At 60.2% G+C, this 47,134-nt stretch carries 44 protein-coding genes and 1 pseudogene; 21 read left to right on the forward strand and 24 right to left on the reverse strand.

The window, feature by feature from the left end; translation table 11 throughout:
- Nucleotides 1-75: 75 nt before the first annotated feature.
- The gene (locus KGA97_RS15735; protein ID WP_223481063.1) at nt 76-927 is read right to left on the reverse strand and encodes a CAP domain-containing protein; all 852 of its coding nucleotides are present in this window, start codon (nt 925-927) and stop codon (nt 76-78) included.
- 200 nt (nt 928-1,127) lie between these two features.
- Between KGA97_RS15735 and KGA97_RS15740 the strand changes: the two genes are divergently transcribed.
- From KGA97_RS15740 to KGA97_RS15755, 4 genes are all read left to right on the forward strand, one after another.
- Entirely contained in the window at nt 1,128-1,748 is a 621-nt protein-coding gene (locus KGA97_RS15740; RefSeq protein ID WP_192229308.1) for a cell wall hydrolase, read from the forward strand.
- Between the two features lie 107 nt (nt 1,749-1,855).
- The gene (locus KGA97_RS15745) at nt 1,856-2,791 is read left to right on the forward strand and encodes a phosphatase (protein ID WP_008024127.1); all 936 of its coding nucleotides are present in this window, start codon (nt 1,856-1,858) and stop codon (nt 2,789-2,791) included.
- Nucleotides 2,792-2,968: 177 nt separating this feature from the next.
- Nucleotides 2,969-3,901 carry a GlxA family transcriptional regulator gene (locus KGA97_RS15750; RefSeq protein ID WP_008044201.1) on the forward strand — a complete coding sequence of 311 codons (933 nt, stop codon included), beginning with the start codon at nt 2,969-2,971 and terminating at the stop codon, nt 3,899-3,901.
- 180 nt (nt 3,902-4,081) lie between these two features.
- Nucleotides 4,082-5,050, forward strand: coding sequence for a nitrilase-related carbon-nitrogen hydrolase (locus KGA97_RS15755; protein WP_223481064.1), 969 nt, complete (start codon nt 4,082-4,084; stop codon nt 5,048-5,050).
- 563 nt (nt 5,051-5,613) lie between these two features.
- On the opposite strand, the gene KGA97_RS15760 is transcribed toward KGA97_RS15755, so the two are convergent.
- From KGA97_RS15760 to KGA97_RS15775, 4 genes are read right to left on the reverse strand one after another with little or no spacing between them, the layout of a single operon-like run.
- Nucleotides 5,614-6,312, reverse strand: coding sequence for a dienelactone hydrolase family protein (locus tag KGA97_RS15760; RefSeq protein ID WP_223481065.1), 699 nt, complete (start codon nt 6,310-6,312; stop codon nt 5,614-5,616).
- A 37-nt stretch (nt 6,313-6,349) separates the two neighbouring features.
- Nucleotides 6,350-6,973, reverse strand: coding sequence for a glutathione S-transferase family protein (locus KGA97_RS15765; RefSeq protein WP_008043943.1), 624 nt, complete (start codon nt 6,971-6,973; stop codon nt 6,350-6,352).
- A gap of 56 nt (nt 6,974-7,029) precedes the next feature.
- Nucleotides 7,030-7,545 carry a DoxX family protein gene (locus KGA97_RS15770; RefSeq protein ID WP_008028137.1) on the reverse strand — a complete coding sequence of 172 codons (516 nt, stop codon included), beginning with the start codon at nt 7,543-7,545 and terminating at the stop codon, nt 7,030-7,032.
- Between the two features lie 53 nt (nt 7,546-7,598).
- Entirely contained in the window at nt 7,599-7,802 is a 204-nt protein-coding gene (locus tag KGA97_RS15775) for a hypothetical protein (RefSeq protein ID WP_008043946.1), read from the reverse strand.
- Between the two features lie 377 nt (nt 7,803-8,179).
- Here KGA97_RS15775 and glsB point away from each other — a divergent pair, with 377 nt between their 5' ends.
- From glsB to KGA97_RS15790, 3 genes are all read left to right on the forward strand, one after another.
- Nucleotides 8,180-9,088, forward strand: coding sequence for a glutaminase B (glsB, locus tag KGA97_RS15780; RefSeq protein ID WP_223481066.1), 909 nt, complete (start codon nt 8,180-8,182; stop codon nt 9,086-9,088).
- Between the two features lie 295 nt (nt 9,089-9,383).
- Nucleotides 9,384-10,886, forward strand: a complete 1,503-nt coding sequence (locus KGA97_RS15785; protein WP_207284456.1) for an aldehyde dehydrogenase family protein — start codon at nt 9,384-9,386, stop codon at nt 10,884-10,886.
- Between the two features lie 73 nt (nt 10,887-10,959).
- Complete coding sequence (locus KGA97_RS15790; protein WP_008043954.1) at nt 10,960-11,310, forward strand: BON domain-containing protein; 351 nt, start codon at nt 10,960-10,962, stop codon at nt 11,308-11,310.
- A 119-nt stretch (nt 11,311-11,429) separates the two neighbouring features.
- On the opposite strand, the gene KGA97_RS15795 is transcribed toward KGA97_RS15790, so the two are convergent.
- The 3 genes from KGA97_RS15795 to cynS all read right to left on the reverse strand — a co-directional run bounded on the left by KGA97_RS15795 (nt 11,430) and on the right by cynS (nt 12,909).
- The gene (locus tag KGA97_RS15795; RefSeq protein WP_008043956.1) at nt 11,430-12,089 is read right to left on the reverse strand and encodes a carbonic anhydrase; all 660 of its coding nucleotides are present in this window, start codon (nt 12,087-12,089) and stop codon (nt 11,430-11,432) included.
- A 29-nt stretch (nt 12,090-12,118) separates the two neighbouring features.
- A complete protein-coding gene (locus tag KGA97_RS15800; protein WP_223435671.1) occupies nt 12,119-12,355 on the reverse strand; it encodes a DUF2790 domain-containing protein in 237 nt (78 codons plus the stop codon).
- Nucleotides 12,356-12,441: 86 nt separating this feature from the next.
- Nucleotides 12,442-12,909, reverse strand: coding sequence for a cyanase (gene cynS, locus KGA97_RS15805; protein ID WP_008043963.1), 468 nt, complete (start codon nt 12,907-12,909; stop codon nt 12,442-12,444).
- Between the two features lie 121 nt (nt 12,910-13,030).
- On the opposite strand from cynS, the gene cynR reads away from it, so the two are divergent.
- Entirely contained in the window at nt 13,031-13,927 is an 897-nt protein-coding gene (gene cynR / locus KGA97_RS15810) for a transcriptional regulator CynR (protein WP_223481067.1), read from the forward strand.
- Here cynR and KGA97_RS15815 read toward each other — a convergent pair.
- The 5 genes from KGA97_RS15815 to KGA97_RS15835 form a co-directional block, all read right to left on the reverse strand.
- Nucleotides 13,913-14,215, reverse strand: coding sequence for a hypothetical protein (locus KGA97_RS15815; RefSeq protein WP_008043969.1), 303 nt, complete (start codon nt 14,213-14,215; stop codon nt 13,913-13,915). The genes cynR and KGA97_RS15815 overlap by 15 nt on opposite strands.
- 256 nt (nt 14,216-14,471) lie before the next feature.
- Nucleotides 14,472-14,801 carry a hypothetical protein gene (locus KGA97_RS15820; protein WP_008028159.1) on the reverse strand — a complete coding sequence of 110 codons (330 nt, stop codon included), beginning with the start codon at nt 14,799-14,801 and terminating at the stop codon, nt 14,472-14,474.
- A 521-nt stretch (nt 14,802-15,322) separates the two neighbouring features.
- Nucleotides 15,323-15,826 carry a GNAT family N-acetyltransferase gene (locus KGA97_RS15825; protein WP_223481068.1) on the reverse strand — a complete coding sequence of 168 codons (504 nt, stop codon included), beginning with the start codon at nt 15,824-15,826 and terminating at the stop codon, nt 15,323-15,325.
- A 31-nt stretch (nt 15,827-15,857) separates the two neighbouring features.
- On the reverse strand, nt 15,858-16,487 hold the full coding sequence (locus KGA97_RS15830) for a glutathione S-transferase family protein (protein ID WP_223481069.1): 630 nt from the start codon (nt 16,485-16,487) through the stop codon (nt 15,858-15,860).
- A 78-nt stretch (nt 16,488-16,565) separates the two neighbouring features.
- Entirely contained in the window at nt 16,566-18,515 is a 1,950-nt protein-coding gene (locus KGA97_RS15835; protein ID WP_207284453.1) for a DNA topoisomerase III, read from the reverse strand.
- Between the two features lie 348 nt (nt 18,516-18,863).
- Between KGA97_RS15835 and KGA97_RS15840 the strand changes: the two genes are divergently transcribed.
- Complete coding sequence (locus KGA97_RS15840; protein WP_008028168.1) at nt 18,864-19,232, forward strand: DUF427 domain-containing protein; 369 nt, start codon at nt 18,864-18,866, stop codon at nt 19,230-19,232.
- Between the two features lie 36 nt (nt 19,233-19,268).
- Here the strand turns inward: KGA97_RS15840 and lldD are convergent, their stop codons facing one another.
- The 3 genes from lldD to KGA97_RS15855 form a co-directional block, all read right to left on the reverse strand.
- Nucleotides 19,269-20,423 carry an FMN-dependent L-lactate dehydrogenase LldD gene (lldD, locus tag KGA97_RS15845; RefSeq protein ID WP_008028170.1) on the reverse strand — a complete coding sequence of 385 codons (1,155 nt, stop codon included), beginning with the start codon at nt 20,421-20,423 and terminating at the stop codon, nt 19,269-19,271.
- Between the two features lie 1,053 nt (nt 20,424-21,476).
- On the reverse strand, nt 21,477-23,099 hold the full coding sequence (locus KGA97_RS15850) for an MFS transporter (RefSeq protein ID WP_008037160.1): 1,623 nt from the start codon (nt 23,097-23,099) through the stop codon (nt 21,477-21,479).
- A gap of 290 nt (nt 23,100-23,389) precedes the next feature.
- On the reverse strand, nt 23,390-25,036 hold the full coding sequence (locus KGA97_RS15855; RefSeq protein WP_223481070.1) for a GMC family oxidoreductase: 1,647 nt from the start codon (nt 25,034-25,036) through the stop codon (nt 23,390-23,392).
- Between the two features lie 121 nt (nt 25,037-25,157).
- Here KGA97_RS15855 and KGA97_RS15860 point away from each other — a divergent pair, with 121 nt between their 5' ends.
- The gene (locus KGA97_RS15860) at nt 25,158-26,054 is read left to right on the forward strand and encodes a LysR family transcriptional regulator (protein ID WP_008037153.1); all 897 of its coding nucleotides are present in this window, start codon (nt 25,158-25,160) and stop codon (nt 26,052-26,054) included.
- Nucleotides 26,055-26,148: 94 nt separating this feature from the next.
- Here the strand turns inward: KGA97_RS15860 and KGA97_RS15865 are convergent, their stop codons facing one another.
- The 6 genes and pseudogenes from KGA97_RS15865 to KGA97_RS15890 form a co-directional block, all read right to left on the reverse strand.
- Nucleotides 26,149-27,249, reverse strand: coding sequence for a DNA alkylation repair protein (locus KGA97_RS15865; RefSeq protein ID WP_223481071.1), 1,101 nt, complete (start codon nt 27,247-27,249; stop codon nt 26,149-26,151).
- 75 nt (nt 27,250-27,324) lie between these two features.
- Nucleotides 27,325-28,401, reverse strand: coding sequence for a sensor domain-containing diguanylate cyclase (locus KGA97_RS15870; protein WP_223437696.1), 1,077 nt, complete (start codon nt 28,399-28,401; stop codon nt 27,325-27,327).
- Between the two features lie 7 nt (nt 28,402-28,408).
- Nucleotides 28,409-29,263, reverse strand: a complete 855-nt coding sequence (locus KGA97_RS15875) for a DUF4434 family protein (protein ID WP_223481072.1) — start codon at nt 29,261-29,263, stop codon at nt 28,409-28,411.
- The gene (locus KGA97_RS15880) at nt 29,263-32,427 is read right to left on the reverse strand and encodes an NfrA family protein (RefSeq protein ID WP_223481073.1); all 3,165 of its coding nucleotides are present in this window, start codon (nt 32,425-32,427) and stop codon (nt 29,263-29,265) included. Before KGA97_RS15880 ends, KGA97_RS15875 begins: the two co-directional genes overlap by 1 nt.
- Nucleotides 32,424-34,598: a cyclic di-3',5'-guanylate-activated glycosyltransferase NrfB gene (gene nrfB / locus KGA97_RS15885; RefSeq protein ID WP_008037135.1), complete on the reverse strand. Its 2,175-nt coding sequence runs from the start codon at nt 34,596-34,598 to the stop codon at nt 32,424-32,426. The genes KGA97_RS15880 and nrfB overlap by 4 nt, the downstream gene beginning before the upstream one ends.
- Before the next feature lie 80 nt (nt 34,599-34,678).
- A pseudogene (locus KGA97_RS15890) lies at nt 34,679-34,849 on the reverse strand (UDP-N-acetylglucosamine 2-epimerase (non-hydrolyzing)); the annotation flags it as partial.
- 545 nt (nt 34,850-35,394) lie between these two features.
- Between KGA97_RS15890 and KGA97_RS15895 the strand changes: the two are divergent.
- From KGA97_RS15895 to KGA97_RS15940, 10 genes are all read left to right on the forward strand, one after another.
- The gene (locus KGA97_RS15895) at nt 35,395-35,643 is read left to right on the forward strand and encodes a type II toxin-antitoxin system Phd/YefM family antitoxin (RefSeq protein ID WP_207284445.1); all 249 of its coding nucleotides are present in this window, start codon (nt 35,395-35,397) and stop codon (nt 35,641-35,643) included.
- The gene (locus KGA97_RS15900) at nt 35,633-35,914 is read left to right on the forward strand and encodes a type II toxin-antitoxin system RelE family toxin (protein WP_207284444.1); all 282 of its coding nucleotides are present in this window, start codon (nt 35,633-35,635) and stop codon (nt 35,912-35,914) included. The genes KGA97_RS15895 and KGA97_RS15900 overlap by 11 nt, the downstream gene beginning before the upstream one ends.
- Before the next feature lie 266 nt (nt 35,915-36,180).
- Nucleotides 36,181-37,029, forward strand: a complete 849-nt coding sequence (locus KGA97_RS15905) for a transporter substrate-binding domain-containing protein (protein ID WP_008033036.1) — start codon at nt 36,181-36,183, stop codon at nt 37,027-37,029.
- Between the two features lie 52 nt (nt 37,030-37,081).
- A complete protein-coding gene (locus tag KGA97_RS15910; protein ID WP_008033038.1) occupies nt 37,082-37,744 on the forward strand; it encodes an amino acid ABC transporter permease in 663 nt (220 codons plus the stop codon).
- Between the two features lie 9 nt (nt 37,745-37,753).
- The gene (locus KGA97_RS15915) at nt 37,754-38,416 is read left to right on the forward strand and encodes an amino acid ABC transporter permease (RefSeq protein WP_008033040.1); all 663 of its coding nucleotides are present in this window, start codon (nt 37,754-37,756) and stop codon (nt 38,414-38,416) included.
- Complete coding sequence (locus tag KGA97_RS15920) at nt 38,413-39,210, forward strand: amino acid ABC transporter ATP-binding protein (RefSeq protein WP_207284443.1); 798 nt, start codon at nt 38,413-38,415, stop codon at nt 39,208-39,210. Before KGA97_RS15915 ends, KGA97_RS15920 begins: the two co-directional genes overlap by 4 nt.
- Nucleotides 39,211-39,240: 30 nt before the next feature.
- Entirely contained in the window at nt 39,241-39,630 is a 390-nt protein-coding gene (locus KGA97_RS15925) for a RidA family protein (protein ID WP_008033044.1), read from the forward strand.
- Between the two features lie 159 nt (nt 39,631-39,789).
- A complete protein-coding gene (locus KGA97_RS15930) occupies nt 39,790-40,554 on the forward strand; it encodes an IclR family transcriptional regulator (protein ID WP_008033782.1) in 765 nt (254 codons plus the stop codon).
- A gap of 41 nt (nt 40,555-40,595) precedes the next feature.
- Nucleotides 40,596-41,813, forward strand: a complete 1,218-nt coding sequence (locus KGA97_RS15935; protein WP_223481074.1) for an amino acid deaminase — start codon at nt 40,596-40,598, stop codon at nt 41,811-41,813.
- A 131-nt stretch (nt 41,814-41,944) separates the two neighbouring features.
- Nucleotides 41,945-42,877 carry a sugar kinase gene (locus KGA97_RS15940; RefSeq protein WP_223481075.1) on the forward strand — a complete coding sequence of 311 codons (933 nt, stop codon included), beginning with the start codon at nt 41,945-41,947 and terminating at the stop codon, nt 42,875-42,877.
- Nucleotides 42,878-43,003: 126 nt separating this feature from the next.
- Here the strand turns inward: KGA97_RS15940 and KGA97_RS15945 are convergent, their stop codons facing one another.
- On the reverse strand, nt 43,004-43,279 hold the full coding sequence (locus KGA97_RS15945; protein ID WP_007898282.1) for a peptidylprolyl isomerase: 276 nt from the start codon (nt 43,277-43,279) through the stop codon (nt 43,004-43,006).
- Nucleotides 43,280-43,344: 65 nt separating this feature from the next.
- Nucleotides 43,345-45,882: a PAS domain-containing protein gene (locus KGA97_RS15950; protein ID WP_192496310.1), complete on the reverse strand. Its 2,538-nt coding sequence runs from the start codon at nt 45,880-45,882 to the stop codon at nt 43,345-43,347.
- A 119-nt stretch (nt 45,883-46,001) separates the two neighbouring features.
- Between KGA97_RS15950 and KGA97_RS15955 the strand changes: the two genes are divergently transcribed.
- Nucleotides 46,002-47,111: a PilT/PilU family type 4a pilus ATPase gene (locus KGA97_RS15955; protein WP_223481076.1), complete on the forward strand. Its 1,110-nt coding sequence runs from the start codon at nt 46,002-46,004 to the stop codon at nt 47,109-47,111.
- The last annotated feature ends 23 nt before the right edge of the window (nt 47,112-47,134 follow it).

A 47,134-nucleotide genomic window follows, 5' to 3' on the forward strand; every position in this document is an offset into this window, starting at 1 on the left:
ATAACGCGTTGTCCTGAATGAGCGCGGCGCCCTGAAGTCCATCGCGAGCAGGCTCGCTCCTACAGGAGATGCGGTTTACGGAGAACCAAACATCACTGTCCAGTAAATCCCCGAATCGCTCTTCGGGTCCACCGCATACGCTGCGCCCAGCTCGTGATACTGCGGGTTCATCAAGTTCGCGCAGTGGCCGGGGCTGGCGACCCAGCCATCGACGACCTTGCGCACGCTGTCTTGCCCGGCGGCGATGTTCTCGCCGATCTGCTGGCCGCTGTAACCCGCCAGTTCTGCCCGGTCACCCGGCGTGCGACCGTCGCGGTCCTTGTGATCGAAGTAATTGTTGTTGGCCATGGACCGCGCATGCGTCTCGGCGGCTGTTGCCAGTGTGGCGTTCCAGGTCAGCGGCGTGGCGGCGGCAAAGGATTGCGTGCCGCACTGGCGTGGACGGCTGCGGGCGACGTTGAGTTCGGCCAGCAGCTTCTGGCCTTCCGCCTGCCAGTCGCCCAGGCGCGCGCTCAACAATGGACGGGCCACCACGATGCGCCATTCACGGTCCTGGCGGCTCACGCCGATGTCGACGAATTGCGGATCGAGCACGATCTGGCAAAAGCTCTCCTGGATCGCTTTCATCGCCGCCGCCGCATCGCGCGGCCCGGACAGGCTGATCGCCTGCACGTTCTTCATCGGATAATTCGCGGCGACCATGGCCTGTTGCAGATTGCCGATGCTGGCGGCGGACAACACCAACCGTGGATCACCCGCCAGCGGTGGCAGTTCTGACGAGACCTGACCTGCGCACCGCTGGTTCTGCCTGCGGTAATCGTTGATCGAGTCGATCAGTTGTTTCTCGTCGGCCGCCAGCGCATTCATGGCGAACAACAGCCCCAGCGACAACGTGGCAAGACGCAAAACGGGTGGCAGGACACGCATGGAAATCTCCCTTGTTCGGACTGCGCCCATGATGCGCGATTTCACCCCCGTGAGCGCAATGCCTTTTCACACCGAAATACAGGTTGTCGGCTGTCTGTCGAAATGAAAACGGGCAACTACAATCAAGCGATGTCGCCGGCCAGGGGCGCTCAGCGTCGACAGTTTGATGCTTGAATCCAGTCCACTCAGAAGGGTCGATCATGCGCTTGATTTGGATAGCGACCTGCTTTGCAATCACGCTACTCGGCGGCCAGGCAGCGGCGACTGAACAGGAACAAAAAAAGGAAGCGGCCGAAAACAAGGCCGAAGTGCTGGAACAGAAAGCGGCGGAGAAGGGGGCCGATGTGCCGGTGCCCAAGTCCGAAGCGATTACCACCTCCGAAGTGCAGGCGGTCGACCCGGCAGGCGCGTCGCCGCTGGACGATGCAATCACCTGCCTGGCGCGCTCCATTTATTGGGAAGCCAAGGGCAAATCCTCCGCCGACATGGAAGCCGTGGCCAGCGTGGTGATGAATCGCCTGGGCCATGAGGGCTTTCCGGACACGGTGTGCGCGGTGGTCAAACAAGGTTCTGAAACCAAGAATTGCCAGTTTTCCTGGTGGTGTGACGGGCGTTCCGATCAGGTCCAGGAAGAAACCCAATACACGATCGCCAAGGAAATCGCGCGCAAGGCACTCAACAAGCAGCTCAACGACCGCACCCACGGCGCAATGTATTTTCACGACCGCAACGTGAACCCCGATTGGGCCAGCAAGTACATCAAGACCACCGAAACCAGCATGTTTCTCTTCTATAAGCCCAAGGGTGGAGAGGCCCATTAGCGATGTCATCTGGATGTCATCGAACCCATGTAAAAATTCTTGCAAACCGTCTTGAACGTTCAGCGGGCCTGGGTCTGCTGACAGATGAATTTGCAAGGAATACCTCAATGAAAGGAGATGCCTCCCTGTTTGCGGCCATCGACCTGGGTTCCAATGCGTTTCGCATGATGATCGGCCAGTCGGTCAAGCGGAATCAGCAACTGGTGATCCAGGAGGTGAAAACCCTGCGCGAGCCAGTGCGTCTGGCGGAGGGTTTTCAGGGCGGTGCGCTGGACGAAATGGCACTGGATCGCGGATGGCAGGCACTCGCGCGATTCGGCAAAAAGTTACGCGGCTTTGAGCCCGGTCGTGTGCGGGCGGTGGCGACCAGCGCCGTGCGTGAAGCCGACAATGCCCAATTGTTCCTGGCCAGCGCAGAGCGGCATCTGGGTTTTCGCATCGACGTGATCTCCGGGCATGAAGAAGCGCGGCTGGTTTACGCCGGTGTGGCTCACACGGTCCCCGGTACGGAACGCAAACGGCTGGTGATCGACGTCGGTGGCGGCTCCACGGAATTGATCCTCGGGCAGGGCGCGCAGCCGCTGTTGACCGAGAGCATTGCCATCGGCAGCGGCACCTTTGGTGCGCGTTATTTTCAAGGAGGGCGCATCACGGCCCCGGCGCTGCTGGAAGCCGAGCGTGTCGCCACCTTGCAATTCGAGCGCGTGGCGCGCCGTTATCGCTCGCTGGGCTGGCAGCAGGTGATCGGCTCATCAGGCACCGCACGAATGCTCGCCAAAGTGCTCAAGGCCAACGGTTTGAACGACGAAGGCCAGAGCGGCATTACCTACAGCGGCCTGTTGCGTTTGTCGCTGCGCCTGCTGGAAGTGGGGCACGTCAATCAACTCAGGCTCGCAGGCCTGCAAAGTCACCGCCTGAGCATCCTGCCCGGTGGGCTGGTGCTGATGCTCGCAGCGTTCAAAGTCTTCGGCGTCTCGCACATGACACCCTCCGAGCCCGGTTTGAGGTTCGGTGTGCTGCATGGGTTGATGTCTCGGCACTGAGTGCCAGCCGCTATTCCTTCAGAACTTCGCATAGTTCAACGCATCGACCACGGCCGGCGCCTCGTGTTGTCGGCCAACGGCTTTCCGTTAGGTGTAGACCTGATCAGGGCGTACAGTGCAAGTTAGATGGCCTTAAAAGCTATCAAGCCTCCTTTGCGGTCATCAGGAATTGGCGTCATGCACGAGATCGGCCTCATCGTTTACCCCGAATTCCAGGTGCTGGGCCTGGCCATGTGTGCGGCGTTTGAAATGGCCAACGGCGCCGCCGACGAGCCGGTGTACAGCCTCACCTTGTTGTCGGAACACGGCGGGACGGTGCAGACCTCCGCCGGTTTCGGCGTGGAAACCACCGCGTTCGATCAGCGCTCGTTCGACACGCTGCTGGTAATGGGCGACAACCTGATCCGTCCGGTTTCATCGGGCATGGTGGCGTTTCTGCGCAGCGCCAGTCAGAGCTCTCGCCGGGTCGGATCGATCTGCACCGGTGCCATCGCGCTGGCCGAGGCCGGTCTGCTCGATGGGCGGCGAGCGACCACGCATTGGTGCCATGCACCGGCGCTGCAGCGGGCCTACCCGAAGGTGAAGGTGGAGGAGGACCGGATCTTCATCAACGACGGCAACGTCTGGACCGCTGCCGGTATGAGTGCCTGCGTCGATCTTGCATTGGCCCTGGTGGAAAGTGACCTCGGTGCAGAAGTGGCGCGGCGGGTGGCCCGGCAATTGGTGGTCTACCACCGGCGCGCGGGCGGGCAGTCGCAGTTTTCGGTGATGCTTGAACTCGAGCCCAAGACTGACCGCATTCAAGCCGCGTTGACCTATGCCAAGCAGCATTTGAAGTCCGAGTTGTCGGTCGAGGAACTGGCCAGTGCCGCCAACCTCAGCCCGCGACAGTTCAGTCGCGTCTTCCATGCTGAAACCGGTCAGTCTCCTGCCAAGGCTATTGAAAACCTGCGGGTGGAGGCCGCGCGCCTGATGATGGAAACCGGCCGGCACGCAATCGATGTGGTGGCGACAGAGACCGGTTTTGGTGATCGCGAGCGGATGCGCCGGGCGTTTATTCGCGCCTTCGGCCAACCGCCGCAGGTCATCCAGCGTGCGAATCGAGGCTGACTTGCGTGAACCCACAATTCCGAACCTCCGCGTAATCTGTAGGAGCCAGCTTGCTGGCGATGGCGTATTTGAAATCGCTATCTGCGTGGCTTAAAAGGTGGTGTATTCGACATTTGAGCCAAAATATTATTGGCGTAATCTCGGTCTCGTTGAAGCCCATTCCCCACTGAGATCACCGCCATGACCATCGTCAAAGCCGCTGCCGTCCAGATCGCACCTGTGCTCTACAGCCGTGAAGGCACTGTAGAAAAGGTCGTCAACAAGATCCGTGAACTTGGCGAGAAAGGCGTGCAGTTCGCCGTTTTTCCGGAAACCATCGTGCCGTACTACCCGTACTTTTCCTTTGTGCAGGCGCCGTTCGAAATGGGTTCCGAGCACTACAAATTGCTCGATCAGGCGGTCGTCGTGCCTTCCGCGACCACCGATGCCATTGGCAAAGCCGCCAAGGACGCCAACATGGTGGTGTCCATCGGCGTCAACGAGCGCGATGGCAGTACCCTGTACAACACGCAATTGCTGTTCGATGCGGACGGCACCCTGATTCAGGCCCGTCGCAAGATTTCGCCGACCTATCATGAGCGGATGATCTGGGGCATGGGCGATGGTTCCGGCCTGCGCGCAATCGACAGCGCTGTTGGCCGCATTGGTCAACTGGCTTGCTGGGAACACTACAATCCGCTGGCGCGTTATGCCCTGATCGAAGATGGCGAACAGATCCACGCCTCGATGTACCCCGGTTCGTTCGCCGGTGAGCGGTTTACCCGCCAGATGGAAGTCAGCATCCGCATGCACGCGCTGGAATCGGCGTGTTTCGTGGTGAACTCGACGGCCTGGCTGTACCCGGAACAGCAGGCGCAAATCATGGCTGACACCGGTTGCGGCATTGGTCCGATCTCCGGTGGTTGCTACACCGCGATCATCGATCCGCAAGGTGAAGTCGTCGGCGCACTGACCGAAGGTGAAGGTGAAGTCATTGCCGACATCGACTTGTTCCAGATCGAAGTGCGCAAGCGTCAGATGGATGGGCGCGGCCACTACAGCCGTCCGGAAATCCTCAGCCTGAACATCGACCGGACACCGCATCGCCATGTGCATGAGCGCAACGCACAGCCGAAGCTGGCCGACACTGCGCAAGCGGAAGAGTTGTGATTATGGAAGTCATGACGATCAACCGGTAAACGCTTCACCTGTAGGAGCACGGCTTGCCGGCGAAGGCGTCTTTGAAATCGCCATCGTCGGCAAGCCGCCCGCAGCAAGCCGGCTCCTACAGGTTTTGCGTCAACCCGCGATCCCGAACACACCCGAGATCTGTAGGAGCCAGGCTTGCCGGCGATGGCGTCAGTGAAATCGCCATCGCCAGCAAGCCGGCTCCTACAGGTTGTGCGTCAACCCGCGATCCCGAACACACCCGAGATTTGTAGGAGCCGGCTTGCCGGCGATGGCGTCTTTGAAATCGCCATCGCCAGCAAGCCAGGCTCCTACAGGTTTTGCGTCAACCCGCGATCCCGAACACACCTGTGATCCGTAGGAGCCGGCTTGCTGGCGAAGGCGTCTTTGAAATCGCCATCGCCGGCAAGCCAGGCTCCTACAGGTTTTGCGTCAACCCGCGACCCCGAACACACCTGTGATCCGTAGGAGCCGGCTTGCTGGCGAAGGCGTCTTTGAAATCGCCATCGCCGGCAAGCCAGGCTCCTACCAAAAGCGTGTCGGTCTTAGAGTTCCATGCCCAGGAAGATCAGCGTATTGCCATGGGCTTCAGCCGCGGCACGCTGGTTGTAGCTGTCGCGATGCGAGCAGTTGAAGCCATGCTCGGCTTCCGGGTAAACCACGATTTCAACGTTATCGTTGTTGTCGAAACGCTCGGCGATTTTCTCCACGGCTTCCAGCGGGATGTGGCTGTCCTGTTCACCGAAGTGCATCAGCAGCGGCACTTCGATTTCATCGGCGCGGTCCAGTTGGTTCTGGATGCCGCCGCCGTAATAGGCGATCGCCACGTCCACCAGCCCATTGGCAGCGGTGTGGTAGGAGAGCAAGCCGCCGAAGCAGTAGCCGATGGAGGCAATGCCGCCATCCAGACCCGGTTGTGCTTTCAAAGCGTCGATGGCCAGCTCGATGTCTTTCTGCGCTTTGCCGACGTCGGTGGCGTTCATCAATTCAACGGCACGTTTCCAGCCGGCTTCGTCGTAGGTCAGTTCAATGCGCGGGCCGTTGCGCCAGAACAGGTCCGGCACGATTACCAGGTAGCCGTCGGCGGCATATTGCTCGGCGACCGAGCGGATGTGTTCATTCACACCGAAGATCTCCTGGAGCAGCACAATCCCCGGGCCTTTGCGGGTATGCGGAATCGCCAGGTAAGCGCCGAATTTACCTTCAGCGCTGTCGATCTCGATCCATTGGGTGGTCACGCTCATGGTGGCTCCTGTCTTCGCAAGTGAGTTGGGGCGTAGCTTAATGCGGCTGTGTGGCTTTGAAGCTCGTCAGCCCCTGCATCCGTTTCCACCAGCTGTTGAAGCCGTCCACGGCAAATACCTGCGGCGCATCCGGGGTCATCGCGATGTAGGCGCAACCCGGTGCCAGGTAGAAGTCGCCGATGCTCGGTTCAAGGCCGGCGATATACGGATCGGTGCCTTTAATCTTCATCAACTCGCGCAGCACTCGTTTCGAGTTCTCGATGCCTTGGCGGCGCGAATCCTCATTCTGCCCGCCAATGAAGTCGGGAAACAGATGGTAGCCGAACACCGAGACCAGCGCGCCATAACCGTAGGAATCATAAATGCCCTGGGCCATGTGGGTGCGCGCACGGTCGTGGGCGTTGTCCGGGGTGATTGACGGGCCGGGCAGGACTTCGTCCAGGTAGGCAATGATCGCGCCGGTTTCGATCACCCGAAAGCCGTCGTGGTCGACGACGGGCACCTTGCCGAACGGGTGACGCACCAGATGCTCCGGCAGGTGCGGTTCCCCTTTGATCACGTTGACCTGCACCTGCTCGAAGTCCGCGTCTTTTTCCACCAGCAACATCTTCACTGTGCGCACATAAGTACTGCCGTCAAAACCGTAGAGAGTGAGACTCATGGCGATTGCTCCTGTTCTATTGGGAGTGGCAGGTACGTTATCGAAACGCCGGCGCCTCAGCGGTGGTTGCGACGCCAGAAGAAGCGAGCCAACAACGTATCGAGACTGAGCTTGCCGGCACCCGAGAGCAACAGCGGCATCAGGGCGGCGAGGTAAATCAGCGGCAGTTTGAAGTTGCCGTAGCCCTTGTTGCTGATGGAGTAACCCTGAGCAAGCTCACTCAATGTAGACCAATCGGCCGGCCAGTGGACGGCGGCCGTCGCCACAAGGGTGACCACGATCAACGCGATGGCCGAAATCCGCGTGCCAAGGCCGACGAGGATGGCGAGGGCACAAAGCAGTTCGGCCCACATCGACAGTTCCCAGTTCAGCGTCGCCGGTATCTGGTCGAAGGGAAACGGAAAGCGATCCTGAATGTCGGCGAACCAGTTTTCGCCATTCCATTTTTCCAGGCCTGACTCGAAAAATTCCCAGGCAATGAACAACCGCAGGGTCAATGGGGCGAGCCAGCTACCGGCACGGTCGAGATTCAGGTGCAGGCCTTTCACGGCCGACGAGATTGCAGAGTTCATGGACGTGGTCTCCGTTCAGTCAGGGATGCGGGGCTCGCGGCCCCGCGCAAGGGTTACTCGCCGGCGCCGCACTTGCCTTCGCCGCATTTGCCTTCAGCCGGTTTTTCCGCGGTGTCGGCGTGGGCCTGGCTGTAGCCGTGGGCCAGCTGTTTCATGCTGAACGCTTCGGACTCGGAGGCCGACGCGACGTTGGACAGGGCCAGGCCGCCGGCGATGATCAGGCCGAGGGTCAGGGAGGAAGTCGAGAGCTTGAACATGGTGATACTCCGTAGCATTGAGTGAGTTGAGCGCTTTGATCGGCTGAGCCAATCGACAGGCACATTTCATCAATCGGGTGTATCTGCGATGTGTCGTTGGGGTGGGGTTTTATGGCCGGGGTGTGTCAAGGACGGGGCTGTACACACTCTGATACGTAACCCCCGAAATTTCCTTGGCCTACACAAACTCCTGTAGGAGCCGGCTTGCTGGCGATAGCGTCCGTTCAGGCGATAAATGTGTCGACTGAACCACCGCTATCGCCGGCAAGCCGGCTCCTACAATGGCATTCCAATTCACAACTGTGATCCGCTGCTGACCACCAGCGTCTAGCGTCAGTGTCCCCGCAATCCCTTGGGGCGAGACTTCGGAACCCGGCATGCAAGCGCTGTTGAACGAGATCCTTGACGCAGTTCGGCCCCTGATCGGTCAGGGCAAGGTGGCTGACTACATTCCTGCCCTCGGCACCGTGCCGGCCAATCAACTGGGTATCGCCGTGTACGGCAACGACGGCGAGCTGTTTTGCGCCGGTGACGCCCACACGCCGTTCTCGGTGCAGAGTATTTCCAAGGTGTTCAGCCTGGTGCAGGCCATCGAGCATTCCGGCGAAGCGATCTGGCAACGCCTGGGGCACGAGCCTTCCGGGCAGCCGTTCAACTCGCTGGTGCAGCTGGAATTCGAACGCGGGCGCCCGCGCAATCCGTTCATCAATGCCGGCGCACTGGTGATTTGCGACATCAATCAGTCGCGCTTTGCCGCACCGGCCTTGTCGATGCGCGATTTCGTCCGGCGCCTGTCGGGCAATCCGCAAGTCATGGTGGACGGCAAGGTCGCCGAGTCCGAATACCAGCACCGGGCGCGCAACGCCGCCATGGCGTACCTGATGCAATCCTTCGGCAATTTTCACAACGATGTCGAAGCGGTGCTGCGCAGCTACTTCAGCCATTGCGCCTTGCGCATGAGCTGCGTGGACCTGGCGCGGGCGTTCTGCTTCCTGGCCAACGACGGCTTCTGCAAGCACAGCGGCGAACAGATCCTCAGCGGCCGCCAGACCCAGCAAGTCAATTCCATCATGGCCACCAGCGGCCTCTACGACGAGGCGGGCAACTTCGCCTATCGCGTCGGTTTGCCCGGCAAGAGCGGCGTGGGCGGCGGGATCGTCGCGGTGGTGCCGGGGCAGTTCACGGTGTGCGTCTGGTCGCCGGAACTCAACGCCGCCGGTAACTCACTCGTGGGCATGGCCGCGCTGGAGTTGTTGAGCCAGCGAATTGGCTGGTCGGTGTTCTGATAGCGCGGGGTTGTGGCCGGCGCGACTACCGCCACAGCCGCCGAGGCGAGCTGTCTCTTTGTTCGTACGCATTCCCCTGTAGGAGCCGGCTTGCCGGCGAAAACCGTCGGGGCAACGCGTTTATTCAGACAGCCCGCGTTATCGTTGACGTCCATCGCCGGCAAGCCGGCTCCTACAGGGGATTTGCGTACGGTTTTGCAATCGAACGAAATGCGCCGGATGGCCACCGGTTAATGACGCTCCAGAAATTTTGCTATACATTTTCTGACCGCCCATTGCATGGTGAAACCGCTTCATGTCTCTTGCGCTCGAACGTCTAGTCGCTGGCACGCCAATCCCTTTCGCTGGTAACCGCGTTACTGTGGTCAGCCCCGAACTGGCCTTGCGCTTTCAGCCCGGGGACCACCTGTTGGTGGAGCAGGTCAGCGGCGAGTTGTTGCTGATTCCCGTTGCGGACCAGAAAGCGGCGGCGGTCGCGATCGAGCGGGCTGAAGCGGCGTTTACGGCGATGTCCGCCGTTTCCGATCAGGCGATCAGTGCGTTTTTCGACCTTTTTGCCCAACGCCTGGAAAACCAGGACTGCTGGGACTTGATCGAAGCGGCCAACCGGGCCGACATCGAATGGGCCAAGTCGCGTGGACGCTCCACCACACGGTTGCTGGCCGATGAGCGCATGCGTCGTGACATGATCGCGGGCCTCAGGGCCTGGCGCGATGCGTCAGCCACGCGCGGCAAAGTGATCAGTTGCGTCGAGCATGACGGCTGGAAAGTCGAGCAGGTGGTTTCGCCGTTGGGCATCGTCGCCTTCGTCTTCGAGGGCCGGCCGAATGTCTTCGCCGACGCCGCCGGCGTGTTGCGCACCGGCAACACCGCGGTGCTGCGCATTGGCAGCGATGCCTTGGGCACGGCGCAAGCCATTGTCACCCACGCGTTGAATCCGGCATTGAGTGAGGCCGGTTTGCCGGTGGGCGCAGTGTCGCTGGTGGAAAGCGTCAATCACGCCGCCGGTTGGGCCATGTTCGCCGACCGTCGTCTGTCGTTGGCGGTGGCCCGTGGTTCGGGGCGTGCGGTCAGTCAGTTGGGCAGCATCGCGCAACAGGTCGGCACTGCCGTCAGCCTGCATGGCACCGGTGGCGCCTGGCTGGTCGCCGACAAGGACGCCGACGCCAAGCGTTTTGCCGCCGTCGTGCGCAATTCCCTGGACCGTAAAGTCTGCAACACCCTGAACGTCTGCCTGATCCACCGCGACCGCGCCGCCGAACTGGTGCCGCTGTTTCTGGACGCCTTGGAAAAAGCCGGCAGCGCCCGGGAAGAGGGCTGCAAGTTGCACATCGTCGAGGGCAGCGAAACGTATTTGCCTGGCCGTTGGCGGAGTGCAACCGTCGAGGTCTATCGTCCTGACGGCTACCAGACTGAAGCGTTGGCCGAACCACTGCCCGAAGACCAGTTGGGCCGCGAGTGGGAGTGGGAAGAAACCCCGGAAGTTAGCCTCAAGATCGTCGACGACCTGGGCCAGGCCATCGCCTTGTTCAATCGCTACAGCCCGCAATTCACCGTGTCGTTGATCAGTGAAGATGCCGAGGCGCATGAGCGCTTCTACAACGCGGTCAACGCACCTTTTGTCGGCAACGGGATTACCCGTTGGGTTGACGGGCAGTACGCGCTGAACAAGCCGGAACTGGGGCTTTCGAACTGGGAGAGTGGTCGCCTGTTCGCTCGCAGCGCGATTCTCTCGGGCGACGGTGTGTTCACGATCCGTAGTCGCATGACGCAGATCGATCTGTCGGTCAAACGCTGACAACCCGACCTCAAGCGCAGACCGCACTATAATTAAGGGTGTCTGCGACTGCGTCTTGAGACAGGGGTCCGCCATGAAACTTCAATCCTTCGATCATTACTCTCATAAGCTGGAATTGGCCGCGCATGACGCGTGGCTGACAGCCCGGGTGAAGTCGGCCTTGGCGTTGGCCGATCCGACCCTTGGCCTGCAAGTCCATGTCAAAACCCTCGCGGGAATGGTGATGTTGAGTGGTCGCGTCAACACGCATAAGCAATGTGAGCAGGCTGTTGCGCTGGCTCGCACGGTCAGTGGTGTCAATGAAATCGATGCCAGGGAATTGCTGACTCACGTGTTCACGCCTGGAAGCTTTCCAACACCGCCCAACGCCGAGGAAAACCCGGAGATCCGGCCATCCTCGTCAGCCAAACCGGAAGACAAATAAAGCGGGGTGCAGCGCTTCCGTGAATCGGGCGCGCTGCATTTTCACTTCGCGGTTATTGAGCGCGGATGCTGATTGGCTGCAAGGTGCCAGCTGAGGGCGATGGCCCTCTGGTACACGGATCAAGCCGCTTCAACCGCTTTGCCGTGAACGGCGCACGTGCTCGGGCGTTCGGCCAGCGACACGAACGTGCGGCTGTTGGCATCCAGTGCATCGATCGAACCGGTTTCGATGTCGTAGACCCAGCCATGCAGGTTCAGCAGGCCTTTTTCCTGAGCCAGTCGCACGCTCGGGTGCGTTTGAATGTTCGCCAGTTGCGCGATCACGTTTTCCCGCACCATCGAACTCACTTTCGCCGCGTCGCTGGCATGAGGCCGGGATTCGTTGATGACCTTCGCCGATTCCGCATGTTGCAACCAGCCGCTGACGGCGGGCAGGTGATCCATGCATTTGCAGCTGGCGACGGCTGTCATCGCGCCACAATCCGAATGGCCGCAAATCACGATGTCGGTGACGCCCAGTACGGCCACCGCGTATTCGACCGTGGCCGATACACCGCCCGGATGCGGGCTGTAGGAGGGCACGATATTGCCGGCGTTACGGATCACGAACAGTTCGCCGGGTTCTTGCTGGGTCAGCAGTTCCGGTACGACACGGCTGTCGGAACAGGTGATGAACAGCGTGCCGGGGTGTTGCGTGGTGGCCAGGTGTTTGAACAGGTCGGTCCGCTGTGGGAAGGCTTCCGTCTGGAACTTCAAAAAACCGTCGATGAGCGCTTTCATGGGGAATTTCCTTTCAAATGATGGGGGGATCAGTTCGAGCAGCCGGTGCCAAACACGCTGTAGTCCAGAATGTGGGTGGCGCCTGTGGAGTCCTGGTACGTCATTTTCACAGGGACGACCCCGCATTCATCGGCAATCGGCGTGATGCTCACGACATGCGCGATGTCCAGTTTCATGCCGTACTCGTACGCGACGGCCGTTTCTTCTGCGTGAACCTGGGCAGACATGCCCGCTAACAACGACAGCACCAACAGAATTTTTTTCATGGGGCATCCTCCAGACCAATGTGGTGAACAAAGAAACAAGCGGGGTTCTGGAACTGGCCCGCACTTTAGTGCGGGCCGGGATCAAGTCAGAAAGGACGCAGTGGCAGGAACTTGCCGTCGAGGGTGATCACGGCGCGGGAGCCGCCTTCCGGGTCTTCGACTTTTTTCATGTCGAGCTTGAAGTTGATCGCGCTGATGATGCCGTCGCCGAACTGTTCATGAACCAGGGCTTTGAGCGTGGTGCCGTAGATCTGGATCATTTCGTAGAAGCGGTAGATGGTCGGGTCGGTCGGCACGCCAGAGAGGCTGCCGCGCAGTGGAATGATTTGCAGGCGGGCCACGGTGTCGGCGTCCAGGTCGAGCTTCTCGCCAATCACTTTGGCGGCGCTTTCCGGCAGTGGGTGCTGACCGAGCAGGGCGGCGGTGACGTAGGCCAGGCCGAGGCCGGTGCCGTCGGTCAGGTCCTGCCACGACAGGTTCTTACGCGCCTTGGCATCGAGGATCGAAGTGGTCAGGGCCAGGCTCGGGTCGTTGTAAGCGTGGGACTGTTGCATGGTGAATCTCCTATCGGGTTGAGTACTGCTTGGGTGTGAAGCAATCTTCTGCCGATTGATTCATAGCGTCCAAGACCGATATACAATGCATTGCATAAGCCCTGCCTATAGGTTGATCCCGATGTTGCTCCGACATTTGCGCTACTTGCTGGCGGTCGCCGACCACGGCGGCTTCACCCGTGCTGCCGAGGCATTGCACGTGTCCCAACCGACCTTGTCGCAACAGATCCGCCAACTGGAGGAAGCCCTCGGCGTGAGCCTGTTCGACCGCACCTCGCGCACGGTCAAGCCGACCGATGCGGGTGAGGCCTACATCGAGTGCGCTCGGCGGGTGCTGGTGGAGCTGGAGGCGGGTAAACGGGCGTTGCATGACGTGAAGGACTTGTCCCGGGGGACGTTGCGATTGGCGATGACGCCGACGTTCATGGCGTATCTGGTCGGGCCATTGGTGCGCGACTACGTGGCGCGCTATCCGAACATTCACCTGGAGATTTTCGAGTTGTCGATGGACGACATTGAGGCCGGGCTGCTGGATGACTCGCTGGACATCGCCATTGCGTTTGATCAGGTCAGGAATGCCGACATCGAGTCGATCCCGGCGTTTACCGAGACGCTGGGCGTGATGGTCGGGCGGGATCATCCGTTGTACGAAAGCCGTGTCGCGTTATCCGCTGAAGCGGTGGCCCAGCTGGAATTTGCCCTGTTGGCCACGGACTTCGTCACCCGAACCCGAATCGATGAGTATTTCGCTGAGCAGCAGATCACGCCAAAAGTGGCCATTGAGGTGAACTCGGTCAGCACCTTGCTGGAAGTCATCCGCCACACGGCGATTGCCACCATCCTTCCGGAACCCATCGCCACTCAGGACCGCGCGTTACGCAGGATCCCGTTGCTGGGGGAGGCGCCCAAACGCGGGGCCGCGCTGCTGCGGCGTAAAAACAACTACCACAGCGCGGCGTCGGTGGCCTTCATGGAACTGTTGCTGGGAACCGTTGAGGCGACGTCAGTCATCCACTGACTGGCATACGCCGTTGGAGGCCTTGCCGGAGGAGGTCACGGCGACCGAATCGTCATCGGCGAGGACAATTGACAAGGTGATGCCGGAGCCCTTGGCTTCGAAGCGGCGCTCACTGATGATTTTGGTGTCTGCTTCCTTGCCGTTGATCATGACCGGCCCATCCTGATCCGCCTGGACGAGAAACTTGCCGGGGCACTCCACCGCGAATGACGGGACACCGTCGACGCTGTTTGCCTGAGCAACACTTGTCAGAACCAGCAACAGCGGGAATATCAGCTTGTTTTTCATCGCAAGTCTCCAGTGACCAACAGCGGATACGCTTAACAATAGCTTTGTTTGGCAAACCGGAGACAAACAAAAGGCCCCGCTCGTTTATTCGAGCGGGGCCTTTTTTATGGGGCCTTCATTGGTTTGAACACCCATTCAGATCATTGTAGGAGCCGGCTTGCCGGCGATGGTCGTTAACGATAACGCGTACTGACTGTTTCACCACGGTGTCGTTGAGTCCATCGCCGGCAAGCCGGCTCCTACATCATTGGGTTTATCAGTAGAACCGATCAATCACCCGAACTTCATTCTGGTTCTGCATCGAGTCCCAGGCCTGCTTCAGCGTTTGCAGGACATTGCCGATGAAGTCTTTGTCGGCTGCAGCTTTCTTGCCGACATAACCCTGGCCGCGACGGTACATTTTCAGTCGGGCCAACAGGTTCTGGTTGTTCTGGTCGAACTCGGCTTCATGGGCATGCGGCGACAGGCAATCGATATGAACCTGGCCCGATTTGCTGATCCACAAAATGTGGCTGTCGTGGCTGTCTTTTTGCGCAGCGAACATACGAGCCAGTTCATCGATAGTAGGTTGATTGTTCAGATTCATAATATGCCCCTTGACCATTTGGTGATCTTTCAAAGTTGATTCGCTAATACAAGTAGCCCATCGGTTAGTTGATCCCTGGCACCGAAACCAGGACGTCAGCGTTCGGCCGTCGAAAGTGACGGGGTTCCGCGTCTGTTGCATGTAGTCGTGTTGAATAACTGCTACGCAATAGCGTCACAACGAAGAGAAGCAGCGAATACCTTCAGGCCACTGCCGACGTTTTCAGGGTCGGCCACAAGCTTCATGAGGATTGATCGCCAGCGCTTCTCGTCCTTGTACTGGACGTTCGGGCCAGGTCAGCTTCTTCAATCTGCCTTGTGGGCAGCGTGTATCCGGGAAAAACAGCTCGGCGGTCAGACGAGCTTGCTCAAACATGTTGCTGTACTCCCGATCGGGGAGATGTCTGCATCATGCAAGGGCAAATCGGAGGCGTCAACGGTTTTGTAGTGATTATTTTCAGTCACTACATATTGTCGGACAAAGCTGTTTGGAATTAGAAAGCAGCAGGGAGAAAGCGCCCCTCAGGACGAGGGCGGCGCGCTTTGGAAGCGGTAAAAGGTGCAGGGATAACCGTCTACTGGCTGATGATGCCGGGAGAACGCGTCACCCGTGAGGTGTGGCATCACACGGGCCCAGAACTGCCGTGCAGGCGGGTTGGCGTCGATGTGGAAAATCTGCCATTGCCCGGGCAGCTGGCTCAAGAGGGTAGAAACGACAAACGTCGCGACTCCTTGGCCACGAAAGCGTCGGCTGACAAAAAGGTAGCCGATGTTGTTCTGGGCGCCAGGCAGATGGGTGTTGTCATCCACGGTCACAAAACCGGCCAGCTCCCCGTCGACCTTGATCAGGAACGGGCGGGTTGCGGGGTTGCGCCAGTAGTCCTGTTGCGGCTGGATGTGGAAGAAGCCATGCCCGCCGAGTTTGAGCGGCAGCCACTCACTGAGGTCGTACATATAGAACTGCATCAGGTTTTCGAGCGTTTCCAGTTCGTCGCGCTGAGCGGCGTGCAGTTCTATCGAGGGCATGCGGGCTGGCTCCTGTTCAGAGCGAAATCAATCAGTGAGGCGCGAAGTCGTATTTTCCGCCTTTCTTCAGTGCGGCTTGATAGGCCGGGCGCGCCTGGAAGCGCTCGACCCAGGCCGCTACATGAGGGTAGTCGCCGAGCTTGCCTTGGGCGCGGGCGATTTCACCTATGAAACTCATCTGGATATCGGCTGCGCTGAATTCCTTGCCCAGCAGGTAATCGGACTGGTTCAGTGCCGTGTTCAGATAGCCGAGGTAGTTGGCTACTTCCGAGTTGATCCGTGGATGCAGCGGTGCGCCGGCTTCACCGAGACGTCCGACATACAGGTTCAACATCAGCGGCAACATGGCCGAGCCTTCGGCGAAATGCAGCCACTGCACGTATTCATCGTAGGCCGGGGTGGACGGATCGGGTTGCAGGCGCCCCTCGCCATGGCGACGAATCAGGTAGTCGATAATTGCGGCGGACTCAATCAGCTTCTGGGTACCGTCTTCGATGACCGGCGATTTACCCAGGGCGTTGATCGCTTTCAGTTCCGGCGGGGCCAGGTTGGTTTTCGGATCGCGCTGATAGAGCTTCAGTTCGTAAGGGATGGCCAGTTCTTCCAGTAGCCACAGAATGCGCTGGGAGCGGGAGTTGTTCAGGTGGTGCACGATAATCATGGTCGATGCCTTTTCAGGAAACAGGGCTGTAGCCGGGCTTGAAGAACACTAGACCATCGCTGGCCAGTCGAAGTGCCATCAAGCTTTACCCGGCGTTTTTGCTGCACGTTTGGCGCCGGTCGATGGCTTGCGTTTGGCCGGCTTGCGTTTGTTTTTCCAGGGTGTGGCACCTCGCCCGGCAGGGCTTGCAGGCCCGCTGATGGTCAGGCTCAGGCCGGAGCAGCGGGCAACCTGCTTGCTCATCCACGCTGCTTGTTTGGTGACGAACTCTTCCAGGCTCATTTCGCCGCTCTGCACCATGTCCAGCGCCTGCTCCCAGATCGCCGTGGTGCCAGGGTCGGCAATCGCGCGCGGCACGGCGTCGATCAGGCTGAACGCCGCCGGGGTGGCGGCCAGGGCCTTGCCGTTCTTGATCAGATAACCACGGTCGAGCAGGCCCTGAATGATCGAGGCGCGGGTGGCCTCGGTGCCGATCCCGGTGGTGTCCTTGAGTTTCTGTTTCAGCAGTGGATCCTCCACCAGCTTAGCGACGTTCTTCATCGCCTTGATCAAATCACCTTCGGTAAACGGTTTGGGTGGCTGCGTCCAAAGGTCCTTGAGCTTCACTTCGGCCACCGCGCAATCACGGCCTTCGCTCAATGTCGGCAGTGTTTGCGGCGCCGGTACTTCGCGGCCCTTGGCCGGAGCAAGGGCCTCGGGCAGGGCGCGTTTCCAGCCGGGTTCGACGATCTGCTTGCCGACCGCGCGCAAGGCTTCGCCGGCACAGTCGAAGTCGGCCTGGGTCCGGTCGTATTCATGGTTGGGCAGAAACTGCGCCAGATACCGCGCGCGGATCAGCGTGTAGACCGCTCGCTGCTTGCCCACCAGTCGATCCAGGTTCTTTGCCGCAGCCGTGGGGATGATGCCGTGGTGAGCGCTGACCTTGGCGTCATTCCAGGCCCGTGAGCGCCGTTGCGGTTCAAGGTAGTCCTGCAAGGCGTTCAGCGTCGGATCTGCTTGCCGCAGGGCGGCGAGAATTCCGGGCGCTTCACTGTGTTGACTCACCGGCAGGTAACCGCAGTCGCTGCGAGGGTAGGTGATGACTTTATGGGTTTCGTAGAGTGCCTGGGCGATGTCGAGGGTTTCCTGAGCGCCAAGCCCGAGTTTCTTCGAACAGACTTCCTGCAAGGTGCCCAGATCGAACGGCAACGGCGCCACTTCACGCATGCGCTCGGTGCGCAGCTTGATCACCCGGGCGCTCGCCGCGTTGCCAATCGCCGCCGCTGCTTGTTGAGCGAGTGCCTGATTGAGGCAGCGATCCTGATCGTCGCAAACGTCGGACGGCGCACGCCACTGTGCGGTGAACGCGGTGCCATCGTGCAGCAGCTGCACGTCGATGGCCCAGTAAGCCACGGGGACGAAATCGGCGATGCTGCGGTCGCGGTCCACCACCAGGCGCAGGGTCGGCGTTTGCACTCGACCGACCGGCAATACGCCCTGATAACCGGACTGGCGCCCCAGCAGCGTGAACAACCGACTCATGTTCATGCCGATCAGCCAGTCGGCCCGTGAACGGCCCAATGCCGAATGATAAAGGCTGAAGGTCTCCGCCCCCGGCTTCAGCGCAGCCAATGCCTTGCGGATTGACGCATCGTCCAGCGCCGACAGCCACAACCGCTGGATCGGCCCGCGATAACGGCAATGCTCCACCAGTTCCCGGGCGATCATTTCGCCCTCACGGTCGGCGTCGGTGGCGATCACCAATTCATCGGCCTCGCCGAGCAAACGTTTGACGGCCTTGTACTGACTGGCGGTGCGCGGTTTGACGGTCATTTTCCATTTGTCCGGAATGATCGGCAGATCCGCCAGCACCCAGCGCTTGTAGCGTGCGTCGTAGGCATCCGGTGGCGCGGTTTCCAGCAGATGGCCGATGCACCAGGTCACCGTGACGTCCGTTCCCAACCAGCAGCCGTCGCCGCGACGCCGGGCGCCGAGCACGGCCGCAATGTCTTTGGCCTGGGAAGGTTTTTCACAGAGGTACAACCGCATAACCACCATCGTTCATCAACTGCCGGGAGGTGCACAGAATGGCGGCTGATGAGCGATGGAGCAATCTTTATCTGTATGGATGTACAGCTCGTGCGTTTCGACTCATTGCAACGAACGGCATCTCGCTTCTACATTTGACGTTATCCGCCTATGCGCTTGTGCCGGTCCACCGACGGATAGCTTCAGCGCCCCGTTCGGCTGTGAAGCCGTCGCGCTGATGAAATCTGGGTTATACCTGACAAAGCTGTGTTCTCAAGTTTTGGGGCTCTGTGCGACCCATTGCGGGCAAGTCGGATTGCCGCATCGCACGCTCCCACAGGTTTTTCACCGTCCCGAGGAACGCATTTCATGAAAAGCTCCGGTCCTAGCCCTGTCATTACCATCGCCGAGCAGCCCGGCTGTCTGTTGGTGAAGTTTCACGGCATTCAGGTGGCTGCGTCGGCGCGCGCGCTGGTGCTGCTGGAGGCCAATTACCCTCCGGTGTACTACGTGCCCCGGGAGGATATCGACGAGAAGTATTTTGCCCGCACCGACCACACGAGTTACTGCCCCTACAAGGGTGATGCGAGCTATTTCAGCCTGCAGGTGCCGGGGCATGAGGGCGCGAATGCGGCGTGGAGCTATGAAGATCCCAAAGTGTCGGTAGAACAGATTCGGGGCTACATTGCGTTCTATCCCGATCAGGTGAAGTTCGAGATTCTCAAAGACGTCGAGTGATTGAAAACGCCCTGCATCGACAGGGCGTTTTTACGATCAAGCGTTCAGTTCACGAACCGCCTGCACCAGCGTCGACTCATCGATCTGAGCAATCGAGGTCACTCCGGTCAACGTCATGGCCACGCGCATCTCTTTGGCGAAAATATCCAGCATGTTTTCCACCCCGCGTTGACCATCGGCGGCCAGGGCATAGGCCATGGATCGCCCCAGCAATACACCTTTCGCGCCCAGGGCCAGCATCCGCACGACATCGAGCCCCGAGCGGATCCCCGAGTCGACCAGCACCGTCAGATCATTCCCCACCGCTTGTACGATGGGCGGCAATGCCTTGGCGGTGGAAAGCACGCCGTCCAGTTGTCGTCCTCCGTGGTTCGACACCACAATGCCGTCCGCGCCAAAGCTGACGGCGTCTCGCGCGTCCTGAGGATCGAGAATGCCCTTGATGATCATCGGGCCTTTCCAGAAGTCACGAATCCACTCCAGATCGCTCCAGCTGATCGACGGGTCGAAGTTGTTCGCCAGCCAGCCCATGTAGTCTTCGAGCGTGACGGCTTTGCCAAGGTACTTCGAGATGTTGCCCAGATCGTGCGGGCGTCCCATGACGCCGACGTTGAAGGCCCAGTCGGGTCGGGTCATCGCCTGAAGTATTCGCCGCGATGACGCAAACGGCCCGGACATGCCCGAGTGCGCATCCCGGTAGCGGGCGCCGGGCGTGGGCATGTCGACGGTAAACACCAGGTTCTTCACCCCGGCAGCCTTGGCCCGTTCCAGGGCGTTTTTCATGAAGCCCCGGTCTTTCAGCACGTACAGCTGGAACCAGATGGATTGTTGGCTTTGCGCCACGACTTCCTCGATCGAACACACCGAGACCGTCGACAGGCACAGGGGAATGCCTTTGTTTTGCGCCGCTTTCACGGCTTGTACTTCGCCTCGACGGGCGAACATGCCTGTCAGGCCTACCGGCGCCAGGATGATCGGCATTGCGAGGGGCTGGTCGAAGAGGGTGGTTTGCAGGCTCAGGGTTTCGACGTTTTTCAGAATGCGCTGACGCAGGCTGATGCCCGTCAGGTCGGCGCTGTTGGCCCTCAGTGTGTGCTCCGCATAAGCGCCTCCATCGATGTAATCGAACAAGAACCGGGGGAGTTTGCGGCGGGCTGCCTCGCGATAGTCGGATGCGGATGAAATGATCATGGTGCCTCGGTCGGGTGAGTGGCGGGGCGATGGGTGCTTTGAGCCAGAGTAGCGAAAACGGCTCGTGTTTGCGGTAATTCTGTTTTTCGCGGTGTTGGGTGTTTGGGTTTTTTGGGGGGGATATATCCGTTATTGGGGTAACGGCGGCTATTGGTTTCGCCCTTACGGCGAGTCACTTGGAGAAGCGCCAAGTAACCAAGCGCTTTTGCCCCTTTCGTTCGGTGCCTCGCTAATGCTCGCCATACCCTCGCTCCGGTCCTGCTCCGTGGGCCCGCCGCGATCGGCCATCCTTGGCCGTGCGCGGCTAACCCGGCATCCATGCCGGGTTGCCCACTACGCAGAACCTGCGCTCGGCCTCTCGAGGGGGCGACGACCGCCACAGCCGCCGAGGCGGCCTGAAAGCCGACCTGGCTCTTTGGTCGTGTGCACACTCCCACATCATGGTGGCTGCACTAATGTTGGATGTTTGCACATTCCCTTGTAGGAGCCGGCTTGCTGGCGATGGCGTCCGTCCAGCCAATACATGCGTCGACTGATCCACCGCTATCGCCAGCAAGCCGGCTCCTACAGTTGATCGTATTTATCCAGACACATACGCATTTCCCTTGTAGGAGCCAGCTTGCTGGCGATTGACGTCAACGATAACGCGGGCTGTCTGAATGAACGCAGTGTCCAAACGATTTTCGCCGGCAAGCCGGCTCCTACAGGGAACCCCATACGCTTTTGATTCCCACCACTCATCAGGCCGAGCGTTAGCTCGCCTTCAGCTTTTGATCTGAGCGCCCCCTCGAGAGGCCGAGTGGAGGTTCTGCGCAGTGGGCAACCCGGCATGGATGCCGGGTTAGCCGCCCCCGGCCAAGGATGGCCGATGGCGGCGGGCCCACGGAGCAGGACCGGAGCGAGGGTATGCCGAGCCACAGCGAGGCACCGAACGAAAGGGGCAAGAGCCCTTGGTTACTTGGGGCTCTTCCAAGTGACTCGCCGTAAGGGCGAAACCGCCAGCAGCCATCACCGAAATAACGGACATGCCCCCAACCACCCAAACACCAACCCTCAGTTAGTATCCAGATCCACGTTCTTGGTCTCACGCAAACAGATCATCCCCACCACCAGGCTCACCGCAGTAATCACCACCGGGTACCAAAGCCCGTAAAAGATGTCCCCGGTGTACACCACCAACGCAAACGACACCGTCGGCAGGAACCCACCAAACCACCCGTTGCCAATGTGATACGGCAGGGACATCGAGGTATAGCGAATGCGCGTCGGAAACAGCTCGACCATCAACGCCGCCAGCGGTCCGTAGCACATGGCCGAGATGATGATCAGCGCGACGATCAGCGCCACGATCATCGGTTTGTTGATCAACTGGACGTCGGCTTTTGACGGATACCCGGCCAGGGTCACCGCACCTCGCAGAGCCGCTTCGTCAAAGCCTTCAAGCCTCACATCACCGACGCTGACCTGCACGCCGCTACCGGCCGGGGCCGCTTCGCTGCTGTAGGGCAGGCCCTGTTTCACCAGGAAGGTTTTGACCTTGTCGCACGGGCTGTCAAATTTCGCCTTGCCCACCGGATCAAACTGGAAGGTGCACGTCGCCGGGTCGGCCAGTACGGTAATCGGTGCCTGCCGGCTGGCCTGGTCGATCGCCGGGTTGGCGTAATGAGCCAGGGTCTTGAAGATCGGGAAGTACAGCGCGGTGGCCAGCAACAGGCCGATCATCAGCACCGGTTTGCGCCCGACCTTGTCCGACAGCCAACCGAAGAAAATGAAGAACGGCGCGCCGATGATCACGCTGACGATCAGCAGGCTGTTGGCCAGGGCCGGGTCCATTTTCAGGAACTGGGTGAGGAAGAACAGCACGTAGAACTGCGCCGCGTAAAACGTCACCGCTTGCCCGGCGTTGATGCTGAACAGCGCGATCAGCACGACCTTGAGGTTTTCCCATTTGCCGAAGGAGTCACGCAGTGGCGATTTGCAGAGTTTGCCTTCCTCTTTCATTTTCACGAACGCGGGCGATTCGTGCAGGCTCAGGCGAATCCAGGTCGAGATACCCAGCAGCACGATGGAAAACAGAAACGGAATCCGCCAGCCCCAGACTTCAAACTGGTCACCGGTGAAGTAGCGGCAACCCAGCACCACGAGCAACGACAGCAGCAGGCCGAGGGTCGCGGTGGACTGAATCCAGCTGGTGTGGAATCCGCGTTTGCCGATGGGCGCGTGTTCGGCGACATAGGTCGCAGCGCCGCCGTACTCACCGCCCAGGGCCAGGCCCTGAAGCATGCGCAGCACCACGAGGATGATCGGCGCGGCGATGCCGATGCTCGCGTAAGTCGGCAGCAACCCGACGCAAAACGTCGCGACGCCCATGAGGACGATGGTGGCGAGGAAGGTGTATTTGCGCCCGATCATGTCCCCCAGCCGCCCGAACACCAGCGCACCGAAGGGCCGCACGATAAAGCCGGCGGCGAATGCCATCAGTGCAAAAATGAACGCGGTGGTGTCGTTGACCCCGGCGAAAAACTGTTTGCTGATCACCGCCGCGAGGGCGCCGTAGAGGAAAAAGTCGTACCACTCGAACACTGTTCCCAGTGACGAAGCGAAGATGACTTTGCGGGTGTCACGGCTGGCATCGGCGCTGCGCGTGATTTCCAGAGATTGAACGTGTTCTGACATATCGGTATCCCTCACAGTGATTGTTTTTGTTGTTCCACTGTCGGCACATGCTTTGTGGGCGGGTGCCGCTACTGTCCGTGCATCGGGTGACATCGATGTTGATTGATCCGCCGCTATCGCTGGCAAGCCAGCTCCTGCAGTTGATCTTTGTCGTTCATATTTCTTGTGCCCCACCTACAACCCTGTAGGAGCCGGCTTGCCGGCGAAAGCGGTGTCTCAGGCGACATCGATGTTGAATGATCCGCCGCTTTCGCCAGCAAGCCGGCTCCTACAGGTTTTGTGTTTGGAGGTCAGGCATTGGTCACCAGTTCCATCGGTGAGGTCAGGCTCCTTGTGGCGGGGTTGAGGATGAGTTGTGCGGCCTTTTCGGCAATCATCAGCGTCGGCGAACAGGTGTTGCCCGAGGTGATGCGCGGCATGATCGAGGCGTCGGCGATACGCAGGCCGGGGATGCCGTGGACTTTCAATTCGGCATCGACCACCGCGTCCCCGTCATTGCCCATGCGGCAGGTGCCGACCGGATGGAAAATCGTCGTACCGATTCGCGCGGCGGCTTCGTGCAGTTGTTCTTCGCTCTGCAAACTGTCGCCGGGCAGGTATTCCACCGGTTTGAACGCTTGCAGGGCGGGCGCGGAAACGATGCGTCGGGTCAGGCGGATCGCATCGGCAGCGACGCGCAAATCTTCCGGATGGCTCAGGTAATTGGGTTGAATCAGCGGCGCGTCCTGCGGGTTGGCCGAGCGAATGTCGATTCGCCCACGGCTTTGCGGACGCAGATCGCAGACCGACGCCGTGAAGGCCGGGAAGGCATGCAGCGGCTCGCCGAAGCGCTCCAGCGACAGTGGCTGCACGTGGTATTCGAGATTCGCCGAAGTCTGCTCCGGCCCCGAGCGGGCAAACGCACCGAGCTGACTCGGCGCCATGGACAGCGGGCCACTGCGGTCATACAGATAACGCAGCCCCATGCCGATTTTGCCCCACACACTGCCGGCGATCTGGTTCAGTGTGCGCGCGTTTTGCAATTTGTAGATCAGCCGCAGTTGCAAGTGATCCTGCAAGTTGCCGCCCACACCGGGCAGCTCATGGGCCACACCGATGCCCAGTTTTTCCAGGAGCGGGCGAGGGCCGATGCCGGAGCGTTGCAGGATGCTCGGCGAACCGACGGCACCCGCGCAAAGGACGATTTCCTTGCGCGCCTTGAAGGTTTTCGCCTGACCCTGCCAACGCGTACTGACCGCCGCCGCGCGGCCGTTTTCCAGGAGCACGCGGTCGACTTCAACGTCGGTCAGCACGGTGAGATTGGGACGATGGCGGACCGGTTTGAGAAATGCCTTGGCCGCGTTCCAGCGAATCCCGGCCTTCTGGTTGACCTGAAAGTAGCCGCAGCCTTCGTTGTCGCCCTGATTGAAGTCATCGATGCTGGCGATGCCGCTTTGTTCGGCCGCGCTGCGGAACGCATCGAGAATCGGCCAGGACAGTCGCTGACGCTCGATCCGCCATTCCCCGGCGGCGCCGTGAAATTGCGAATCGCCGGCAAAATGATTTTCGCTTTTCTTGAACAGCGGCAGCACATCGTCCCAGCGCCAACCGGGATTACCATCGGCTGCCCAACCGTCGTAGTCGCCGGCCTGGCCGCGCATGTAGATCATGCCGTTGATTGAGGAACAGCCGCCGAGCACCTTGCCGCGCGGGTAACTCAGGGCGCGACCTTGCAGGCCTGCTTGCGCTTCGGTCTTGAAGCACCAGTCGGTGCGCGGGTTGCCGATGCAGAACAGGTAACCCACTGGGATGTGAATCCATGCGTAGTTATCGCGGCCGCCGGCTTCGAGCAGCAGCACCCGGTGTTGCGGGTTGGCCGACAATCGATTGGCCAGCAAACATCCCGCCGGCCCGGCCCCGACCACGATGTAATCGTATTCATCAAGGGAAGTCTGCATCCCTGACCTCGTATTGTTGTTCTTGTTGTCGATCATCCTAGTTGTTAGCTTTCGTCAAAAGAATGTTAGTTTTTGCGCAGCCGCTGTGCGTTTTTAAACAGCGTATCCCTAAGGACGGTTCATGTTCGATTGGAATGACCTGCGGTTTTTTCTCGAATTGCAGCGCAGCGGGCGTTTGCTCACCGCTGCCCGCCGTTTGAACACCACCCACGCCACCGTGGCCCGGCACATCGAGGCCATCGAAAAAAGCCTCGGCACGGCGCTGTTCGTCCAGCACGCCCAGGGTTATGAATTGACGCCGGCGGGTGAGGCGCTGCTCAAGCACGCTGAAGCGATGGAGAACGTCGCCTTGCTGGCCCAGGAAGAGATCACCCAATCGACGGCGCCGCTGGGCAAGATTCGCGTGGGGGTGACCGAGGGCCTGGGCATCATGTTCCTCGCCAGTCGCATGAACGGTTTGTTCGAGCGCTATCCGGGGCTGGAAGTGGAGCTGGTGGCGGTGCCGCGATTTGTCAGCATCCTCAACCGCGAAGCGGAGATCAGCATCCACCTCGAACGCCCCGCAGCCGACATGCTGGTCACGCGCAAACTCACTGACTATCGCCTGGCGCTGTATGCCAGCCAGGCTTACCTCGACAGGGCGCCACCGTTGCGCAGCCGCGAAGACCTCGGGCGCCACGCGTGGATCGGCTATGTCGACGACTTGCTGTTCAGTCAGGAATTGATGTTCCTCAACAGCTTCTGCCGCAATCCGCAGGTGGTGTTCCACAGCACCAGCGTGATCGCCCAACAACAGGCGGCGCGCTCGGGTTTGGGGATTGCGGTGCTGCCGTGCTACATGGCCAGCGCCGATCCGCAGCTGGTGCCGTTGTTGCCGGACGAAAGCATCCAGCGCAGCTACTGGATCAGTACTCGTCGCGAGCTGCACAAGTCCGTGCGGTTGCGGGTGTTGTGGGATTACGTGGTGGAGTTGTGTGAGCGAGAACAGGATCTACTGCGAGGCCCCGACACCTTGTAGGAGCGAGGCTTGCCCGCGAAGGCGGTTTTGAAATTGATACCAGACTCAAGGGCCTCTTCGCGGGCAAGCCTCGCTCCTACAGTGGATCGCGTGTTTAGGGGAGGATTTCGAAGGCCGTGCTGGCGAGGCGTTCGCCGTTTACCAGGACGTGCACCGCGTGTCGGCCGGCGTAGTGCTTGCGCGTGGTGAGTTCCTTGATGTGCTGACCACGGCTGAGGAGGGCGGTCGCTTGGCCGGGCAACGTCAATGCCTTGAGCTTGAACACCTTCGCCGAGGTGCTGCCATTGGCTTTGACGTAATCGATGGCGTAGTCGATCACCAGGCGCTGACTGTCCTCAACCGTGGATTTAACGCTGAAGGACAAGGTGATTTTCTCACCCAGGCCAATCACGGCCGGTTCAACGTTCACATCAATGATTTCAACCTCGGGCTTGCCGCTCGCGCCGATGATCGCCAGCGCCCGCTGGTTGCCCTGTTTGATCAGGCTGCGTAGTGCATGTCTGGCGATCCACGCGGTGTGCCTGTTCTCCAGCGACCAGCCTTCGATCAGGTCCAGCACCCACTCGGGATGGTCCTTGGTGATGTCGTTGAGGTGGTTGGCCACCGACTTGCGCACATAAAGGCTGGCGTCCGCCTTGAGGTTGTCGAGGATCGCGGCGGCGAGGCTCGGGTCGGCCTGGATCTGCTCCAGGCGAAATGACCACGGCAGGCGCGGGCGACAGCCTTCGCTGGCCAGGCGCCGGACATGTTCGTTTTCATCCAGCGACCAATCGTGCATCACGGCCAACGCGCGCTTGAGGTCACTGCGCAGAAAATAGCGGATCGCGAATTCAGCAGAGCCGAATGTGGTGAAGTATTTGAGCGCAGCCATGGACGGTTCGAAAGCATGGGCGCCGTAAGTCGCGACGTAATGCGGCAGCGAGATGCTGACGAAGCCGCTGTTCAGGCGCGGGGCGAGGGCGCGCAATACCTCCAGCGACTCATCAAAACCCAGCGGCAGTACGGCGTGCAGTGATTCGCTGACCCGGGCCATGCGCTGCATGATCGACAGCTCGGCCAGTCCGTCGTTGGCCAGTTTGAGGAAGGCTTTGGCGTTGAAGTCGGGGTAGACCGCGGTCATCTCTGTGGCGATGTGTTTGAGGCGCTCGGCGTTGAAGATTTCCTTCAGGGCGGGGGCGGGTTGGTCAACGGCCATTGTCGATTCCTTTGAAATCGTTATTTATCCAGGTACACCGCGTTATCCAGGCGAGCTTGCTCGCGAATACGCTCATCACTGATGAAACGTATACCGATCCTTCCCCGAATGTTTTGACTCATACAACGCCTCATCCGCTTTCACCAGCGCCTGATTCAGCGTGTCGCTCTCCGCGACCCGCGCCAGGCCAATGCTGATGGTCACCGGGTGCAGGGTGGTTCGTTCGCGGACCACCCTGCACAGATCGCCGGCCAGGGCGGCGACGTCTTCACGGCGCACACCGGCGAGGTAAATCGCAAACTCTTCACCACCCAGTCGCGCGTATTCAAAGTCGGCCATCACCGCTTTGATGTCCGCGGCAACGCGCTTGAGCACCTCGTCGCCAATGTCGTGGCCGAACACGTCGTTGACCTTCTTGAAGTTGTCGATATCGATCATTGCCAGGTAATGGTCGGATTCCCGTGGCGCGGCTTGCAACTGCTTGTCGGCGCGTGCCATGAACGAGCGACGGTTGGGGATCTCGGTCAGCGTGTCGATGTAGGCTTGATCCAGCAGCAGCCGGGACATAATGAAGTTGTAGAGTTTGGCCTCGCGCAATTTCAGGAAGCTGTAGACGGTCATCGCACAAAGAAAACCGGCGTAGCAGACCGTCATCATTCCCCGCAGCTCAAGCACGTGAAAGTGGGTGTCGTAGAACGGGTTGAGCAGCAGCCAGGTGATGATTTGCGCACCGTAGAAGGACCAGCGGCTCAGCGGCAAAACCGACGCGCTGTACAGCGTGCTCGCAGCGGCCAGTACCAGCCAGGCGGGCTGAAAATCGGCGGGCAAGCCGTCGATTACCAGGCGAATGCCCAAGGTCATGGCGAAGACGAACATCAGGTTCAATACGTGGAAATGCCGAGCCTTGCGGGTGAACAGCAGCACAATCGCCAGGATCGTGAATACCCCGAGAAACAGCATCGACAGCCAGGTAAAACCCTGGTCACCGATGAAGCTGACAATCAGATCGAAGAGCACCCAGATAACGATGCTGGCGACATAAATCAGCAGGCAGAATTTATGCAGCCGCTCGAATTCATGCTGGATGAATTCAGCCTTGAGTGCCGCCGGCGCGGCTTTTTTCAGGACTTCATCTTCAATGGTTTTGTACATCGCCGACCTATTGCTTGCGCTGGTTGTCGAGAATCACCTTGCCCCACGGTCGATAACGCAGGGAAAACACCGCCGTCGGATGGCAACCTGCCGAGGAAGCGTCCGGGGCGGCCGGCTCTGCGCGGAACGGTTGGCCTTCGGCGCTGACCTGCCGGAACGCTTCGCGCACGATGCCGACCGGGCAGGGCAGCGCGCTGGTGTAGCCGTTGCGCACCAGTGGTGGTAAACGCCCGGTGCCCGCGCCGTCCTGCCACCACACCTGAACGCCCACGCTCGTCAGCCCATCGAGCCACTGGCCATTGACCTGTGGCGCAAGTTTGCCGGCCGTGAAGGCGCTGACGTGCAGCGGTGCGTCCAGTTTGCCGGCGAAATCCTTGAGTTGGCGCTGTAGGGTTTGCCGTCGCTCGACCGCCAGGAAGTGAAAGTCATCGAGCTCCATCGGCAGGTACCAACCGCTGACCGGCAGCTTCCAGTCCTGGCGCAGCCGCTGTTGCTGGGCCAGTGACTGCCCGAGTTGCACCTGCCAATAAGCCGCGAGCCCTGCGCTGTCCAGCTCATCGATACGCTGGTAATAGGCCGGGTCCATGTTCAGGCCCAGTACCAGTTTCAGGCCTTGCTCGTGGGCCAGTTTCAAACTGTTGGCGAGCCAGCCATCGACGCCACCGAAGTTTGAATCACCGTACGCCGTCCATTGCACGATGACGGTCTGCACGCCTTGTTGGGCGGTGTCCTGCCAGATCCGTTGCCATTGCGCCTGGCTCAGACTGGCGTCGACGTTCAGGGGTTGGTAAAAAATCCGCTCATCGGCGCGGGCCATTGTGCTGCTCATTAACAGGCAAAGAACCAGGAGAAAACGCGTCATCAGAAATTCAACTCCACACCCAGCAACACACCGTTACCGCCTTCATACAGGTTGCCGCTGAGGGATTGCTGATACTCGGTACGAACCGTCAGGTGCGCGCGGTAAGCGTTGTAGATGTCGTCGTCGAACCACCATTGCCAGCGCAGGCCGATACCGGTGCGCAGGTCCTGGCGCCAGTCATTGTTCGGGTCCTGGCTGGCGAACTCGAGAAAGCCGTACGGCATGACGGTTTGCGCACCGTTGAACGGCAACTTCCAGGTGTGACCTTGTTGGAAGCGCGACAGCCATTGGTGATCACCGGCCTTGGTCCACCACGCGGCGTCGAGGTAGAGGAAACGTTCCTCCCAATCGTTTTCATCAATGCGCCAGTCGTTGCGGAACCGCCCCTGATCAAGAAACGAGGCCGTGGCGCGCAACAGGTAATCGGTGCTGGTGTGACCGTCCTGGCGGTGATCGTTGAACTGGTCGGCGAGTTTTTCAGGAATCAGCAATTGACCCAGGCTCAGGCGCTGATTGTCGTTGGCATCGAACGAGCTCTGTTTGTAGAGCTCGCCGTAGAAGTTGATGTTCGCCGTGCCCCAGGGCTTGTAACGCAGACCCACGCCGGTGCCGAGGGATTCGCCGTAACTCGATCGACCCTGACCGCCGAGCAGTACGCGGCCATAAACCGACAACGTGCTGCCGGCGCGACTCGGCTCTTCGCCGAGCGCATGGTCCCAGATCGCCACTTGTACGTTCTGTGAGGTAGCGCGTCGTGAGCTGTCGCGCAGGGTGCCGTTGGGGCGGAAGCTGTCGTTGGTCGAGACGCCGGCCGGTGACCAGGTGCTGGCCAGCGTGCGGCTGTCGCGACGGGACAGGGTTTCGTGAGCGCGGCGCTGGCGATAACGCCTGGCTTCCATGCTGCCGTCCTCATCGTCGGCGGCTACCGGGTGCTGTTCCAGGTCAATGACCCGGCGCAATTCCTTGCGCGCCGCCGCGCTGTCCTTCACTTCGTCATAACGCAACGCGAGGGTTTCGCCGAGGCGATAGTCTTCCGGAAAATCACGGGTGGCGCTTTGCAGATAAGGGATGGCGTGGGCGCGCTGTTCCCGGGTGTCGGCCCCCGCCAGACGCATGCCGTAATCGGCGCGATAGCGCGGGTTGTCCGGCTCGCGACGCACGGCTTCGGCGAGCCACGCGGTGCTTTGTTCCCGTTCGCCGGCCTTTTGCGCGGTGACCGACGCTGCGTAGAAATGCCCGGCATCCGGCGTCTGCTGCAAGGCTGATCGCTGACGTTGCAATGCTTCGAGATGATCGCCGCGCGCGTCGGCAATCGCCGCGCCCAGCGCCCAATCATTGGCCCCTCGGGCGCGACTGTGTTGCCAGTAACGTTCTGCGAGCTGCGTGTCGCCCGCGGTGAGGGCGCTGCGACTGGCCGTCAGTTTGGCGTTATCGCTCAACTCAGCCTCCGGCAGGCTGCGCCAGATGGCCAGGGCGCCCGACGAATCGCCGGACGCTTCCAGCGCATACGCCAGCGGCAGACGACTGCCACGGTCGCCGAGTTTTTCCGCGGTCTGGTAGTAGACGACGGCTTCACCCGGCCGATCCGGCATGGCGCAACGGCCCAAGGCCCGATAGTCGCCTGCGACCTGCGGGTGGTCGCCAATGGCTTGTTGCACCGCGTCGCACTGACCTTTCTCGGCCAGTTGCGCCAGCAGTTGGCCGCGTGTGGCGGGATCGACGCGATTGAGCAGCGACACCATGCGTTTCTGCTGCGCCGGGGTCGGCGTCGACGAGGCATAGAGCCCCGCCAGCCGTTGCAGCAGGGCAACGGGCAACTTGCCGCCATGACGGTCATAGGCGTTTTCGAGCCACTGTTGCGCGTGTTCGCGCTGGCCGGCGTTCAGCGCCAGATACGTTGCCTGATTGAGCGAGCCGAGGTTGCCGGTCTGCTGGTAGTGTCGCTCCCAGAGCGTCGCGGCTTCTGTATTGCGACCCAGGGCTTGCACCAGTTCGGCCCGGCGTTTGACCACGTCAGCCGTCTGTGGCTGGCCGGCGAGCCAGGCCATGACCTTGTCGCTTTCGCCCTGGTCCTGCCAGATGTCCAGCAGCTGTGCCTGGCGGCGACTGTCCCAGGGTTCGGGCAGGCGCGTGCCTTGCAACAGCTCGGTGTCTTGCAGGCGCTGGGCCAGAATCAACCATTTTTGCGGGTCATCGTTCGGCTGGCAGCCACGCAGCTGCGTGCGTGCGGCTTGCGGATCGCGACCGGACAACCATTCGGCCGTCTCCAGGCACGGGCGCTGCAATTCGCCACTCAAGCGTTGCACGGTCGGTACATCGCCGCTTTGTCGAGCCAGTTCCCACAGCCGCTGGCGTTGCGCCGGATCCGCCAGTTCGCTGGCGGGCAATGATTGAATCCAGCGTTGAGCCAGTTGCACTTGGCCCATGGCGATCGCCCGATCGATCATCGCGAGGCGTGCCTTGCGCGCGGCTTCGGGGGACGGGGCTTGCTGCAGTAATTGCTGCAAAGGCTGTTCGTCGAGCCGCTGCACATAGGCATTGGCCAGTCGCTGCCAGCCTTCGGCGTCCAGTTGATCGCTGGCGGCCAATGGCGCCAGTTGCTCGATGGTGCCGTTCCAGTCGCGCAATTGCTCGGACCAATTGGAGCGGGCCAGTTGCAGGATGTTGTCGTCACCCTTGGGCGTCAGTTGTGCCAGCCAGTCGTGAGCCCTGCCAGCGCCACCAAACTTCGCGAGGCTCAAGCTATAGGCCTGCCACAGGCGTACCCGCTGGCTGAGGTTGCTGTTGGCAATCCATTGTTCTACTTGCTCGCTGCCCGGAGGATCCTGTTCGATCCAGGTCAGGCGCAGGTTGAGCAGGGCGTCGTTGTTGTCCGGGTTGTCCGGCAGCGCCTGCACGGCATCCTTGTACCGTCGTTGCTTGGCCAGGGCTTCCACCAGCAGGGCGCGGGCTTCATCGTTTTTCGGCACCTTGACCAGCAGGTGGCGCATCAGCCGTTCGACCTCGGCCCAGTTGCCCTTTTTCGCTTCGCGGTAGCTGCGATCCATGTAGGGGAAACTGCGAAATTGTTCGAACTCGGTCAGCGGTTCAGCCTGCACCCATGAGCTGGTGGCCAGGCTCAGCAACAGACTGCCGATGAGGAGGGCATGACGATCAGGCTTCATGCGACCTCCCGGACAATGCGGAAGGCCGCTTGCTGTTCACTGGCCTGGTCGGCCAGGGCCTGTTCGAGCACCTCCTGCGTGATCATGCCGCGCGAGATGAGGTGTTCACCCAAGGACATGTGCTCGGCATCGAAGTCGATCAAAGCCTGATTGAACAGGCTCGGCGGGACCATGCCGCGCACTTGCAGCAGATTGCCCAGCAGCACCTGGTGATGGCTGACGCGTTCGAGCAAGGCTTCATCGTCCTGATGGCGCTCAAGCACTTCGAGCATGTGGTGCACTTCCTTATTCTGGCGGGGGCTGGCGTACCAGTAGCGGATACCCAGCGTGACCCGGCCCTGAGGCGCGAGACGGCAGCGCACCGGGCGTTTCAATTGACGGCTGATGGCACCGAGGGAGACCTGGCTCACCGGCCCTTCGGAGGCCAGCACCAGGGTGTTGCCTTCCTCGGCCACCGGCAGCACGCCGTAGTGGGAGGCGATCTTGCGCGGCACGGCGTCGATCAGGCGCTTGTCGAGTTTGAACGGGTTCAGTGGCGCCCATTCGAGATCCAGTTGCTCGGCGAGGGTTTCTACCAGTTGTGTGCTGTCGATGTGTTCACGCAGCAGCAGTTCGTGGCCCAGACGCCGGCGTATCGGGTTGGTGATCGCCGCTTCCAGTTGCTCTTCGGTGAGCAGGCCTTTTTCCACCAGGCGATGACCCAGCGGCGTGCGCTGGGCTTTGGTCAGGGCCGGGAATTCATGGGTGGTCTTGTCCCACGCCACGCGGCGCGAATCACCCATTTCCATGACCTGGCGCAGCGCCCGCACGTTGGCGAAGAAGTTGATGAAGTTGCTCCATATCATGCGCGGTGCCGACAACAGGCCTTCGACGAGCCCGTAGTAACGGGTGACGAACCAGCCACGCTGGAACAGCCGATTGATCAGCATCAAACCGTTGAGCCACAAGAGCGTAGCGAGTACCGGGCTGTTGGACAGGATCGACGGATAGCGCCAGGCGGTCGGTGCAATCACTGTCATCAGCCACATTGCCAGCAGCACGAGGCACAACAGGTTCACCAGGAAACTCAGCAGGTACGCGATCATGCCGCGACGGTCGCGCCAGAGGAAATAGTTGAGCACGCCCGTGGGGCTCCAGCCGAGGTTCTTGGTGCCTTGAAAGACGATGCCGACGATCCAGCGCGATTTCTGGCGGATGGCATGCTGAAAGTCCCGGGGGAAATGCTCGCGAACGCAGATGACCTGGGAAAACACGCGGTCCATGCCGAACGCCCAGGGCTGTTCGAGCGCCAGTTTCGGGTCGGTCACCGAGTAGCGGGCAAAGATGCACTTCATGCCTTTTTGCTTGAGGCGGAAACCGATGTCGTAGTCTTCGGTCAGGCTCTGCACGTCGAAGGCGATGCCGTCACCGTCTTCGAGCAGGGCGCTGATGGCTTTACGGCTGAAGCAGGTGCCGACCCCGGCGCTGGGCACCTGGCCAGTCATGGCTTCGCGGACGATTACATCCTTGCCATGGTTCTCGGCGAACTCGTCGACGTAATGCCCGGCGGTGAATCCTCGCCACTCCGGCGCATAGGGGTAGACCGGAATCTGGATCAAGTCCTTGGCCGGCAACAGGTAGTTGAAGAGGCGCAATTCCATCGGCGAAATCACGTCTTCGGCATCGTGCAGAATGAACCCGGAAAACTGGATTTTCGCCTCGCTTTCAAAGCGCAGGATCGCGTCGATGATGTTGTTCAGGCAGTCGGCCTTACTGGTGGGGCCGGGGCGGGCACAGACCACTTTGTGCACGTTGGGGTAGTGCTGGCAGACCGCATCGACGTCGGCCTGCGTCTCGGCATCGTTGGGGTACGTACCGACGAAAATCTGATAGTTCTCGTAATCGATGGTCGACGCCGCAAGGCGCGCCATTTCACCGACCACTCCGACTTCGTTCCACGCCGGAACCATGATTGCCAGGGGTTTTTCGGCGATGGCGTACAGGCGCTCTTCATCCGCGCGCTTGAATTTTTCGTAGATCCGCCAGCGCCGGACCAACTTGCGGCCCCAGTACACGAGGTCGATGAACAGGTCATCGAGCCCGAGGAGGAACATCAAAAACGCCAGGGTGATCGCGAGGTATTTGAGACCGAACAGGACGTAGGCAAAAAAATCGACAAAACCGAAAGTCATCGTGCTTTGACCGCCGCCGAGCGCACGCTCAGACGCTCGAACAATCGAGTGCCGATGCGTTCGCTGGCGTGGCCGTCGCCGAAGGGGGTGTGAACGCGGCTCATGCGTTCGAAGTGGACCTCGTCATCCAGTTGGCCGGTGGAGCAGAGGCTCAGTCTGCCCCCGGACAATTGACGCAACACTCTGGCGAGTGGCGCCATCTTGATGGCCTCCGGACGCGTACCGAAAACCATCATGATGTTGAAAGACATTGACCCCTCCTGGGAATGTGGCAAGGCTCTGGCTCAAGGCCAGCAATGCTTTGCCGCTTACTGAGATGTAAATAAAAGCAGTCGGATTGGAGCTTGTCCAATTCGGTTTGAGGCTTGATTGATGTCAATAAATTGCAGCAAATGCTCGGTCGATTATGGTTGCACCGCCGAGTATGAACGATAGAAAACTGCCGATCGCACTCATGTAAAACATTCTTGTCTTTGACCCGTCGGACGGGTGGGCTGCCGGCCATATGCTAGTCGTTCGATATGCCAAGTAAAAGATTTTGATTCGATAGGTTGCGTGGCCCCGTAGAGATGGGCTTCGGGTTGGTGAACCCGGTGGTTTTTTTCCTACAGCAACTCGGACGTGTATGGCCGTGTTTCGGGATCTGGCCCACAGCAGACTCGGAAATGGCGAAACGCGTGACGTGATATTTTTTGTTCTTCTGTTAAAGGACGCGATCAATCCAGACAGATAGAGGTGGGATGCTTGTCGGAGTGCTATTTTTAGCACTTCTAAAAGCACCCTTAGGAATACCTTCATGACACACATCGTGCTTTCGCATGTTGTAGCGAGCATCTCAGAATTGAAAAAGAACCCGATGGGCACGGTTGCCGCGGGCGGTGGCCAATCCGTTGCGATACTCAACCGCAACGAGCCAGCGTTTTATTGCGTTCCGGCAAAAGAGTATGAGGCCATGATCTCTCGACTCGAAGATTTGGAGTTGATTGCCCTTTGTAAAGAACGAGAAAACGACCCGACCATAAGGGTTTCCATTGATGACCTATGAACTGGAGTTTTCCGAAAAGGCCTGGAAAGAATGGAAGAAGCTCGGAACAAACTTGAGGGATCAGTTCAAGAAGAAGTTGCTGGAACGCCTGGAAAACCCACACGTTCCAGCAGACCGACTCACCGGACTTGGAAATGCCTATAAGATCAAGCTGCGCAGTGCCGGGTATCGAATGGTGTATCGGGTCATGGATGAAGTGTTGGTGGTGACGGTGATAGCTGTCGGTAAACGAGAGCGGGGTGATGTTTACAAAAACGCAGTTGACCGTTAATTCGCCAATGCACCTTCCGTTCGTTCCAGGTGCATCACGCACCGATTGTGAACCTGATACTCGCCCTTCGTAGCAAACGGTAGCGCTTCTCCTCTCTACGTTTCGTAACACCTTTTCCGCGCTTTCACGCATCCCTCTGATTCACAAGACTTTTCATTCTCCCCAACATTCTCTCCACAACCTGTGGCACACTTTCTGCTGTCTATTCCGTTGTTACATACTAAGTTCCGGTATAGCGGAATACACATCATCCTGGAGTGCTTGCCATGCATCGCCGACCTTCCTTGTTTAAAGCGTGTGTTTTTCTTTTTGCAGCTTCGGCTGCTGCCATGGGCGTTGCCCAGGCGGCGGACAGCAAGCTCGATAGCGTGCTGGCCCGTGGGAAACTGATCGTGGGCACGGGCAGTACCAATGCGCCGTGGCATTTCCAGGGAGCGGACGGCAAGTTGCAGGGGTTCGATATCGATATCGCGCGAATGGTCGCCAAAGGGTTGTTCAACGACCCGAGCAAGGTCGAGTTCGTGGTGCAGTCGTCCGATGCGCGGATTCCCAACCTGCTGACCGACAAGGTCGACATGAGTTGCCAGTTCATTACCGTGACCGCCAGCCGTGCGCAGCAAGTGGCGTTCACGCTGCCGTACTACCGCGAAGGTGTCGGCCTGCTGTTGCCGGCCAACAGCAAGTACAAGGAAATCGAAGACCTCAAGGCGGCCAATGACAGCGTGACCGTGGCGGTGCTGCAGAACGTTTACGCCGAAGAACTGGTGCACCAGGCGCTGCCCAAGGCCAAGGTCGATCAGTACGACAGCGTGGATTTGATGTACCAGGCCGTAAACTCCGGCCGTGCCGACGCCGCTGCCACCGACCAGTCTTCGGTCAAGTACCTGATGGTGCAGAACCCGGGCCGCTATCGCAGCCCGACCTACGCCTGGAGCCCGCAAACGTACGCGTGCGCAGTTAAACGCGGCGATCAGGACTGGCTGAACTTCGTCAACACCACGTTGCATGAAGCCATGACCGGCGTTGAATTCCCGACGTATGCGGCGTCCTTCAAGCAGTGGTTCGGTGTGGATCTGCCTACCCCGGCCATCGGTTTTCCCGTCGAATTCAAATGACCCCGTGAGAGTGGGGCGCCCATGACGCGCCCCGTTCAAGGTACTGCTGACCATGAACTATCAGTTGAACTTTGCCGCCGTGTGGCGCGATTTCGACACCTTGCTGGCGGGGCTCGGACTGGGCCTGGAGCTGGCGCTGGTGTCGATCGCCATCGGTTGCGTGATCGGCCTGATGATGGCGTTTGCTTTGCTTTCAAAGCACCGCGCATTGCGGGTGATGGCGTCGGTGTATGTGACGGTGATCCGTAATACGCCGATTCTGGTGTTGATTCTGTTGATCTACTTCGCGTTGCCGAGCCTGGGGATTCGTCTGGACAAGATCCCGTCATTCATCATCACCCTGTCGCTGTATGCCGGGGCGTACCTGACCGAAGTGTTCCGTGGCGGGTTGTTGAGCATTCCCAAGGGCCAGCGCGAAGCCGGGTTGGCCATCGGCCTGGGCGAGTGGCAGGTCAAGGCCTACGTCACGGTGCCGGTGATGTTGCGCAACGTCCTGCCGGCCTTGTCGAACAACTTCATTTCGCTGTTCAAGGACACCTCGCTGGCGGCGGCGATTGCCGTGCCCGAGCTGACCTATTACGCGCGCAAGATCAATGTCGAGAGCTACCGGGTGATTGAAACCTGGCTGGTGACCACAGCGCTCTATGTTGCGGCCTGTTACCTCATTGCCATGATGCTGCGTTACCTCGAGCAGCGTCTGGCGATCCGCCGATAGGAGGCCCTCATGTACGAATCACCCAGTTGGTTGCATGAGTTATGGGTTGCCCGCGAAGTGTTGTGGCAAGGCTTCCTGACCAGTGTGCAGGTCTCGGCGCTGGCGATTTTGCTGGGCACGATGGTCGGCATTGTCGCCGGTCTGGTGCTGACCTACGGCAAGTTCTGGATGCGTGCGCCGTTCCGTTTTTACGTGGACATTATTCGCGGCACACCGGTGTTTGTGTTGGTACTCGCTTGCTTCTACATGGCGCCCGCATTGGGCTGGCAGATCAGTGCATTCCAGGCCGGAGCCTTGGGGTTGACGCTGTTTTGCGGTTCCCACGTCGCCGAGATTGTGCGCGGCGCGCTGCAAGCGTTGCCGAGCGGGCAGATGGAAGCGAGCAAGGCGATTGGCCTGACGTTTTATCAAGCCCTCGGTTACGTGCTGTTGCCTCAGGCGCTGCGGCAGATCTTGCCGACCTGGGTCAACTCGTCCACCGAGATCGTCAAGGCTTCGACGCTGCTGTCGGTGATCGGCGTGGCCGAGTTGCTGCTCAGCACCCAGCAGATCATCGCCCGGACCTTCATGACGCTGGAGTTTTACCTGTTCGCCGGATTTCTGTTTTTCGTCATCAACTACGCCATCGAATTACTCGGCCGGCACATTGAAAAGCGGGTGGCCTTGCCATGACTCAACCTCAAGTTTCGAACGTTCCAAATGAGCAGCCCCTGCTGGACATTCGCGGGCTGCAAAAAAAATATGGCCAGCTCGAAGTGCTCAAGGGCGTCGACCTGACCATGCAGCGCGGCAACGTGGTCACGCTGATCGGCTCCAGCGGTTCGGGCAAGACCACGCTGCTGCGTTGCGTGAACATGCTCGAAGAATTCCAGGGAGGTCAGATCATGCTCGATGGCGAGTCCATCGGCTATGACGAGGTCAATGGCAAGCGCATACGCCACCCGGAAAAAGTCATCGCCCGCCATCGCGCCATGACCGGCATGGCGTTCCAGCAGTTCAACCTGTTCCCGCACCTGACCGCGCTGCAGAACGTCACCCTGGGGTTGCTCAAGGTCAAAAAGCTGCACAAGGACGAGGCTGTCGCGCTCGCCGAAAAATGGCTCGAGCGGGTCGGTTTGCTGGAGCGCCGCGATCACTATCCGGGGCAGTTGTCGGGTGGTCAGCAACAGCGCGTGGCGATTGCCCGGGCGATCGCAATGAACCCGAGCCTGATGCTGTTCGACGAAGTCACCTCGGCCCTCGACCCGGAACTGGTGGGCGAAGTGCTGAGCGTGATCAAGGGCCTGGCCGAGGATGGCATGACCATGTTGTTGGTGACCCATGAAATGCGCTTCGCTTTCGAGGTCTCGGACAAGATCGTTTTCATGAATCAGGGGCGTATCGAAGAGCAGGGGCCTCCCAAGGAGCTGTTCGAACGCCCGCAATCACCGCGTCTGGCTGAGTTCCTCAAAAACACGCGGTTTTAACTTTCAGCTTTTCAATCAGGAGAAACACTCATGAGCATTACTCGTTACGGCACCGGCAGCAGCGCCGCTGGCGGTACGCCTCGTCCTTTCGCCCGCGCCGTTGAAGCCGACGGCTGGCTGCACGTTTCTGGCCAGGTGCCGGCGTTGGATGGCGAGATCATTGTTGGCGGCATCGTCGAGCAGACTCACCAGACCATGAAGAACCTGATCGCGATTCTCGAAGAGGCCGGTTATGGCCTCGAAGACGTGGTGCGCGCCGGGGTGTGGTTGGAAGATCCGCGGGATTTCACCAGTTTCAACAAGGTCTTCTCCGAGTACTTCAAACCCGAACACGCACCGGCCCGGGCCTGCGTGCAGGCGAACATGATGGTTGATTGCAAGGTCGAGATCGACTGCATCGCGTACAAGAAAAAGGCCTGAGATTTGCGGTGAATTCTTCGCGGGCAAGCCTCGCTCCTACATGAGCTCATCGTCTGTAGGAGCGAGCGGTGCGACGACTCGACTTGCCCGCGAAGGCGGCCTAACGGTCAGCACAGCACTCTAGGTAAACTCCCGGCACTTTGAATGGGAATTTGAAACATGACCGAAGACACCATCAAGCGCCGGGCTCGCGGTCTGGACCGGGCGTTCGATATCCTCGATTTCCTCAAGGAAATCGGCCAGCCCCTGCGTCCGAATGAAATTGCCAGTGGCATCGGCAGCCCGAAATCCACGGTCTACGAACTGGTGGCGTCCTTGCTCGAACGGCGGATTCTGGAGCCCGTGGGCAAGGACGGTCACGTTTACCTCGGCCGTCAGCTGTACTTCCTCGGGCAGGCGCATTTGCGTCATTTCGACCTGACCCGCGAGGCCGATCACGCCTTGCAGGAGATCGTCAGCCAGACCCATGAAACCGCGCAGATGTGCCTGCTCAACGGGCGCAAATACACGGTGGCATTGATGAAAGAGGGCGAGCGGCATTTCCGCATTTCCTCGGACATCGGCGAAAACGCGCCGATCCCCTGGACCGCGTCCGGGCGCCTGTTGCTGGCGCACCTGAGCGACCAGGAAATCATCGACCTGATCGATCACGACGACTTCATCCTGCCCAACGGTGAACGCCTGCCGCTGGAGCAGTTTCTCGGTGAAATCCGTCAGGCCGGTATCGACGGGTTTTTCTCCTTCGACAGCGTCGCCGACACCTTTACCCATTGCTTCGCCGCCCCGGTCAAAGACCCGAACGGCGTGGCCATTGCGACCCTGTGCATCGTCGCCCCACGGGCCGATGCCAAGACGCATTACAACGACTATCGCCGGGTGTTGATCGACAACGCCAACCGCCTGGCCCGTCGCATTAACGAATAACAGCGGCTGTTCGCGGCCGCGAAAATGTGAGGAGTTCGACCATGTCTTCTGCCCAAAATACTGCTGCCGTGGAAAAGGGCTTTGCCCAGGCCGGTGCCCATCTGGTGCGCGACGTCAGCCTGCCGGCGCTGGTGCTGCATCGCGAGGCGCTGGAACACAACATTCGCTGGATGCAGGCGTTCGTCAGCAACAGCGGCGCCGAACTCGCGCCTCACGGCAAAACCAGCATGACCCCGGCCTTGTTTCGCCGCCAACTGGACGCCGGCGCCTGGGGCATCACCCTGGCCAGCGCCACGCAAACCCGCGCTGCGTACGCGCATGGTGTACGTCGGGTGCTGATGGCCAACCAACTGGTGGGGACGCCGAACATGGCGCTGATCGCCGATCTGCTGGCGGACCCGACGTTCGATTTCCATTGCATGGTCGATCACCCGGACAACGTCGCTGACCTCGGTGCGTATTTCGCCTCGCGCGGTGTGCGCCTGAACGTGATGATCGAGTACGGCGTGGTGGGTGGCCGTTGCGGTTGCCGGACCGAAGAGGAAGTGATCGCGCTGGCCAAGGCCATCAGCGCACAACCCGCGTTGGCACTGACCGGTATCGAAGGTTATGAAGGCGTGATTCACGGTGATCATGCGGTCACCGGCATTCGTGCGTTCGCCGCGTCGCTGGTGCGTCTGGCGGTGCAGTTGCAGGACAGCGGCGCGTTCGCCATTGCCAAGCCGATCATCACTGCGTCGGGTTCGGCCTGGTACGACCTGATCGCCGAGTCTTTCGAAGCGCAGAACGCTGGCGGGCGTTTCCTCAGCGTATTGCGCCCTGGCAGCTACGTGGCCCACGACCATGGCATCTATAAAGAAGCGCAATGCTGCGTGCTCGACCGTCGTAGCGATCTGCACGAAGGCCTGCGCCCGGCGCTGGAAGTCTGGGCCCATGTGCAGTCGTTGCCGGAACCGGGTTTTGCAGTGATCGCCCTGGGCAAGCGCGACGTGGCCTACGACGCCGGGCTGCCGGTGCCGTTGCTGCGTTACAAGGCCGGTGTGGTGCCGGCAACGGGCGACGACGTCAGTGCCTGCAAGGTGACGGCGGTGATGGATCAGCACGCGTTCATGACCGTGGCGCCGGGGATTGAGTTGCGGGTGGGCGACATCATTTCGTTCGGCACTTCACACCCGTGCCTGACGTTCGACAAGTGGCGCACGGGGTGTCTGGTGGATGAGCAGTTGAATGTCATCGAAACCATGGAAACCTGTTTCTAAGGTTCCAGACTGAGGCGCGGCCATCGCCAGCAAGCCGGCTCCTACAATGGAATGCGTTCCCCCTGTAGGAGCCGGCTTGCTGGCGATGGCGCCCGCCGAGACACCACCGAACCACCAGAGACACCACAACAATGAACACCATCAACACCCTCGGCCCCAACATCCCGCGCATCGCCTTGATCGGCGAATGCATGATCGAGTTGCAACACCGCGCCGACGGCAGTCTGCAACAGAGCTTCGGCGGCGATACCTTGAACACGGCGGTCTATCTGTCCCGCGAACTGGGCGAAGGCGGCAGCGTTGATTACGTCACCGCCCTGGGCGATGACAGTTTCAGCGATGCCATGTGCCGAAGCTGGGCCGCCGAAAACATCGGCCTGGACATGGTCCAGCGCCTGCCCGGTCGCTTGCCCGGTTTGTACTGCATCCAGACCGACGCCGCCGGCGAACGTCGCTTTTTGTACTGGCGTAACGAAGCCGCCGTCCGCGATTGCTTTACCACGCCAGCCGCCGCGCCGATCCTCGCGGCGCTGCCGGATTACGACGTGCTGTATTTCAGCGGCATCACCCTGGCGGTGCTCGGTGTGCAAGGTCGGGAGAAGTTGCTGGAAACTCTGATCGAAGCACGGCAGCGGGATGCGCGGATTGTGTTCGACAACAACTACCGGCCACGTTTGTGGGCGTCGATCGAGGACGCTCGGGCGGCGTATCGCAGCGTGTTGCCGTATGTCGATCTGGCGTTGCTGACTGTCGACGACGAACAGGCGTTGTTTCATTTTTCCGATTGCGAGGCGGTGTTCGCCGCTTACGAGCAGGTGGGTACGCCGGAAGTGGTGCTCAAGCGTGGTGCCGAAGCGTGCCTGATTCGCTGTGAGGGCGAGTCGTTCGAGGTGCCGGCGCAGAAGGTCGAATGCGTGGTGGACACCACGGCGGCGGGGGATTCGTTCAGTGCGGCGTACCTGGCCAGTCGGCTCAAGGGGGGGAGCCCGGTCGAAGCGGCGGAGGCGGGGCATCGGTTGGCGAGTCGGGTGATTCAGGTGCCGGGGGCGTTGATTCCGCGGTAGGTGGTGAATGGCCGGCTGCTGCGCAGTCGGATCGCGAGCAGGCTCGCTCCCACAATGGATCTGCGTACGCCGCAAATCCAATGTGGGAGTGAGCCCTGCTCGCGATGGGGCCCTCAGGCCAACCCATCAATCCCGATAAAACACCTGCACCAGGTGATAGCCAAACTTGCTCTTGATCGGCCCATGCACCACCCGCAACGGCTTCTTGAAAATCACCGCATCAATCACACCGACCATCTGCCCAGGCCGTACTTCACCGAGATCACCGCCGCGCTTGCCGGACGGGCAGGTGGAATACTTCTTGGCCAGCACATCGAAGGCTTCGCCCTTGGCGATGCGTTGTTTGAGCTGCTCGGCTTCTTCCGAGGTTTTCACCAGAATGTGGCGGGCTTGAGCTTTCATGGGGCGAGTACCTTGCAACGGTAGTGGCTATGTGGGTGGATCGGGGCGCGCGATTATGCCTCAACTCACTCGGGTTGGCCGATCATCGTGCGAATCTTGTTGGCCAGCAGGTCAACCGAAAACGGTTTGGCCACCATGTCCATGCCTTCCTCAAGGAAGCTCTGACGCTCGGCGGCCATTTCCGCGTAACCGGTCATGAACAGCACTTTGAGCTCCGGACGGTGCTGACGGGCGATTTCTGCCAATTGCCGACCGTTCATGCCCGGCAGCCCGACATCGGTCACCAGCAGATCGACCCGCAGACCGGATTCGAGCAGGGGCAGGGCGGTCTTCGCATCTTCGGCCTCGTGGGCGTGATAACCCAGCTCCTTGAGCAGATCGAATACCAGCATGCGCACCGCCGGATCATCTTCCACCAACACCACGGTTTCCCCGGCTATCGCCGAGGGGGCCTCGCCGATGACCGGCGTCAGCACATCTTGCGGCTCCATCTCGTGCAAGCGCGGCAAGAACAGGCGCACGCTGGTGCCCTGGCCCGGCAGGCTGAACAGGCTCACGTGGCCGCCCGACTGCTGGGCAAAACCGTAGATCATCGACAAACCCAACCCCGTGCCCTGGCCGATAGGTTTGGTGGTGAAAAATGGATCGAACGCCTTGGCCAACACTTTCGGGGTCATGCCGGTGCCGTTGTCACTGACGGCGATCATCAGGTAATCCCCGGCCTTGACGGGCTCCAGGATGTTGATGTCGCTGCTGTCCAGATAGACATTGGCGGTTTCGATACGCAACTCGCCGCCATCGGGCATGGCATCCCGCGCATTGATCACCAGGTTGAGCAGGGCGTTTTCCAGTTGGCTGACGTCGGTGCTGACTGGCCAGGCTTCGTCGGCCAGTTGCAGTTTCAGCTCGATGTGGTCGCCCTTGGTGCGGCTGAGCAAATCTTCCAGAGAATGAATCAGTTCGTTGGCGTTCAGCGGCTTGCGGTCCAGCGATTGGCGCCGGGAGAAGGCGAGCAGGCGATGGGTCAGGGCGGCTGCGCGGTTGGCTGACGACACCGCCGCTTCGGTGAAACGGCCTATCTCGGCGGTACGCCCATCGGCGATGTAGCGCTGCATCAGGTCGAGGCTGCCGATGATCCCGGTGAGCATGTTGTTGAAGTCATGGGCGATGCCGCCGGTGAGCTGGCCGACCGCTTCCATTTTCTGCGCATGGCGCAGGGCATCTTCGGCACGTTCGCGCTCGAACATTTCGTTTTGCAGGCGCTGGTTAGCTTCGGCCAATTGCTGGGTACGGGCGGCGACACGTTCCTCAAGGGTTTCGTTGAGGTTGCGCAAGGCTTCTTCGGTCTGTTTGCGCTCGGTTTCGTCGATCACAAAAATATAGAAACCGTTCACCGCGCCATCCGGCCCGTGGCGGGGCAGGTAATTCATCAAGGCTTGTCGGGTGCTGCCATCACGATGCGGCGTGCTGATGCTGAAACAGCAGGTCCTGCCCGCCAGTGCTTCGGCGATGTATTCGGCGCGCAAGGCGTAGGCTTCTTCACCCAGCACCTCACGAATGGTCCGACCGTAAAGCTCCTGGGGCGTCAGCCCGTACCAGTCGAGGTACGCCGCGTTGTTCAGGCGAAAGCGTTCCTCGCTGTCGACGTAACTGATCAGGATCGGCATGGCGTTGATGATCAGTTGCAGCTCGGTCTGACTCTGACGCAAGGCCTGTTCGGTGTGTTTTCGTTCGGTCAGGTCCAGCGCGGCGCCGAGGAAACGGATCGGCCGGCCATGGTGGTCCTTGTAACAACGGCCGCGGGCAAACACCCAGCGCAACTGACCGTCGGGTTGCAGCAGGCGATATTCCTCGGCGTATTCGCTGCCCTGGGTGATGCACTGCTTGATGCCGCGGGTGACCATCGAGCGGTCTTCCGGATGCACGGCTTCGAGATAATCACTAATGGGCAACTGACTGGCGAGTAGCGGGTCGATGCCGTGCAATTGGGCGAAGTGCGCGTCGGCAATGAAGCGGTCTTCGCCGATGTCCCAGTCCCAGGTGCCGACGGCATCAGTGGCTGCCAGTGCCAATTGCAGGCGTTCCTCGGTCTCGCGCTGAGCCTTCAGGCTGGCGGCCGAGCGCTGCTCCAGTTCGAGGGCGATGCGTCGGCGTTCGTTGGTTTCGATGGCTGTGACCAGAATCCCGGCGACGTCGGCGTGTTCATCGCGGATCGGGCTGTAGGTCAAATCCAGCCAGAAGTCGGAATCATTCCCGTCGCGTTGCAGGGTGAAGCGCTGTTCGCTGTAAGTCCGCACCTGGCCTTGTAGGACGGCGCTGTAAATCGGGTCGGTAAAGTCTTTGAGTTCTGGCCAGATCTGGTGCGTCGGTTGTCCGAAAGCGTGCGGATGCTTGCTGCCGGCCAGCAGCGCGAAGCCGTCGTTATAGATCTGCGTAAGCTGCGGCCCCCACAGCAACAGCATCGGCATCGGTGAGTGAATCACGATGTCCACCGCTGTGCGCAGGCTCTGCGGCCAGTCACTGGCGGCGCCGAGCGGGGTGCACGTCCAGTCCAGTCTGGCAATCAAGGCCTGGGCATCGCTGCCGGTGGGTACTGCGTTCATCAAGGTGTCCTGCACGTCGGTCGGGGTGACGGCGTCTACTATCCTAGGGCGGTAGACGCTGAATGACCGATTTTTCGGGTCATTTCTGTTCATTGAATGCTTCGCGGGTGTTTTTTGCCATGGAAATCGATGCGCTGTTAAAGACCCTGTCCAGCCAGGAGGGTTCCGATTTGTACCTGTCCACCGGTGCGCCACCCTGCGCCCGGTTTGACGGTGTACTCAAACCCCTGGCCGAGCAGCCGTTCAAACCGGGGGAAATCGCCGCGATTGCCGCGTCCATCATGGACGCCGAACAGCGACTGGAGTTCGATCGGGAACTGGAGATGAACCTGGCGATCTCGTTGGCGGGTGTCGGGCGCTTTCGGGTCAATATTTTCAAGCAACGCAACGATGTGTCGATCGTGGTGCGCAACATCAAGCTCGACATTCCGCGTTTCGAAGACCTCAAGTTGCCACCCGTGCTGCTGGAAACGGTGATGCTCAAGCAAGGGCTGATGTTGTTCGTCGGCGCCACCGACTCGGGCAAGTCGACCTCGCTGGCGGCGTTGATCGATTACCGCAACCGCCATAGCAGCGGGCATATCGTCACCATCGAAGACCCTATCGAGTACATCCACCGGCACAAAAAATCGATCATCAACCAGCGCGAGGTCGGCGTCGATACCCGCAGTTTTCATACCGCGCTGAAAAATACTCTGCGCCAGGCACCCGATGTGGTGCTGATCGGTGAGATCCGCGACCGCGAGACCATGGAGCATGCGCTGGCGTTTGCCGACACCGGGCATTTGGTGATTTCCACCTTGCATGCCCACAACGCCCATCAGGCGCTGGATCGCATTATCAATTTCTTCCCGCAAGAACGGCGGATGCAACTGCTGCATGACCTGGGCAACAATCTTAAAGCGTTCGTTTCCCAGCGCCTGGTGCGCACTCGTGACGGTCAGCGCAGGGCGGCGGTAGAAGTGATGCTGGGCACGCCGACCGTAGGCGACCTGATACGGCGCAATGAATTCGACGAGCTCAAAGGGATCATGGAGAAGTCGACCGAACAGGGCATGCAGACGTTCGATTGCGCGCTGTACGCATTGGTGATCGAAGGCGCTATCGGCGAAGAAGAGGCCTTGAAGCATGCGGACTCGCTGAACAATTTGCGCCTGCGGCTCAAGCTGCATGCCGACGCATCACCGGGACCCAACGCACAACCCGGCGAATGGGGCCTGATGGACTGACCCACATCCCCTCTGTAGGAGCC

Origin of the sequence: Pseudomonas sp. BF-B-15 (assembly GCF_019946675.1) — a bacterium.
GTDB classification, from domain to species: Bacteria; Pseudomonadota; Gammaproteobacteria; order Pseudomonadales; family Pseudomonadaceae; genus Aquipseudomonas; species Aquipseudomonas migulae.

Bases quoted from the DNA above. Each gene is read 5' to 3' on its own strand.
- KGA97_RS15775 (WP_008043946.1), bottom strand. From the start codon at position 7,802: ATGTTCAAGCTCTCGACTTCCTCCCTGACCCTCGGCCTGATCATCGCC.
- KGA97_RS15915 (WP_008033040.1), top strand. From the start codon at position 37,754: ATGTACGAATCACCCAGTTGGTTGCATGAGTTATGGGTTGCCCGCGAA.
- cynR (WP_223481067.1), top strand. From the start codon at position 13,031: ATGTTGCTCCGACATTTGCGCTACTTGCTGGCGGTCGCCGACCACGGC.
- KGA97_RS15925 (WP_008033044.1), top strand. From the start codon at position 39,241: ATGAGCATTACTCGTTACGGCACCGGCAGCAGCGCCGCTGGCGGTACG.
- KGA97_RS15800 (WP_223435671.1), bottom strand. From the start codon at position 12,355: ATGAAAAAAATTCTGTTGGTGCTGTCGTTGTTAGCGGGCATGTCTGCC.
- glsB (WP_223481066.1), top strand. From the start codon at position 8,180: ATGCAAGCGCTGTTGAACGAGATCCTTGACGCAGTTCGGCCCCTGATC.
- nrfB (WP_008037135.1), bottom strand. From the start codon at position 34,598: ATGACTTTCGGTTTTGTCGATTTTTTTGCCTACGTCCTGTTCGGTCTC.
- lldD (WP_008028170.1), bottom strand. From the start codon at position 20,423: ATGATCATTTCATCCGCATCCGACTATCGCGAGGCAGCCCGCCGCAAA.
- KGA97_RS15860 (WP_008037153.1), top strand. From the start codon at position 25,158: ATGTTCGATTGGAATGACCTGCGGTTTTTTCTCGAATTGCAGCGCAGC.
- cynS (WP_008043963.1), bottom strand. From the start codon at position 12,909: ATGCAACAGTCCCACGCTTACAACGACCCGAGCCTGGCCCTGACCACT.
- KGA97_RS15750 (WP_008044201.1), top strand. From the start codon at position 2,969: ATGCACGAGATCGGCCTCATCGTTTACCCCGAATTCCAGGTGCTGGGC.
- KGA97_RS15865 (WP_223481071.1), bottom strand. From the start codon at position 27,249: ATGGCCGTTGACCAACCCGCCCCCGCCCTGAAGGAAATCTTCAACGCC.
- KGA97_RS15855 (WP_223481070.1), bottom strand. From the start codon at position 25,036: ATGCAGACTTCCCTTGATGAATACGATTACATCGTGGTCGGGGCCGGG.
- KGA97_RS15785 (WP_207284456.1), top strand. From the start codon at position 9,384: ATGTCTCTTGCGCTCGAACGTCTAGTCGCTGGCACGCCAATCCCTTTC.
- KGA97_RS15830 (WP_223481069.1), bottom strand. From the start codon at position 16,487: ATGATTATCGTGCACCACCTGAACAACTCCCGCTCCCAGCGCATTCTG.
- KGA97_RS15815 (WP_008043969.1), bottom strand. From the start codon at position 14,215: ATGAAAAACAAGCTGATATTCCCGCTGTTGCTGGTTCTGACAAGTGTT.
- KGA97_RS15795 (WP_008043956.1), bottom strand. From the start codon at position 12,089: ATGAAAGCGCTCATCGACGGTTTTTTGAAGTTCCAGACGGAAGCCTTC.
- KGA97_RS15755 (WP_223481064.1), top strand. From the start codon at position 4,082: ATGACCATCGTCAAAGCCGCTGCCGTCCAGATCGCACCTGTGCTCTAC.
- KGA97_RS15835 (WP_207284453.1), bottom strand. From the start codon at position 18,515: ATGCGGTTGTACCTCTGTGAAAAACCTTCCCAGGCCAAAGACATTGCG.
- KGA97_RS15875 (WP_223481072.1), bottom strand. From the start codon at position 29,263: ATGACGCGTTTTCTCCTGGTTCTTTGCCTGTTAATGAGCAGCACAATG.
- KGA97_RS15840 (WP_008028168.1), top strand. From the start codon at position 18,864: ATGAAAAGCTCCGGTCCTAGCCCTGTCATTACCATCGCCGAGCAGCCC.
- KGA97_RS15955 (WP_223481076.1), top strand. From the start codon at position 46,002: ATGGAAATCGATGCGCTGTTAAAGACCCTGTCCAGCCAGGAGGGTTCC.
- KGA97_RS15790 (WP_008043954.1), top strand. From the start codon at position 10,960: ATGAAACTTCAATCCTTCGATCATTACTCTCATAAGCTGGAATTGGCC.
- KGA97_RS15850 (WP_008037160.1), bottom strand. From the start codon at position 23,099: ATGTCAGAACACGTTCAATCTCTGGAAATCACGCGCAGCGCCGATGCC.
- KGA97_RS15895 (WP_207284445.1), top strand. From the start codon at position 35,395: ATGACACACATCGTGCTTTCGCATGTTGTAGCGAGCATCTCAGAATTG.
- KGA97_RS15740 (WP_192229308.1), top strand. From the start codon at position 1,128: ATGCGCTTGATTTGGATAGCGACCTGCTTTGCAATCACGCTACTCGGC.
- KGA97_RS15920 (WP_207284443.1), top strand. From the start codon at position 38,413: ATGACTCAACCTCAAGTTTCGAACGTTCCAAATGAGCAGCCCCTGCTG.
- KGA97_RS15910 (WP_008033038.1), top strand. From the start codon at position 37,082: ATGAACTATCAGTTGAACTTTGCCGCCGTGTGGCGCGATTTCGACACC.
- KGA97_RS15760 (WP_223481065.1), bottom strand. From the start codon at position 6,312: ATGAGCGTGACCACCCAATGGATCGAGATCGACAGCGCTGAAGGTAAA.
- KGA97_RS15905 (WP_008033036.1), top strand. From the start codon at position 36,181: ATGCATCGCCGACCTTCCTTGTTTAAAGCGTGTGTTTTTCTTTTTGCA.
- KGA97_RS15935 (WP_223481074.1), top strand. From the start codon at position 40,596: ATGTCTTCTGCCCAAAATACTGCTGCCGTGGAAAAGGGCTTTGCCCAG.
- KGA97_RS15940 (WP_223481075.1), top strand. From the start codon at position 41,945: ATGAACACCATCAACACCCTCGGCCCCAACATCCCGCGCATCGCCTTG.
- KGA97_RS15945 (WP_007898282.1), bottom strand. From the start codon at position 43,279: ATGAAAGCTCAAGCCCGCCACATTCTGGTGAAAACCTCGGAAGAAGCC.
- KGA97_RS15820 (WP_008028159.1), bottom strand. From the start codon at position 14,801: ATGAATCTGAACAATCAACCTACTATCGATGAACTGGCTCGTATGTTC.
- KGA97_RS15930 (WP_008033782.1), top strand. From the start codon at position 39,790: ATGACCGAAGACACCATCAAGCGCCGGGCTCGCGGTCTGGACCGGGCG.
- KGA97_RS15770 (WP_008028137.1), bottom strand. From the start codon at position 7,545: ATGAACTCTGCAATCTCGTCGGCCGTGAAAGGCCTGCACCTGAATCTC.
- KGA97_RS15880 (WP_223481073.1), bottom strand. From the start codon at position 32,427: ATGAAGCCTGATCGTCATGCCCTCCTCATCGGCAGTCTGTTGCTGAGC.
- KGA97_RS15765 (WP_008043943.1), bottom strand. From the start codon at position 6,973: ATGAGTCTCACTCTCTACGGTTTTGACGGCAGTACTTATGTGCGCACA.
- KGA97_RS15735 (WP_223481063.1), bottom strand. From the start codon at position 927: ATGCGTGTCCTGCCACCCGTTTTGCGTCTTGCCACGTTGTCGCTGGGG.
- KGA97_RS15870 (WP_223437696.1), bottom strand. From the start codon at position 28,401: ATGTACAAAACCATTGAAGATGAAGTCCTGAAAAAAGCCGCGCCGGCG.
- KGA97_RS15950 (WP_192496310.1), bottom strand. From the start codon at position 45,882: ATGAACGCAGTACCCACCGGCAGCGATGCCCAGGCCTTGATTGCCAGA.
- KGA97_RS15825 (WP_223481068.1), bottom strand. From the start codon at position 15,826: ATGCCCTCGATAGAACTGCACGCCGCTCAGCGCGACGAACTGGAAACG.
- KGA97_RS15745 (WP_008024127.1), top strand. From the start codon at position 1,856: ATGAAAGGAGATGCCTCCCTGTTTGCGGCCATCGACCTGGGTTCCAAT.
- KGA97_RS15900 (WP_207284444.1), top strand. From the start codon at position 35,633: ATGACCTATGAACTGGAGTTTTCCGAAAAGGCCTGGAAAGAATGGAAG.